Source organism: Arthrobacter sp. zg-Y844 (assembly GCF_024385465.1).
Lineage (GTDB): Bacteria > Actinomycetota > Actinomycetes > Actinomycetales > Micrococcaceae > Arthrobacter_B.
This window is the reverse complement of the sequence record NZ_JANFLS010000002.1, coordinates 909,144-951,215: the sequence shown is the minus strand read 5'-3', so window position 1 is coordinate 951,215 and position 42,072 is coordinate 909,144. Positions and strand designations below refer to the sequence as shown.

Sequence of the window (42,072 nt, the reverse complement as noted above, 5' to 3'; positions counted from 1 at the left end):
GAAACGCCCGGTCCCATTCCGAACCCGGAAGCTAAGACCCACAGCGCCGATGGTACTGCATCCGGGAGGATGTGGGAGAGTAGGTCACCGCCGGACAATATTTGAATACAGGTTGAGCCATTTGAATACAGGTTGAGCCCGTACCAGTGCTGGTACGGGCTCTTCCTCTTTAACCGGCGGAAACTGTCCGGTAGGCCGAAAGCGGCGGCGCCGGCGTCGTGCTCCGTACCTGGACCGTGGATGCCCGGGACCCGTGGGTGTCGAGACTCACTGTCCAACGGAGCTTCAATGAGGCCGGCGGAATCGGCGCCAGGCAGCACACTGGACTAGAATTACCCAGAGGCATGATGGCCTCCCATAACTTTTACATCTTCATTACAGGTACATAGTGACGAGCGACTGCAGTAATTCCGTTGGTCGGCTCACGACGAGAGGAACTCAGCAGCATGTCAGAGCAAGATAACAGGGATCAGCGGGGCAGCGACGCAGCCCGCAACAGCAGCTCGTCAGACCGACGTGATGACCGCGGCCGTCCCGCCACGAATGACCGTAACGCGCCCAAGCGCTTTGAAGATCGCAAGCCGTCCTTCGGCGGCCGTCCCGCACGCGACGGCGAACGCAAGTCCTTCGGCGACCGCGGAGCAGCCGGCAAGCCGTATTCGAAGGATCGCAAGCCGTCCTTCGGCGATCGTCCCGCACGAAGCGGCGATGACCGCCGTCCCGCACGTGACGGCGAACGTAAGCCGTTCTCTGAGCGCAGCGGTGAGCGTAAGCCCTTCGGCGTCCGCAGCGATCGCAAGCCGTCGTTCGGCGGCGACGATCGCCGTCCTGCCCGTGATTCCGAAGGCCGGACCCCCTTCAGCGATCGTTCTGACCGGAATGACCGTCCCAGCCGGGGGAGCGATGACCGTCGTCCGCCGCGTGATGGTGAGCGTCGTTCCTTTGGTGATCGTGGGGACCGTAAGCCGTTCTCGCGCGATGATCGTCCGCAGCGTGACAGCCGTCCGCCCCGTGATGGCGAGCGGAAGCCTTTTGGCGACCGTAAGCCGTCATTCGGCGGCGATGACCGTCGTCCGCCGCGTGACGGTGAGCGTAAGCCGTTCTCCCGTGATTCCCGTCCGCCCCGTGATGGCGAGCGTAAGTCCTTCGGCGACCGCGGCGATCGCAAGCCGTTCTCGCGCGATGATCGTCCCCAGCGTGATTCCCGTCCGCCCCGCGACGGTGAGCGGAAGCCTTTCGCTGACCGCGGCGATCGTCCGCAGCGTGACAGCCGTCCGCCGCGTGACGGTGAGCGTAAGTCCTTTGGTGATCGTGGTCCGTCCGCTGAGCGTAAGCCGTTCGGTGACCGCGGAGACCGCAAGCCCTCGTTCGGCGGCGATGACCGTCGTCCGCCGCGTGACGGTGAGCGTAAGCCGTTCTCCCGTGATTCCCGTCCGCCGCGTGATGGCGAGCGTAAGTCCTTCGGTGACCGCGGCGACCGCAAGCCGTTCTCGCGCGATGATCGTCCGCAGCGTGACAGCCGTCCGCCCCGCGACGGTGAGCGGAAGCCGTTCGGCGACCGCCCCTCACACGGTTCCGACCGTCCGTCGTTCCGCCGTGATGACGCCCCGGCAGCACCCCGTCCCCGTAACGCCAAGGACCTGCGCAGCGCCAACCGGCCTGACCGTGAACGCTCACCGGAAATCGATGAGGACGTTACCGGGCAGGAGCTGGACAAGGTCACCCGTGCCCAGCTGCGCAACCTGGAGGAAGTAAACAGCGAGTGGGTCGCCAAGCATCTGGTGATGGCCGGTCGCTTGATCGACGACGAGCCTGAGCTGGCTTTCCAGCATGCACTGGCCGCCAGCCGACGCGGCGGACGCATGGCAGTGGTCCGCGAAGCTGTCGGCCTGACCGCCTATGCAGCCGAGCACTTCGGTGAAGCCCTGCGCGAGTTCCGCACCTACCGCCGGATCAGCGGCTCCAATGCCTACCTGCCGATGATGGCCGACTGCGAACGCGGTCTGGGCCACCCGGAAAAGGCATTGGACATGGCCCGGTCCGACGACGCCAAGGACCTGGACGCCGCCGGCCAGGTAGACCTCGCCATCGTCGTCTCGGGTGCCCGCATGGACATGGGCCAGTTCGACGCAGCTGTTGCCGCACTGGAGATCCCGCAGCTGGACCGCAACCGGGCCTTCTCCTACAGCCCCCGGCTGTTCCGTGCCTACGCGGACGCCCTGGAGGTTGCAGGCCGCAACGAAGAAGCACAGAAGTGGCAGAAGCAGGCCTTGCGGGCTGACGAAGCCCTGGGCTTCGGCGACTTTGCAGAGCCGGAAATCTTCGACCTGGTACCTGAGGAAGAAGAACGTCCCAAGCGCCGTCCCGAGGCCCGCGAGGACCGCTCCGGTGCCTACTTCGCACCGGCCGAAGAAGCCCCGAAGGACAACCTCGACCCGTCCGACGACATCGACGCGCTGCCCAGCGACGAGCAGGAAAACCTGCTCACCGAGGACAGCGACGTCAATGACGACGGCGAGGCCGTGGAAGTCGTAGTCTCGGACTTCGATTACGACGACGATGAGGACGAGGAAACCCCTCGTGAAGACGCCGACGAGACGGAGCAGCAGCGCACTGATGGCTAATCCTTCACTGGTCTCCGGTTACGACGCGGTCTTTTCCGATCTGGACGGCGTGGTCTACGCCGGACCGCACGCGATTCCGGGGGCGGTGGAGGCCCTCGGCAGGCTGGCCGATGAGTCGGTCCAGCTTGCCTACATCACCAACAACGCATCGCGCTCCTCGGAAACCGTTGCCGCCCACCTGCGCGAACTCGGAGCACCCGCTACTGCGGAAAATGTGTTCGGGTCCGCGCAGGCAGGTGCGGAGCTCCTGGCAACCAAGGTTGCCCCGGGAGCCAGGGTCCTGGTCACCGGCAGCGCGACTCTGGCCGCCGCCGTCGACGCAGTGGGCATGGTGCGCGTTGCCTCAGCCGATGACGCTCCCGACGCCGTGATCCAGGGGTTCGATCCCTCCTTGGGGTGGGCCGACCTGGCCGAGGCTGCCTTCGCCGTTGGACGCGGAGCTGTCTGGGTGGCCACGAACACGGATCTGTCCATCCCACAGGCCCGCGGCATTGCGCCCGGCAACGGGACACTGGTGGCCGCCGTCGGCGCCGCCACGGGTCGGGTACCTTTCGTTGCCGGCAAGCCTGAAGCTCCGCTGTTTACGACGGCGGCCCGCCACCTGGACGTTCACCGCCCGCTGGTGGTGGGGGACCGGCTGGACACGGACATCCTGGGCGGCACCAACGCCGGTTTTGATACCGCGCTGGTACTCACCGGCGTCGACACCCCGCTGACGGCGCTGGCCGCACGGACACCGGAACGGCCGGTGTACCTCATTGAGAACCTCGAGGCGCTGTTTCAACCGTATCCAGCACCCGTCTTGGAGAGCGGGCACTACCGCTGCGGCGCAGCTGCCGCCTGGGTGGAGGACACCGCTTTGGTGATTACAGGCGACTCCTCCGACCTGGACAGCTGGCGCGCCGGCTGTGCCGCCTGGTGGGCCGCCTTCCCGGAGCTGGAATCCGCCCGGGCACCCGAGATCCGCTGGACTGTCACCGCACGCGGCTAGGCTTCCAAGAGAAGTTCCGTTCATCATTTACGCACTCACCGTCAATGCATCCAGCATCCAGCATGCAACAGCAGGAGGAAGACCGATGCCTGAATCCCAGCCGTCAAAGCCATGGCCGCAGACACCGGTCTCCACGGACGACGACGCCGTCGATTCCGTTCTTGACGCCCTCGATCCGCTGGGTGCCCAGCCCGTGGCCGGCCACGCGGCGGTCTACCGGGAGCTGCACGACGCCCTGCTCACCGAGCTGAACACCGAACCCCCGGCGGCGCCGCCGGCGCCCGGCAACCATCTCGGGACAGCAGGCTAGCCATGCCCAGGCTCGACCAGGAACTCGTCACCCGAGGACTCGCCCGCTCCCGGACCCAGGCCGCCAAGCTGATTGCCGCAGGGCGGGTGCTGCGCGCCGGGAAGCCTGCCGTCAAACCGTCTGCAGCGGTGGATGCCGGCGAACGCCTTATAGTGCTCGACGACGGTCTGCCGGACTACGTCAGCCGCGCCGGGCACAAGCTGGCCGGCGCCCTTGCCGCCTTCCCTGCCGTGCAGCCGCACGGACTGCGCTGCCTGGATGCCGGTGCCTCCACCGGAGGCTTCACCGACGTCCTGCTTCGCTCCGGCGCCGCACACGTGGCCGCCGTCGACGTCGGGCACGGACAGCTGGTGGAACCGCTTCGGCAGGATCCCCGGGTCAGTGTCTACGAGGGCATGAATGTCCGCTACCTCGATCCGGCGGACATCGGGGGAACCGTAGACCTCACGGTGGCGGATCTGTCGTTCATCTCCCTGACGATGGTCGTTGGACCATTGGCGGCCGCCACCCGCCCCGGGGGAAGCCTGCTGCTGATGGTGAAACCCCAGTTCGAGGTGGGGCGTGAGAGGCTGGACCGGACGGGAGTAGTCACCGATCCGCTCCAGCACCGCTCGGCCGTAACGTCCGTAGCGGCGGCTGCGCTCGGTGCGGGGTTGGAAATCGCAGGCATTGCACCGAGCCCGCTTCCCGGCCAGAACGGCAACGTGGAGTTCTTTATGTGGCTGCAGGTGCCCCGGCAGCACTCCGCCTCCACAGCTGACCAAACCGCGGGAAGTCCACAAGGCGCCGGCCCGTCGCCGGCCGCTGCGGCCGCCGAACTGGTAGATACGGCGTTTGCCGGGTTTGCGGAGCGGAAGCCCGCCGTAGAAGACTGACGGATGGGCATGCCGCAGGCATTCACCCGTAGGACGAAGAGGACGAAGAGGGACATGAGCAGACGCATACTGGTTTTGGCCCATACCGGACGGCGGGCCGCCATGACCGCTGCCCAGGAAGCCTGCACCCAGCTTCATTCCTCCGGACTCGTTCCGGTGATGCGGCGCAGCGACCTTGAAGACATTCAGGCCGAATACGGGGTGCTCACCGCCCCCACGGAAATCCTCGACGAGGATGTTGCACTGGACGACGTGGACCTGGGCATGGTGCTCGGAGGTGACGGGACCATCCTGCGTGCCGCCGAACTGGTCCGCGGAACCAGCGTGCCCCTGCTGGGCGTCAACCTCGGTCACGTAGGCTTCCTGGCCGAAAGCGAGCGTGCGGACCTCGCCCAGACCGTCCACTGGGTGGTGGAGCGTGCCTACACGGTTGAAGAACGCATGACTATTGACGTGAAGGTCTGGTTCGGCGGAGAACTCATCGCCCGGACGTGGGCGCTGAACGAGGCTGCAGTGGAAAAGGCCGACCGCCAGCGCATGCTCGAAGTGGTTATTGAAGTGGACGCCCGCCCCATCAGTTCCTTCGGATGCGACGGTGTCGTGCTGGCCACGCCCACCGGCTCCACCGCCTACGCCTTCTCCGCCGGCGGCCCCGTGGTCTGGCCCGAGGTCGAAGCCCTGCTGCTGGCACCCATCAGCGCACACGCCCTGTTCGCCAAGCCGCTGGTGGTTTCGCCGGCGTCCGTGCTGGCAGTGGAGATCCTGACCCGTACCGACGCTGCCGGAGTGCTCTGGTGCGACGGCCGGCGCAGCGTCGATCTGCCGCCGGGAGCACGCGTGGAAGTGACCCGGTCCAAGACGCCCGTCCGTCTGGCACGCACGCATCTCACCCCGTTCTCGGAGCGGTTGGTCCGTAAGTTCCAGCTGCCTACCCACGGATGGCGGGGACCGGCTCCGGTCCCCGCCGCCGGGACCCAGCTCAGCCCTGCAGCAGGCCAGGCGGATCCTCGCGGGAACCCTGCCGACGGCGGCGCAGCACACGACCGGCCGGCGGCCAGGGACGCAGCAGTTTCGGACAGCGGAGGCATTGTCGAATGATTGAGGAAATCCGGATCCGGGACCTCGGTGTCATCACCGACGCCACCCTGGACCTAGGCCCGGGCTTTACGGTGGTGACCGGTGAGACCGGCGCCGGCAAGACCATGGTCATCACCGCGCTGGGGCTGCTCCTGGGTGCGCGGTCCGACGCCGGTGCCGTGCGCATTGGTGCCAAGTCCGCCGTCGCCGAGGCGCTCGTGCATGTGGATCCGCAGAGCCCTGCGGCCGTCCGCGCAGCCGAGGCGGGAGCCGAACTCGAAGAGTACGACGGCGCCGCCGAACTTACGCTGGTCCGTACCGTCAACGCCGACGGCCGCAGCCGTGCACATGTGGGCGGACGGTCGGCTCCGGTGGGCGTGCTGGCGGAAGTCGGAGAGCACCTGGTGGTGGTCCACGGACAGACCGACCAGCTGCGCCTGAAGAGCGCGGCAGCCCAGCGCGAGGCGCTGGACAAGTACGCCGGTTCCCCGCTTGCCGCCGAACTCGGCACCTACCGCGAGGACTACGCCCGCTGGCGGACCGCGGCAAAGGAACTCGCGGAACTGCGGGACCAGGCCCGGGACCGGCTGCGCGAAGCCGAATACCTGACCGCCGCGCTGGAGGAAATCGAAGCGGTGGATCCGCAGCCGGGGGAGGACGATTCCCTCAAGGCGGAGGCCATGCGCCTGAGCAACCTCGAGGAACTGCGCACCGCCGCGGTGAGCGCCCACGCGGCCCTGATCGCCGACGATTTTGCCGACGGCGGCGACGCCACGTCGCTGGTGGACGCCGCCAAGCGGCAGCTGGAATCGGCAGGGGAGCACGATCCGGCCCTGGCCGCTTCCGGACAGCGCCTGGCCGAGGTGGGCTATATCCTGGCGGACATCGCCACCGAGCTTGCCAGCTACGGGGCTTCACTGGACTCCGAGGGACCGGAACGGCTGGCCGAGGTGGAGTCCCGCCGGGCGGAACTGGCAGGACTGGTCCGCAAATACGCCCCCTCGATCGACGGGGTCCTGGAGTGGAGCGGCGAAAGCGCGAAACGCCTCGCCGAACTCAGCTCCGACGATTCCCGGATCGAAGCCCTAGAGGCGGAGATCGGTGCCCTGGGCGAACGCCTGGCAACCCGCGGTGCGGCCCTGACCAAACTGCGGACCGAGGCGGCCGCGGAACTCGCCCAGCGGGTCAGTGACGAGCTCACGGCCCTGGCGATGAAGGACGCCAACCTGGTCATCGAGGTGGAACCCACGGGGGAGCCGGGACCGCACGGTGCCGACAGCATATCCTTCCTGCTCGCACCGCATCCCGGTGCCCCGGCCCGCCCGCTGGGGAAGGGTGCCTCGGGCGGTGAACTCTCCCGCGTAATGCTGGCGATCGAAGTGGTCCTGGCCGCGGTGGACCCGGTCCCCACCTTCATCTTCGACGAAGTGGATGCAGGCGTCGGCGGCAAGGCAGCGGTCGAAATCGGCCGCCGGCTGGCCATGCTGGCGAAGCACGTGCAGGTGATCGTCGTGACCCACCTTCCGCAGGTGGCCGCGTTCGCCGATCATCACATCCGCGTGATCAAGACCTCCACGGCAACCGACGACGGTTCGGGCGTCACCGCCAGCGACGTCCGGGTGCTGGGCCAGGAGGAGCGGATCAAGGAACTCGCCCGGATGCTAGCCGGGCAGGAAGATTCGGCGTCGGCCCGTGCCCACGCCGAGGAACTGTTGGATTCGGCGGGACATCTTCAGTGACGTCCCGCAGGAATCCAGACACAGGTCAAACCCGAAACGACAAAAGGTGATAGGCTCGAACTCCGTGGTGCAGCGATCAAATTCCAGGTTTCCCAAGTCGTCTTCTACGACCAAACACATCTTCGTCACCGGTGGCGTGGCGTCCTCACTTGGCAAGGGACTGACAGCGTCAAGTCTCGGCCATCTGTTGAGGTCGCGCGGCATAGCGGTGACCATGCAGAAGCTCGATCCGTATTTGAATGTGGATCCGGGCACAATGAACCCCTTCCAGCACGGCGAAGTCTTCGTGACCGACGACGGTGCCGAGACCGACCTCGACATCGGACACTACGAGCGGTTCCTTGACGAGAGCCTCGACGGCTCCGCCAACGTAACCACCGGCCAGGTGTACTCGACGGTCATCGCCAAGGAGCGCCGCGGCGAATACCTCGGCGACACGGTCCAGGTCATTCCTCACATCACCGACGAGATCAAGCGCCGGATGCGCCTGCCCTCCGAGGCGAAGAAGACCCCCGACGTCATCATCACCGAAATCGGCGGCACGGTAGGCGACATCGAGTCCCAGCCGTTCCTGGAAGCGGCCCGCCAGGTCCGCCAGGACATCGGCCGCAGCAACGTCTTCTTCCTGCATGTTTCCCTCGTGCCGTACATCGGCCCGTCGCAGGAACTGAAGACCAAGCCGACCCAGCACTCCGTGGCCGCCCTGCGGTCCATCGGCATCCAGCCGGACGCGATTGTCATCCGTTCCGACCGCCCGGTGCCCGATGCCATGCGCAACAAGATCGGCCGCATGTGCGACGTCGATGTTGATGCCGTCATCGGCTGCCCGGATGCCCCGAGCATCTACGACATCCCCAAGACCCTCCACTCCCAGGGCCTGGACGCGTACATCGTCCAGCACCTGGACCTGAAGTTCAAGGACGTCAACTGGACCAAGTGGGACCGCCTGCTTGAATCCGTGCACAACCCGAAGCACCACGTGGACATTGCCCTCGTGGGCAAGTACGTGGACCTGCCGGACGCCTACCTGTCGGTTACCGAAGCACTGCGTGCCGGCGGCTTCGCCAACAAGGCCAAGGTCAATATCCGCTGGGTACCCTCGGATGACTGCGACACCCCCGAAGGTGCAGCCAAGGCCCTGGCCGGCGCGGACGCCATCTGCGTTCCCGGCGGCTTCGGCATCCGCGGCCTCGAGGGCAAGCTCGGCGCCCTGACCTACGCCCGGGAGAACAAGCTTCCGACGCTGGGCCTGTGCCTTGGCCTGCAGTGCATGGTCATTGAATACGCCCGCAACGTGGTCGGCCTGGAAGGCGCTTCCTCCTCCGAGTTCGAACCGGATACCCAGTACCCGGTGATCGCCACCATGGCCGAGCAGAAGGACATTGTTGCCGGCGGCGGCGACATGGGCGGCACCATGCGCCTGGGCCTGTGGGACGCGAAGCTGGAACCGGAATCCGTGGTTGCCAAGACCTACGGCAAGACGGAGGTGGCCGAGCGCCACCGCCACCGCTACGAGGTCAACAACCAGTACCGCGACCAGATTGCCGACGCCGGCCTGGTGTTCTCCGGAACCACCACCGACGGCGGCCTGGTGGAGTTCGTCGAGCTTCCGGCCGACGTGCACCCGTACTACGTGTCCACGCAGGCACACCCGGAGCTCAGCTCCCGTCCGACGCGTCCGCACCCGCTGTTCGCCGGACTCGTCAAGGCTGCCCTGGCCCACCAGAGCGGCAAGGCCTAGCCATGGCACCGGGGTTCGCCGACGAACAAAGCCCGCGCCCGCTGCTGGAATCGGAAACGGTTTACAGCGGTCCGGTGTGGGACGTGGTCAAGGAGAAATTCCTCCTGACCGACGACGGCGAACCCCTGGTCCGTGACTACATCGCCCACCCGGGCGCGGTGGCCATCCTCGCCATGAACGACGCCGGGCAGGTGCTGCTGATCAACCAGTACCGGCACCCGGTGCGGATGACCCTGTGGGAAATCCCGGCCGGGCTGCTGGACGTGGACGGTGAAGACTTCCAGGTCGGCGCCGCACGCGAACTGGCCGAGGAAGCAGACCTGGAAGCCTCCGAATGGCAGGTCCTCACGGACCTGTTCCTCTCACCCGGTTCCTCCCGGGAAGCCCTGCGCATCTACCTGGCCCGCGGTATCTCCGAGGTACCGGAGGCGCAGCGGCACACCAGGACCCACGAGGAAGCCGAAATCACTACCGCATGGGTGGATTTGGATGAGGCCGTGCAGGCAGCCCTGCAGGGACGCATGCACAGCCCATCCGCGGTGGCCGCCGTCCTGGCCGCCGCCGTCGCCCGCGGCAACGGGTACCGCGACCTGCGGCCCGCCGACGCCCCGTGGCCCGAACACCACTCGCAGCACTCCTCCTGGGCCAACGGCCCCGTGCGCTAGGAACCACAATGCCCGGCGCTGATGCTGATGCCAGCTCTACGAATAACGACACCGTTGCCATTCGCCTGCACGGATCCCTGAACCCCACCCTCAAGCTGGACCTTGAATCGGAAGAGGCACGCAGGCTGCGGGACGCAGACCTGGCCGAGCTGGACCGGACCGGTTCCAGGCAGGCGCTGCCCCGGAACCCGGCGGCACCGGAGCCCGGGACCGATGCCGAACCAAACCCGGCGCCCGCCCGCAGGGCCGCAGCGAAATCCGCACCCAAGCCTGCCACCCAGGCACGCTCCCGGGCCGCAACGATGATTTCGGCGGCCGAGGAACTGCGCTCCACACCGGCCGGCCGGGCCATCGGCAGCTATCTGCAGCACATGGCTGTTGAACGCGGCCTGGCGGTCAATACCCTCGATGCCTACCGCCGGGACCTGCTGCGGTACGCCCGCTTCCTGAGCGCCCGGGGCGTGGAGGATATTTCCCGGATCTCCCGCCACGACGTGACAGCGTTTGCCCAGTCGATTTCCGAAGGCTCCGACGGTGCCTCCGCACTGAGCGTCCGTTCTGCCGCCCGCACCATCGTGGCGGTGCGCGGACTGCACCGGTTCTGGGCGCTCGAAGGTATGACCGCCGCCGATCCGGCGTCGGACGTACATCCGCCCATGCCGGGCAAGCGCCTGCCCAAAGCGATCAGCGTCAACGAGGTCACGCGCATCCTGGAGGCTGTCAGCCTTGATACGCCCTCCGGGCTGCGGGACCGTGCCCTGCTGGAGTTCCTGTACTCCACCGGAGCCCGCATCAGCGAGGCCGTGGGCCTGGATGTCGATGACCTGTCGCTGGAGCGTATCCCGGCCAAGGGCCCGGATGTCGTGCGGCTGTTCGGCAAGGGGTCCAAGGAACGGCTGGTTCCGCTCGGTTCCTATGCTGCCCGTGCCCTGGACGAGTACCTGGTGCGCGGACGCCCGGCGGCCTCGGCCAAGGGCAAGGGCACTCCTGCCCTCTTCCTGAACGCCCGCGGCGGACGGCTGTCCCGGCAAAGCGCCTGGACCATCTTGAAGAACGCCGCCGAGAAGGCCGATATCGGCCGGGATGTTTCGCCGCACACCCTGCGGCATTCGTTCGCCACGCACCTGCTCGAAGGCGGTGCGGATGTCCGCGTGGTCCAGGAGCTGCTCGGCCATGCCTCGGTGACCACCACACAGGTCTACACGCTGGTAACGGCGGAAACACTGCGCGAGGTCTACGCCGCAGCCCACCCGCGGGCACTGTAGTGGAGTTCCGTGCCTCGCCGGTGGTCCTGTGTTTCCTGTTCCGGGAGACGCCCCGCGGCCGTCAGGTGCTGATGGGATTGAAAAAGACCGGTTTCGGCCTCGGCCGGGTCGTCACGCTGGGTGGTCATATCGAAGCCGGGGAAACCCCGGAGCAGGCCGCCGTGCGTGAGGTGGAGGAAGAGTCCGGCGTCATAGTCGCTGAGAATGATCTGGCACGGGCCGGCACCATCGAGTGGATCTTTCCCGCACAGCCCGGCCTGGACATGTCCACCGTGCTCTTCCGGGCACACCGCTGGGACGGCGAACCGGGGGAGACAGACGAGATCCTTCCGGCCTGGTATCCGGCCGGGGAAATGCCCTACGCCAAGATGTGGCCGGATTCGGCCCACTGGATGCCCCGCCTTCTGGCCGGCGAGTATTTCAACGCCGTCATCACCATCGCGGACGACAACGTCAACGTTTCGAGTGTCGTCTTTTCCTAGGCAACGACAAAACACCGTCACGAGAAAGCGGGGTCTGGAGCGGCTCGGACTCGGAGATGGAACCGGGCCCAGGGATGCGGCGGCGTTCGGGAGGCACCGGGGGAGGCAACGTGACCCCTGGTGAGGCGCCCGATGCGGCCACAGGGGACCCCGGATAAGGCGGCTTTAATATTCTCCGCGAGCTCTGCGAGCGGGGAATTTCGTTGCCGCCGTTCCGGGGCCCCCGGTGGTGCCCCGGCGCAGCCCCGACGGGACCCCGGGACCCGGGGACCCGGGCCACCGAAGGGCATAAACCCTACGGCAGGTGCCGCTCCTCGGCCCCGTTGTATTCGCTCAGCGGGCGGATCAGGGAGTTGGCTTCGAGCTGCTCCATGATGTGCGCTGTCCACCCGGTGATCCGTGCGGCCACGAACAGCGGTGTGAACGTGAGGGTGTCGAAGCCCATCAGGTGGTAGACCGGGCCGGCCGGGTAGTCCAGGTTCGGCATGATGTTCTTGCGCTCACCCATGGCCGACTCCAGTGCCGTGTACAGGTCGCCCATGTCCGGACGGTCGTAGTACTTGACCATGTTGTCCAGGGCGGCCTTCATGGTCGGCACCCGGGAGTCGCCGTTCTTGTAGACCCGGTGGCCGAAGCCCATGATCTTCTTCTTCTCCGCCAGCGCCTCGTCCAGCCAGGCAGCCGCGTGGGCCGCGACGTCGCCGTCGGCCGCGCTCTCGGTGATCTCCGCGAACGTGTGCATGACTGCTTCGTTGGCGCCGCCGTGCAGCGGGCCCTTGAGTGCGCCGATGGCACCGGTTACGGCCGAGTGCAGGTCCGAAAGCGTGGAGGTGATGACGCGGGCGGTGAAGGTGGACGCGTTGAAGGAGTGCTCCGCGTACAGGATCATCGAAACGTTGAAGGCTTCCACCACCTCGGGGGCTGCTTCCTCGCCGAAGGTCATCCAGAGGAAGTTCGCGGAGTAGTCCAGGTCGTCGCGCGGTTCCACGACGTCCTCGCCGCGGCGGCGGCGCTGGTCATAGGCGACGACGGCGGGCATCCCCGCGAAGAGGCTCACGGCTTTGTCCATGTTGGCCTGGACGGAGGAATCCCCGGCCTGCTCGTGGGACGCGCCCAGCACGGACGCTGCGGTACGGCAGACGTCCATCGGGTGGCAGGTCACGGGCAGCGCGTCAATGACGGCCTTCAGCTCGGGGGTGAGGGCGCGCTGGCTGCGTTCCCCTTCGGTGAATTCGGCCAGCTGTGCCTCGGTGGGAAGCTCGCCGTTCCACAGCAGATAGGCCACCTCTTCGAAACTGCACCGGGCGGCGAGTTCCTGGACGGGATAGCCGCGGTACAGCAGGGAATTGGTTTCCGGGTTGACCTTGGAAACGCGGGTGGTGTCTACGAGTACCCCCGCCAGGCCCTTGTGGATCTGGGTGTCTGTCATTGGTGCTGACTCCTTCGTCGTGCAGGGAAAATGCGTGGCGGGTCCTAGCGGGTGCCCGGAACCTGGAAGTTGAAAACGGACGTGTCGAACTGGTTGTACGCCTCATAATCCACCAGTTCATACAAACGCGCACGCGTGAGCATATTGGGAACATCGGCCTGCTGGGTGCCGTGCGCCTTGATGGTCTCCAGCGTGCGTTCGGCGGCGCCCATGGCGCTGCGCAGCAGGGTAACCGGGTAGATCACCATGTTCACGCCTGCCGAGGCCAGCTCGTCGTAAGTGAACAGGTCGCTCTTGCCGAACTCGGTCATGTTCGCCAGGATCGGCACGTCGACGGCGGCACGGATGGCCGCGAACTCCTCCAGGGACTTCATCGCCTCCGGGAAGATGGCGTCCGCTCCGGCGTCGACCAGGGCGCGGGCACGGTCCTGCGCCGCTTCCAGGCCGTCCACGGCGCGGATATCGGTGCGGGCCATGATCAGGAAGTTCGGATCCCGGCGCGCATCGGCTGCTGCGCGGATGCGCTTGACCGCGGTGTCGGTGTCCACCACGTTCTTGCCGTCCAGGTGCCCGCACCGCTTGGGGTTGAACTGGTCCTCGATGTGGCAGCCGGCCAGGCCGGCGTTTTCGAGTTCCTGGATGGTGCGGGCCACGTTCATCGGTTCGCCGAAGCCGGTGTCTGCGTCCACGATGGCCGGGAGGTTCGTCATCCGGGCAATCTGTCCGGCGCGGGTGGCCACCTCGGTGAGCGTGGTCAGGCCGATGTCCGGCAGGCCCAGGTCATTGGCCAGGACGGCGCCGGAGATGTAGACGCCGTCGAACCCTTTTTCCTCGATCAGGCGTGCCGAGAGCGGGTTGAAGGCTCCCGGGAACTGCTGCAGGGTGCCGGAGGCCAGCCCTTCGCGGAAGGCAATCCGCTTGGCCTCGGGGGTTACGGAGGAGTACAGCATTTAGAAGAGTCCCTTCGGTGCGGCCGCGGGGTCAATGACGCCCTCGGCAGCGGTGATGTTCAGCTGGTCCAGCTGGCCGGCGGCCAGTTCGGGCAGGCGCTGGACGGTGGTGAGGAAGCGGTCGATTTCCTCGGCGGAGACCAGGCCTTCGGCCAGGGTGCGGAACTTGTTGATGTACTGCTCGCGGGTGAACGGCTTGGCGCCGAGCGGGTGGGCATCGGCGACGGCGATCTCGTCGGTGATGACGGTGCCGTCGGTCAGCACGATGGTCACCTTGCCGCCGAAGGCCTTTTCGCTGATGTCCAGCGAGTGGTAGCGGCGGGTCCATTCCGGATCCTCCACGGTGGTGACCTTGTGCCACAGCTCAACGGTGTCCGGCCGGCCGGCGCGTTCGGGGGAGTAGGAGTCCACGTGGTGCCAGGCGCCGTCCTGCAGGGCGACGGTGAAGATGTACGGGATCGAGTGGTCCAGGGTTTCGCGCGAGGCGGTGGGATCGTACTTCTGCGGATCGTTGGCGCCGGAGCCGATCACGTAGTGGGTGTGGTGCGAGGTGGCGATCAGGACGCTTTCCACGTTGGCCGCGTCCGCTGCCTCGGGGTGCTCGGCGTGGATCTTGCGGGCCAGGTCGATCCAGGCCTGGGCCTGGTACTCGGCGGAGTGTTCCTTGGTGTAGGTGTCCAGGATGGCCCGCTTGGCTTCGCCGTCTTCGGGCAGCGGCACTTCGTAGGCGGCGTCGGGGCCGTCCAGCAGCCAGGCAATGACGCCGTCTTCACCCTCGTAGATGGGGGTGGGGGAGGTCTGGCCGCGCATTGCCCGGTCCACGGCCTCGACGGCCATCTTGCCGGCGAACGCCGGAGCGTGGGCCTTCCAGGTGGAGATCTCGCCCTTGCGGGACTGGCGGGTGGCGGTGGTGGTGTGCAGGGCCTGGCCGACGGCCTGGAAGATGGTGTCGACGTCGAGCCCCAGCAGGGTGCCGATGCCGGCGGCTGCGGACGGGCCGAGGTGGGCCACGTGGTCGATCTTGTGCTTGTGCAGGCAGATGGCCTTGGCCAGGTTGACCTGGATTTCGTAGCCGGTGGCGATGCCGCGGATCAGGTCCCGGCCCGAGGCGCCGGTGTGCTGTGCGACGGCGAGGACGGGCGGGATGTTGTCTCCGGGATGCGAGTACTCGGCGGCCAGGAAGGTGTCGTGGTAGTCCAGTTCGCGCACGGCCACGCCGTTGGCCCAGGCCGCCCATTCGGGGGAGGTCTTGGCGAGCACGCCGAACACAGAGGCGCCCTTGCCGTGGGCGGAGGGGGAGAAGGACAGCGCCTGGGCGCGGGCGGCGACAATCGGACCGCGGTTCAGGGATGCGACGGCCACGGAGGCGTTGTCGATGATGCGGTTGATGACCATGTCCGTGACGTCGTCGGTGACCTCGACGGGATCGGCGGCAACCTTGGCGATCTTGTAGGCCAGCTGGTCTTCGCGGGCCAGCTTTTCGTCGCTGCGGTAGACGCGTACTTTGTTCAGGTTCAAGGGATTGTCCTTATCTCGGGGGTGGTGATCCGGGCGGATCGAAGGTGTTCAAGGCTTTTGTGCAGGTGGACCGATACCGAGGCGCTCGCCAGGTCGGGGTCGCCGGTGGCCACGGCAGCGGCGATGGTGGCGTGTTCGCCGGCGGTTTCCAGCAGCCGTTCGGGGTTGTCCTTGGCCAGGCGCCGTACCCGGGCCAGGTGCAGCCGGACGTTGCCCAGCGCCTGCGTGAGGTAGGAATTGGCGGCGGCGGCGTCGATGGCGGCGTCGAGTTCGGCCACCAGCTCGTAGTAGCCGCCGCGGTTCTGCCGGTCCAGGGTGCTGATGAGGCTGCCGGCCGAGCGGAAGCGGGACTGCAGATCTTCAAAGACCGCTGCCTGCCCGCGCACGGCCGCAAGGGCCGCACTTTTGCATTCCAGCGCCTGGCGCAGTTCAAAGAGCTCGGCGACGGTGTCGAGGGAGATGCCGGTAACGACGACGCCGCGTCCGCTGTGCGGGGCGGCCAGGCCGTCAGCAGTCAGCCGGCTCAGTGCTTCACGCAGGGGAGTGCGGGAAACACCCAGGCGTGCGGACTGCTCCACTTCGCCCAGGACGGTGCCCGGCGGGAGCCTCCACTCCACGATGTCCTGCCGCAGGGCGGCGTACGCGCGGTCACTGGCCCGCATGGTGCGCCTCCTCACGACTGATAACTGCGTCACGTTACCCGTCAGTGTATACATGAGCTGGCTCATATGCGTACTGTGGTGCCACAGAAGGCACCCGGTAGGCCTCGCTGTATACACAATCGCCCCTGTGCGGCCCGCAGAGCATCAGTTAGCATGGCGGGTCCCACTGGAATCAAGGAGGATTCATGGACGCGCAGAGCACCGGAGCCTATGAACGGGCGTATGCCCGCAGCAGTACCGATCCGGAAGGCTTCTGGCTGGGCGCCGCCGCCCTGGTGGACTGGGACAAGCCGCCGTCCCGCGCCCTCGAGGACGCCAAGGCGCCGCTGTACTCCTGGTATCCGGAGGCGGAGCTCAACACCTCCTTCAACGCCCTGGACCGCCATGTGGCGGCCGGTCGCGGAGACACCGCGGCGCTGATCTACGACTCCGCGATGCTGGGCACCAGCCGCACCTATAGCTACAGCCAGTTGCTAGCCGAGGTGGAACGCTTCGCCGGCGTGCTGCGCGGACTCGGCGTCGGCCCCGGCGACCGCGTGATCATCTACCTGCCGATGATCCCCGAAGCCGTGATCGCCATGCTGGCCACCGCCCGGCTGGGCGCGGTCCACTCCGTGGTGTTCGGCGGATTCGCCCCGCGGGAGCTCGCTGCCCGGATCGACGACGCCGGCCCGACGGTCATAGTGACGGCCAGCGGCGGACTCGAACCCAAGCGTGCGGTTGAATACCTGCCGGCCGTCGCCGAGGCACTGGAAACCGCTACCCACCGGGTGGCCGCCGTCGTCGTGGCCGAACGGACAGGCTTCACGGCCACCCGCGAGGAGTTTGACGGCACCGGCGGGGCGGCCTGGCATGACTGGAATACGCTCGCCGCCGACGCCGTGCCCGCCGGGCCGGTCCCCGTGGCCGCCGCCGATCCGCTGTACATCCTCTACACCTCCGGCACCACGGGCTCGCCCAAGGGCGTGGTGCGGGACAACGGCTCCCACGCCGTGGCCATGGCCTGGTCCATGGCAAACATCTACGGGGTGGGGCCGGGGCAGGTGATGTGGACCGCCTCGGACGTCGGCTGGGTGGTGGGCCACTCCTACATCGTCTACGGGCCGTTGATCGCCGGCGCCACCACCGTGCTGTACGAGGGCAAGCCCGTGGGCACCCCGGACGCCGGTGCCTTCTGGCGGGTGGCCGCGGAGCACGGCGTCGACGTCCTGTTCACCGCGCCCACCGCACTGCGGGCCATCCGGAAGGCCGACCCCGACGCCGTCGAACCGGGCCGCCACGATCTCTCCCGGCTGCGGCACCTCTTTGCCGCCGGCGAGCGGCTGGACCCGGCCACGCTGGAATGGGCGGAGGCCGCGCTCGGGGTGCCGGTGATCGACCATTGGTGGCAGACCGAAACCGGCTGGGCCATCTGCGCCAACCCCGTGGGACTGGAGGAGCTGCCGGTCAAGGCCGGGTCACCCACCGTTCCGGTTCCCGGGTTTGCCGTGCGCGTCCTCGGGCCGGACGGGAAGCGGGTACCGGCGGGGACGGAGGGCAACATCGCCCTGGAGCTGCCGCTCCCGCCGGGAACCCTGCAGACCCTCTGGGGCAGCGACGAACGCTACCGTGCCGCGTACCTGGAGGTTTTCGACGGCTACTACGCCACCGGGGACTCGGGCTATGTGGACGAGGACGGCTATGTGTTCGTGATGGGCCGTACCGACGACGTCATCAACGTCTCCGGCCACCGGCTGTCCACCGGCGCCATGGAGCAGGCGGTGGGCTCCCATCCGGCCGTCGCCGAAGCGGCCGTGATCGGCATTGCGGACCCCGTGAAGGGCCAGCGCCCGTCCGGCTACGTGGTGCTGAAGGCGGGAACGGAGATCGACGCCGACGTGCTGCGCGCGGAACTGATTGAACGGGTGCGCTCGCAGATCGGCCCGGTGGCCGATTTCAAGGACGTCTACGTGGTGGACGCCCTGCCCAAGACCCGGTCCGGGAAGGTGCTGCGCAAGACCATGCGCCAGATTGCCGACGGCGTTCCGCACACGGTCCCCTCCACCATCGAGGATCCCGGCGTACTGGAGGCCCTGACCGCGGTGCTGCGGCCGGTTCGCTAGGAGCCCCGGGCCGGGGCTGGGGCCGGGGCTGAGCGCCTCAGCGGCGCCAGCTGTACTCCAGCTCCGGCCGGCCCCGGGTGCCGTACCTCGGCGAGCGCAGCACCGATCGCTGGTCCGCCAGATACTCCAGGTAGCGGCGGGTGGTGATCCGGGACATCGCCAGCGACTCTGCCGCCTCGGTGGCGGAGAGCGGTGCCCGGGCACCCTTGAGCAGATCCGCCACGGACTCCAGCGTCTCCGCGGACAGGCCCTTCGGCAGCTGCCCCGTCACGGCTGGACGGAGCGCGGCAAAGGCGCTGTCCACCTCGCTTTGCGTGGTGGAGGCGGCCTGCTCGGTCATCCGGCGCCGGTACTCAGCGTAGGCGGTGAGCTTGGCGCTGAACGCCGAATACGTAAACGGCTTGATGAGGTACTGGACAATGCCGCCGGACATGGCGCTGCGCACCACCGCCAGGTCCCGGACCGCGGTGATGGCGATGACGTCCACGGGCAGTCCCGCCCCGCGGATCCGGCGCAGCAGGTCCAGCCCGTGCAGGTCAGGCAGGTTCATGTCCAACAGCACCAGGCCGATCTCCGCTTCGCTGCCGGGCGGCGCCGATTCGGCTGCCTTGAGCGCTTCCAGGGCTTCGGCACCGGTGCGTGCGATGCCGGCCAGCCGGAATCCCGGCGCCCGCCGGACATACTCTGCGTGGGCCTCTGCGGGGATTTCCTCGTCCTCCACCACCAGCACGCCGACGTCGGGGGAGTGCCGGGTCACGATGCTGCCCCGGCCAGCGGGACCTGAGCAGAGGCCGAAGCCGGCAGGGGGAGTTCCACGCTGAAGCAGGCCCCCGGGCCGCCCAGCACCTGGATGCTTCCGTTCAGGCGCGTCACGGCCTGGCGGACCAGTGCGAGCCCGATTCCCCGGCCGGTCAGCACCCGTCCCTGCGGCAGCTCCTTCGTGCTGAACCCCTGTTCGAATATATGTTCGATTATCCGGGGATCCACGCCCGGACCGTCGTCCTGCACCTCGATCAGCAGCTGGCCGTCGCCGCTGCCCAGGTACAGGCGCACGGAGTCCTTTGCCGCGTCGAACGCGTTGTCCAGCAGGTTGCCGATGATGGTCACCAGTTCCACCGGTTCCAATCCGGCCCCGCTGAAGCGTCCCGTGTCCGGACCCACCTCGATGTCCAGCTCGATGCCGCGCTCGCGGGCCTGTGCCGCCTTGCCCATCAGCAGGGCGGTTACCGCCGGTTCCTCCACCACGGCCAGCACTTCGTCATTGAGCTGCTGCGACTGTTCCAAATCGGCCGTGGCAAACCGCAGGGCTTCGTCGCTGCGCCCCAGCTCGATCAGGGACGCCAGGGTGTGCACGCGGTTGGCGTGCTCGTGGGCCTGGGCGCTCAGGGCATCAGCGAGGGTCCGCATGGAGGCCAGCTCGCCGGTGAGGGATTCGACGTCGGTATGGTCCCGCAGCGTAGTCACCGTGCCGAACCGCCTGCCGTGGGGTCCTGCGGACACCGCTGCGGACTGGTTGACCACCAGGATGCGCTCGCCGGTGAGGTGGATTTCCTCCCGGGCGTCCCGGCCGGAGCGCAGCAGGGATGCCAGCGGTCCGGGGAGGTCCGGCAGTTCCCGGCTCCGCACGGACGCATCTGTCGGCGGCAGCCCCAGCAGGACGGCGGCTTCGTCGTTGTAGAGCACCAGCTGTCCCCGGTCGTTGAGCAGCAGCAGCCCCTCACGCACCGAGTGCAGCGCCGAGTCGTAGAAGGCATACATGTGCGTCAGCTCCGCGGGGCCGAGGCCGTGGGTGGCCCGGCGCAGATAGCGGCTGAGCAGGAATGACCCCGCGGCTCCGGCAGCGAGCGCGGCTGCGTCGATGGCGAACAGCTCCGGCAGCCGCGCATCCCGGGCAATGGCCACCCGGTCCACCGTGATGCCGGCGGCGACGAGCGCGGTGACATTGCCGGCGTCGTCGTACACCGGGGTGACGGCGCGCACCGAGGGTCCGAGCGTGCCCGTGTAGGTTTCCGTGAAGCTCTCCCCGGCCAGGGCCGGGTCGATGGATCCGATGTACGGCTTGCCGATCTGGTCCGGGTTCCGATGGGTGAACCGCGTCCGGTCGGTATCCATGATGGTCAGGAAATCCACGCCCACGCGCTCCATCACCTCGCGTGCGTAACCCTGAAGGACCGCGGGGTCCGGGGAGTCGACGGCGGTGCGGACCGTGCTGCTGGCGGCCGCCGTCCCGGCTACTGCCAGCATCCGTAAGCCGGTCTCCTCACGGGTGTTCTCTTCCGCCTGCTGGTACAAGCCCCAGGCGATTCCGCCCGAGACGCACAGGATGAAGGCAAGCTGGGCCAGGAACAACCGGCCGGCCAGGCTGCCTCGATGCACTTTCGATCCTTTGGTTGCGAGTCGTTACACGGTGTAAGCGGTTCCACTGGGAACAGTATGAACACAAGGGTGACTGTGATCACATCACCCAACGAAGATGGAAGCCGACCAATTGCACAAGGAGTACCGCCATGGCAGCTGCCGCCAATCCGTATGCCGGTTCACAGAAGAGCCGGAAACCGGACAGAACCCATTTCCTCTACATTGCCGTCATTGCGGCGGTTGTGCTCGGTGCCGTTATCGGCCTCATGGCGCCGGAGTTCGCGAAATCCCTGAAGCCGCTCGGAACAGGGTTCATTAACCTCATCAAGATGATGATCGCTCCGGTCATCTTCTGCACCATTGTCCTAGGCATCGGATCAATCGCCAAAGCTGCCACCGTCGGCAAGGTCGGCGGCCTCGCGCTGGGCTACTTCATCATCATGTCGACCTTCGCCCTGGCCATCGGCCTGGTCGTGGGCAACCTGATCCACCCCGGTGAGGGCCTGGACATCCAGTCCGCCTCCGGCGCAGCCCCCGCGGCACCCGAGGAAGGGGACGGCATGACCGGTTTCCTCCTCAGCATCATCCCCACCACGCTGCTGGCCTCCCTCACCGGCGAGTCCATCCTGCAGACCCTCTTCGTTGCCCTGCTCGTAGGCTTCGCCCTGCAGAAGATGGGCGCTGCCGGCGCCCCCGTGCTCAAGGGCATCGGCTACATCCAGGCCCTGGTCTTCCGGATCCTGATGATGATCATGTGGCTGGCGCCCATCGGCGCGTTCGGTGCCATTGCCGCCGTCGTCGGCGAGACCGGCATCCAGGCGATCGTGAGCATGGCAACCCTGATGATTGCCTTCTACATCACCTGCATCCTCTTCATCGTGGTCATCCTGGGCGGACTGCTGAAGCTGGTCACCGGGTTCAGCATCTTCAAGCTCATGCGCTACCTGGGCCGTGAATACCTGCTGATCTTCTCCACCTCCTCTTCCGAGGTGGCCCTGCCGCGCCTGATCGCCAAGATGGAACACCTGGGCATTTCCAAGCCCGTGGTCGGTGTTACGGTGCCGACCGGGTATTCCTTCAACCTCGACGGAACCGCCATCTACCTGACCATGGCCGCACTGTTCGTGGCCTCGGCCATGGGCAAGCCGCTGGAACTGGGCGAGCAGATCTCCCTGCTGGTCTTTATGATCATTGCCTCCAAGGGCGCTGCCGGCGTCACCGGCGCCGGCCTGGCCACCTTGGCCGGCGGCCTGCAGTCCCACCGCCCCGACCTGATCGACGGCGTAGGCCTGATCGTGGGCATCGACCGCTTTATGTCCGAGGCCCGCGCCCTGACCAACTTCACCGGCAACGCCGTCGCCACCGTGCTCATCGGCACCTGGACCAAGGAAATCGACAAGGAGCAGGTCAAGGCGGTCCTGAACCGCGAACTGCCCTTCGACGAGGCCAGCATGAACGTCGACGCCGGCACGGACGAGCCGCGGCAGACGGCGGAATCCGCCGAACTCGCCGCATCTGTTCCCGGCCCCGCCGGCACTTCCGTGGTCTCCGGCACCGCCGGCGATCCGCGGCACTAAGGCGCCGACGCCACCACCGGCAGTACCTCACACCGCGCCCCGCCCCGGAAGACTCCGGGGCGGGGCGCGTTTCTGCGTCCGTGCTGCCGGCAGCTGGAGGGGAATCCGCCTGCGGGCATAATGGTCCTCGATGCCCGCTCTACGAAACGGTGGTCTTACGATGACAGCCCTTGGCCCCTATCTGCAGCGCGGGACATTGAGCGGCCAGGTGCAACCGAGCCTCGACGCGGACGGCCTGGTGCTGCGGCCCTGGCGGGACGACGACGCCGCCGTGGTGGTGAAGGCGTACCGAGAGCCGGATATCTGCCACTTCAGCCGGCGGACGATGGCAACCGAAGCCGAAGCGCTCGAGTGGATCCGCCGCTGGGGCACCCGGTGGCAGGAAGAATCCGGGGCCAACTGGGCCGTCTGCACCAGTGATCGGAACGTGGTTGGGCGCGTGGCCCTCAGCCGCGTCAATCTGTACGAAGGCGACGCGGAACTCGGCTATTGGGTGCTGCCGGGGGACCGGGGAAAAGCCGTGGCGTCCCGGGCCGTGGATGCGCTGAAGCGCTGGGCGTTAGGCTCGGCCGGTCTTATGCGCCTCCAGCTGTCCCACTCGGTGCACAACCAGGGATCCTGCGGCGTTGCCGGGAAAACCGGCTTCGCGCTGGAAGGAACCAGGCGCAGCGCCCTCAGGCATGCCGACGGCTGGCACGACATGCATCTGCATGCTGCCGTCCGGCTTCAAGGTTCGAGTTCTACTTGAGCGTCAAGGCTCGCCGGTCATCACGGCCCTGATTCGCGGGATGGCCGTGGCGCGGCTGTAACCTTGACAAAGACAGCCCGCAGCAAAGCTAGATACGGAAGCGTGGATTTATACGTGAGCAGCGAACAGGGTTCATCAACTCTGCAGGACGCAACCGGAGCCGAAACGGTGATGGGTCCAACCGGACGTCCCCTGACGGTATTCCCCGAGCCTCCCGTCCTCACGTCCCATGGTCCTGCCCGGATCATTGCGATGGTGAACCAGAAGGGCGGGGTCGGCAAGACCACCTCCACCATCAACCTCGGCGCCGCCCTGGCGGAAGCCGGCCGCCGTGTTCTGCTGGTGGACTTTGACCCGCAGGGCGCCCTGTCCGCAGGGATGGGAGCCAACCCGCACGAACTGGACCTCACCGTCTACAACGTGCTGATGGACCGGAAGGTGGATATCCGCGAGGCGATCCATGAAACCTCCATCGAGAACATCCACCTGCTGCCGGCCAATATCGACCTTTCCGCAGCCGAGGTGCAGCTCGTGAACGAGGTAGCCCGCGAGCAGGTGCTCGAACGCGCCCTGCGCCGGGTGTCGGATGACTACGACGTCATCCTCATCGACTGCCAGCCTTCCCTGGGCCTGCTGACCGTCAACGCCCTGACTGCCGCGCACGGCGTGATCATCCCGCTGATCTGCGAGTTCTTCGCCCTGCGTGCGGTGGCCCTGCTGGTGGAGACCATCGAGAAGGTCCAGGACCGGCTCAACCCCAGCCTGCAGGTGGACGGCGTCCTGGCTACTATGTACGACGCCCGCACCCTGCACAGCCGTGAAGTGATTTCCCGCCTCGTGGAAGCCTTCGGGGACAAGGTCTTCGAAACGGTCATCAAGCGGACCATCAAGTTCGCTGACGCCACTGTGGCGGCCGAACCGATCACCTCGTACGCCGGCAACCACCCGGGCGCCGACTCCTACCGCCGTCTCGCCAAGGAACTGATTGCCCGCGGCGGCGCGCCCTAAGCCGGCGCCCGCCCGCCTGGCGGGGCCGGACGCCACGGAGCCGGCAGCGCAGGATCCGGCTTCCCATGCCGGCTTCGAAGTCCGTCTGGCAAACTTCACCGGGCCCTTCGATGTCCTGCTGGGACTGATTTCCAAGCACGAGCTGGACATCACCGAAATCGCCCTCGCTGCCGTCACCGATGAGTTCCTGGGCTACATCCGGGAGCTCTTCGGCACCGGTCCCGAGGTGGCACTGGATGAGGCCAGCGAATTCCTGGTTATCGCCGCCACCCTCCTGGACCTCAAGGCTGCGCGCCTGCTTCCGGCCGGCGACGTGGAGGACGAGGAAGACGTCGCGCTGCTCGAGGCCCGTGACCTGCTGTTCGCCCGGCTGCTGCAGTACAAGGCGTTCCGCGAGATGGCCGCCCTGTTGGGGGACCGGCTGATGGACGAGGCACGGCGTTTCCCGCGGCAGGTCTCCTTGGATCCGCACTTCGCGGCGATGCTTCCCGAGCTGGTCTGGCGGACCACGCCGCAGCAGTTCGCGGACCTTGCCGTGCGTGCCCTGCAGCCGCGCGACGAGCTGCCTCCGACCGTGGGGCTTGAACACCTGCACGCACCCAAGACCAGCGTCCGGGAGCAGGCCCTGATCCTCGCGGAACGGCTCGCTGCCGACGGCGCGGCCACCTTCGGGGCCCTGGTGTCCGACGCCGACGGTCCGGTGGCGGTGGCCCGGTTCCTCGCGCTGCTGGAAATGTTCCGGGACGGAGCCGTCAGCTTTGAACAGGCTGCCCCGCTGGGCGAGTTGCTCGTCACATGGACCGGAGGCGCGGATCCGGCAGGCGCGGTTGCTGCCGGGGGAGATGAAGATGGCAATGAGCGCGCCGGCGAAAACATCGGATCCAATGGCGCAGCTATCCAACACACAGCCCTGGAAGGGGACCGGTCATGACGGCGGAACCTGGTTTTGGTCCCGGGAAGAGCGGCGGGGATGACGGCCGCGAAGACATTGCAGCATTTCCCGGGGGAGTGAAGGCCGCCGTGGAGGCGGTGCTGATGGTGGTGGACGAACCCGCAGCCCCCGAGGTGCTTGCCTCGGTGATCGGTGTGCCGGAGCCGGAGGTGCTCGCGGCCCTCACGGAACTGCAGCGGGAGTATGACGGTTATACTGGGGATGGACCCGAGGGCGCACCGCGTGGTTTTGAACTCCGCGACGTAGCAGGCGGATGGCGGATTTTTTCCCGCGCTGACTATGCGCCCGTTGTGTCGAAGTTTGTACTGGAAGGCCAGAGTGCACGGCTGTCGCAGGCCGCACTGGAAACATTGGCGGTGATTGCCTATCGGCAGCCCGTCTCCCGGGCCCGGGTCTCCGCGATCCGGGGAGTAAACGTCGATTCGGTGGTCCGCACGCTGGTTCAGCGTGGATTGATCGTCGACGCCGGCACCGAACCGGAAACCGGTTCGCTGCTGTACCGGACTACGCCGTACTTTCTGGAACGGCTTGGTTTGGGCAGCCTCGACGAACTTCCACAGATTGCACCGCACCTGCCCGGGCTGGAAAACCTGGCCGAATATGAAGACACTACTTATTAACCGCTACACCCAAAGGACTTACTCATGACACCAGCACCCCGTTCCGGATCCGGCCGCAATACCCCTCGCGGCGGCGGACGCAGTGCCGGTGGCCCCGCCGGCGGCAAGAGCTACGGCCGCGGCTCCAAGCCCTCCTCCAACCGCACCGGCGGCCCGCGCTCGGCATCGGGCCTGAAGCCCGGTGAAGACCGCGCCAACGGCTACCGGCCCGTCAGCCCCGAGGCCGCCCGCCCGGAGAAATTCAAGTCCGACGCCGTGAAGGCCTTCGGATCAAGCAACTCCGGCAAGACCGGTGCACCCCGGACCGGCGACCCGAAGTCCGGTGCTCCCAAATCGGGCGGCTTCAAGCCGGGTTCCAAGTCCGGTGCCGGCAAGTTCGGCGGCCCGCAGGCAGGCCAGCGCAAGAGCGGCGACCGCGCTTTCCGCGGGGAGCGCTTCGGTCAGAACCTGGGCCCCGTGCGCCGTTCCACCACCCGCCGCCCCGCGGCCCCGGTGATTTCCGAACAGCACAACCCCGAAGGCGTCCGCCTGCAGAAGGTCATGGCCAGCGCCGGCGTTGCCTCACGCCGCGTGTGCGAGGAAATGATTGCCGAAGGCCGCGTCGAAGTTGACGGCCAGGTTGTCACCGAGCTCGGCGTCCGCGTCGACCCGGAGACGGTGGCCATCCATGTGGACGGCATGCGCCTGCAGCTGGATGAAACCCAGAAGTACTATGTGTTCAACAAGCCCCGCGGCGTCATCTCCACCATGGAAGACCCCGAAGGGCGTCCCTGCATCAGCGACTTCCTTAAGTCCACCAGCAAGAACGAGCGTTTGTTCCACGTTGGCCGGCTGGACAACGAAACCGAGGGCCTGCTGCTGCTGACCAATGACGGCGAGCTGACCAACCGGCTGACGCACCCCTCCTACGAAGTGCCCAAAACCTACCTGGTGCAGGTCCGCGGACCGATGAACCACGGCGTGGGCGCACAGATGCGGGAAGGCATTGAACTGGAAGACGGCTTCCAGAAGGTTGATTCCTTCAAACTGGTCGACTCCACCCCGGGACACCTCCTGGTCGAGGTAGTCCTGCACTCGGGCCGCAACCGCATTGTGCGCCGGCTGTTCGACGCCGTCGGCCACCCGGTGGAGCGCCTCGTCCGCACCAAGATCGGCCCGATCAGCCTGGGCGACCAGCGCCAGGGCAGCATCCGCGTCCTCGGCCGCGGCGAGGTCGGACACCTGCTCGCCTCAGTAGGACTGTAGCCAATGGCCGCTGCCGCTGACGGGGGCACCCACCTGTCCGGATCCGTGCTGATTATCGGCACGGGACTGCTGGGCACCAGTATCGGCCTCGGGCTTTCTGCCCGGGGTGTCGACGTGGTGCTCTCGGACCTGTCTCCCTCGACAGAGGCCGTGGCCCGCGACATCGGCGCCGGACGGTTGCTTAGCACCGCCGGTGAAGGCTTCGAGCCGGCACTTGTCGTCGTTGCCGCTCCTCCGGACGTCACCGCGGCCCTGGCCGCGGCAGCACTGAAGGACTGGCCGGCCGCCGTCGTCGTCGATATTGCCAGCGTCAAGTCCGCCGTCCTGGCGGACCTGCGGGAGCGCGACGCCGACCTCAGCCGTTACGTGGGCACGCACCCGATGGCAGGCCGGGAGAAGTCCGGGCCGGTGGCCGCGCGGGCGGAACTGTTCAACGGCATGCCCTGGGTGATCTGCCCTCCGGAGGAAGCGGCTCCGGACGCCGTCCGCCGTGCCGAGGCCCTTGCCTTCGACTTGGGCGCCGTGGTCTCCCGGATGTCCGCCGAAGACCACGACGCGTCCGTGGCGCTGACCTCGCACCTGCCGCAGGTCATGGCTTCCCTGGTGGCCAGCCGGCTGCAGGAAACTCCGCCGCAGTCCCTCGCCCTGTCCGGCAACGGCCTGCGGGACGTGACCAGGATTGCCGCAAGCGATCCGAACCTCTGGGTGCAGATCCTCAGCGGAAACGCCGGGCGGCTGGTGCCGATCCTGCACGGGGTCCGCGAGGACCTGAACCGGCTGATCCGCACGCTCGAAGACCCGGTGGCGGACGGTGCGCGCCTGGACATGGCGCAGCTGATTGCCGAAGGCAACGCCGGGCAGGCTCGGATTCCGGGCAAGCACGGCGGACCGGCGCAGACCTTTGTGTCCTTCACCGTCCTGGTGGATGACACACCGGGCCAGATTGCCCGGCTGCTCACCGAAATCGGTGAGATCGGCGTGAACCTGGAGGACCTCCGGCTGGAGCACGCCTCCGGCCGGCAGGTGGGAAGGGCGGAAATCTCCGTCCTGCCCGGCCGGGTGAATGACCTTGTTTCTGAATTAAGCGCCCGCGGGTGGAAGGTAGTGCAGTGAGTTCTAATGTGGATCCGGCCCAGTTCCGGCAGGGCAAGCCGCTGGTTGTGGCCATCGACGGACCGTCGGGTTCGGGCAAGTCCAGCATCAGCCGTGAAGTGGCCCGCCGCCTGCACGCCGCCTACCTCGACACCGGTGCCATGTACCGCGCGGTCACGCTCTCCTGCATGGAGGCCGGCATCGACCTGACTGATTCGGTGGCCGTCGAGGCCGCCGCGGAAAACGCCGATATTGCCCTCAGCCTGTCCCCGGACGAGGAATGGGTGCGGGTCAGCGGCCGGGACGTCACCGACGCGATCCGCGAGCCCGCCGTCTCGTCCTCGGTGAGCGCCGTCGCCACCACCCTGGGCGCCCGGGCGGAACTCGTCCGGCGCCAGCAGCAGCTGATTCGGGACTCCGGCCTGCGGATCGTGGCCGAGGGCCGGGACATCACCACAGTGGTCGCTCCGCATGCCGAGGTGCGGATCCTGCTCACCGCCAGCGAAGAAGCCCGGCTCCGCCGCCGCGGCATCCAGCTGGGCGGCACGCAGACAGCAGCCGCCCTGAAGGAACAGGTACTGGTCCGCGACGCGAAGGACTCCACCGTGGTGGAATTCCAGCAGGCCGCCGACGGCGTCGTCACCATCGATTCATCCGACCTGGACTTCGAAGAGACGGTCTCGGCCGTACTCGAAGTGGTTTTCACCAGTACCCACTAGCTCCCTGCCGGGGGACCCGGCACCAACTACGGGCACCCGCCCGTGTTTCAATGGGAGGAGGACATCCGGCGGCAACGCCGCAAGGTATCCTCCCTCACACTTACCGGGCTGAACGTCCGGCGACGGCCTGTACGCAGTGCTGCAGACCTCAACGGAAAGAAAGCAATTCAATGAACGGAAAACCTCTCAACGACGACACCGCCGGTGACGGGATCTCCACGGACGAGTACGTCCCGTCAGGAGAAGACCAGATCGACGAGCGCCTCGCGGCAATGGATGACGACGAGGCCGATATCCGCGCCCGTTCCCTCCGCGCCGGTCTCGACGACTATGAACTTGATGAAGAAGACGCCGCGCTGCTCGCCGGCGGCTTCGCAGAATACGACGAAGACGCACCCCTGCGGCAGGATCCGGTGGTCGCCATTGTTGGCCGCCCGAACGTGGGCAAATCGACCCTGGTGAACCGTATCCTCGGCCGCCGTGAGGCCGTCGTCGAAGACACCCCCGGTGTGACCCGTGACCGGGTTACCTACCCCGCGACCTGGAACGGCGTGAACTTCACCCTGGTGGATACCGGCGGCTGGGAGCACGACGCCCGCGGCATCCACGCCCGGGTAGCCGACCAGGCCGAAATCGCCGTTGACCACGCCGACGCCGTCATGCTGGTGGTCGACGCGACCGTCGGCATCACCGCCACCGACGAGGCCGTGGTGCGGATGCTGCGCGGCAAGGGCAAGCCCGTCGTCGTCGTCGCCAACAAGGTGGACGACATCCAGAACGAAGCCGATGCCTCCTCCCTCTGGGGCCTGGGCTTCGGCGAGCCGTACCCGGTCTCCGCCCTGCACGGCCGCGGCACCGGTGACATGCTCGACGCCGTCCTGGACGTGCTGCCCGAGTACTCCGCGTACGGCGGACTGGACCGCTCCGGCGGACCGCGACGCATCGCCCTGATCGGCCGCCCGAACGTGGGCAAGTCCTCGCTGCTGAACAAGCTCGCCGGTTCCGAACGCGTGGTCGTTGATGACACCGCCGGCACCACCCGCGACCCGGTGGACGAAATGATCGAGCTCGGCGGCCGCACCTGGCGCTTCGTCGACACCGCCGGCATCCGCCGCCGCCAGCACATGGCACAGGGCGCCGACTTCTACGCCTCCCTGCGTACCCAGGCTGCCCTGGAAAAGGCCGAGGTCGCCGTCGTGCTGCTGGCCGTAGACGAGGTCCTCAGCGAGCAGGACGTCCGCATCCTGCAGCTGGCCATCGAATCCGGCCGCGCACTGGTCCTCGCCTTCAACAAGTGGGACCTGCTCGACGACGAGCGCCGCCGTTACCTCAAGATCGAGATCGAGCGGGACCTGGCCCACGTTGAATGGGCTCCCCACGTCAACATCTCGGCCAAGACCGGCTGGCACAAGGACCGTCTTGTTCCGGCACTGGATACTGCCCTGGAAAACTGGGACAAGCGCATCCCCACCGGAAAGCTCAACGCCTTCCTGGGCGAGCTTGTGGCAGCCCACCCGCACCCCGTGCGCGGCGGCAAGCAGCCACGCATCCTCTTCGGTACGCAGGCTTCCTCGCGTCCGCCGAAGTTCGTGCTGTTCACCACCGGCTTCCTGGATCCCGGCTACCGCCGCTTCATCACCCGCCGGCTGCGTGAGACGTTCGGTTTCGAGGGCACGCCCATCGAGGTCAGCATGCGCGTCCGCGAGAAGCGCGGCAAGACCAGCAAGCGCTAAGTCTCTTGGTGTAAAGCCCCGGTCCTGTTCCCTTATGGGGGAGCGGGGTCGGGGCTTTCCGCAGTTTTGGGGCGCAGGCTGCGGTGCTGTCGGGTAGGCGGGCCGAGGGTGTTGGCTGTGACAGCGGGACTTCGGGACTGTGACAGCGGCCCGCAGGACCGGCGGCTCATCACTGTACAGATAACGGGGCTATCCGGCTGCGAGAAGCCCGTTATCTGTACAACCAGGGCAACGGGGAAGCGGATAAGCCCGTTATCTGTACAAGCACCGCGGCCGGGAAGCGGATAAGCCGAAGCGGGGGAGCTGGTGCGCGCTCTGTTTTTGGCCGTACGCCGGTGCCCGCAACGCCCGCGAGCCTCGATGCGACGTAATCGCCGGTTGTGGTGTAAGGTATTTGAGGTGGTTCAGCCGGGAGACATTCCGGAAGAACTGCGGGTTGTGGCGCAGCTTGGTAGCGCACTTGACTGGGGGTCAAGGGGTCGCAGGTTCAAATCCTGTCAACCCGACGGTAAGCCTGATGAAACGCGAGTTTCGTCAGGCTTTTGTCGTTTAAGCGGGTGCGGGCTGAGCCTGCCGCAGAGCCCGGCCGATGCTCTAGTCACCACCCTCAAGGAAGCCGCCGTCGAGGACCCAGTTGTAGCGCAGCCTCAGTGCGCGCTCGGTGCTGGCTGCCAGCGTTGCCAGCAGCAGCACCAAGTTCGCCGATGCCGGAAGCTGGAACGGACTGGAGAACGTGCCGATGTTCTCCGCGACGGGCGGGAGCTGCATGATCTGCTCAATGATCTGCGGAACGCCGAGCACGAGCGCGACCACGAGTACGCTGGCCGATACGATGCCAACGGCACGGCTCAGCGCCGGATTGGTCCGTTCCAGTCGGGCGCGCAGTCCTTCGGCCGAGGCAGGATCAGGTAGAAGCTGTCGCTCGGACCCGTCGGGCGTCACATAGTGGCAGCGTCTGAGCCCGTAGATGCTGACCTCGACCTCGATGGCGCCACCCGGCACTGCGAACACCGCGGGAAGTTTCGATCGGGCCTGGTTGACCCCGTTGCGGTAGAGCTGCGCGCGCACTTCGCCGTCCGAATCACCCCCGGGCCGGACCTCTACGGACCAGATCTCCGGTGAACCGTCCTCGCCGGCGAGCTGCAGATGAAAGAGGGAACGCGAGAACAGCTGCCACCATCGATAGCGCGGAAGCGTATGGCCGTCCCCGGGGTCCGGCGTCTCTTTGCGTGTCACTTGTTCCTCCCGGAATCGCTTCTTCGGAGCTGCCCTGCCAGCGCGGCTACGTTCCGCCGATGGATCTTAGATCCGGCCTTTCACGTGACTCAGACCCCGACGACGAAGGTGAGGGCGGCCCAGAACAAGACGGTGGCCACTGTCGTCCATATGACGATTGCCACACCTTGCCAGAGCAGCACCCAGCCACGGGGGGTTCCGCTCGCGATGAGGATCGCGGAGGTGAACTGGGTCGGGATTGCAAGGGGACCGAGGATGCTCGCGCCGGGGACGCCGAAGCGGACGAGCCACTTCATGAAGCGCTGGCGCCCCTTGGATACGGGCTTGGCCGGCGCCGTCTCCTCGAACGCAGCGGACCCCTGGTAACCCAGGGAGGCCGGGACGCGCTCGGCGCTCCGGGCAGCCGAGACACGGTCCCTGTTGTGGTTGGTGACCGCAGTGCGGGCCCGGGAGGTGAAGAGCACCACGAGAACCACGCTCAGGAAATTGCCGACTGCGGCGGCGATACCGGCAACGATAGGGTGGAGGCCGCCGAGGATGCCGATCACGGAGGCCCCTTCGGTCTCGATGAACGGGACGGCCCCGGCGAGCATCACGATGAAGGGCCGGATGATCTCGGGCACTTGGGCCGCCAGATCCTGGAAGTTGATGATCAGTTCCTGAATGAGGTTCATGGTTCGGCGCTTCTTTCTTATGTCTTATGCGGGTCGTGGATTCGTGCGATTCTCGAAACGGTCCGGCACAAACCGTGTTCCCAGGTCTGGGCCGGGCCGTACTGCTTCGCCTGCACCGGAGTCTTCAGATTCGCAGCGGCAGCGGGGTCTTCGCATCGGTGGAAACCCCTGCCTTTCCGCCGGTTTCCGCCTAGCTGCTTGGGTCGGAGCGACTTCGATTGCGTAGGTGAAAATTGCCTACTAAGGTGCCGTCATGCTCTGAAGGGAGCGACACTGATGGACTTCCTGGGCCGCTCCGCGGACCGCGCAACGGTCGACAACCTCCTCTCGCAGGCACGTGCCGGGCTGAGCGGGGCAGTCATCGTCCGAGGGGAAGCGGGAATCGGAAAGACGGCGTTGCTCGAGTACGCCCGCGGCAGGGCTGATGCCTCGGGGTTCCGAGTAGTGTCCTCGGTCGGGGTGGAGTGCGAGACGCAGTTCGCTTTTGCCGGCCTGCATCAGTTGTGCGCGCCCCTGCTGGACCGCATGGGTGCCCTGCCCGAGCCGCAGCAGACCGCTCTGGGCGTGGCGTTCGGGCAGCGAAACGGTGCAGTACCGGATTGGTTTCTGATAGGGCTGGCCACTCTCAACCTGCTGGCCGAGGCCGCTGAGGAAGGGCCCCTTCTGTGCCTCGTTGACGATGCGCAGTGGCTGGACGAGGCGTCGGCTCAGGTCCTCACATTTGTGGCACGACGGGTCGCCGCGGAGCCGATGGCGCTGGTGTTCGCACTGCGGGAGCCCACCGACCGCGATGTGCGCGGGTTCGACGGCATACCCGGCTTACGCTTGGGCGGGCTCGACGAGGCCGACGCGCGGGAGCTGCTGGCAGCAGCCGACTACGTACCCCTGGACGACGGGATGCGCGAGCATGTCGTCGCGGAGGCGCACGGGAACCCTCTCGCGCTGCTGGAGCTGGCCCGAAGCGCGCCGGCGGCATGGGTGGCCGGCGGGTTCGAGCCGGTGCCGGGCATCACGGACCGCATCGAGGACACCTTTCGGCGCCGCGCGGACAGCCTGCCGGCACCTACTCGACTATTGCTGCTGGTTGCCGCGGCCGATTCTACCGGCGAGGTGGCGCTGCTCTGGCGTGCGGCCGCGCACCTGGGGATCGCCGGCGAGTCTGCCGCGCCCGCAGAGGCCGCCGGACTCCTGGAGATTGATACACGGGTGAGGTTTCGCCATCCGCTGGTGCGTTCAGCTGTGCTTCGGTCCGCCGCCCCGCTGGAGCGCCGCCGTGCACACGACGCGCTGGCCGCTGCCATCGATCCAGACGTCGACCCCGACCGCCGCGCCTGGCACCGGGCCCAGGCCGTGCTGGGCACCGACGAGGACGCCGCCGCTGGGCTGGTGCGGTCAGCAGACCGGGCGCGCGCCCGCGGCGGGCTGGCCGCTGCGGCGGCGTTCATGGAGCATGCGGCCAGACTGACCCCTGACCCTGCCACACGCGCGAGCCGGGCGCTGGAGGCCGCGCAGGATAAGCACGAGGCTGGTGCGGACGCCTCCGAGTTGCTGACGGTCGCTTCGGCCGGGCCGCTCGATACCCTGCAGCAGGCTCGCCTCGAACTGCTGCGCGCACGGATCGCGTTCCACCTCGCGCGCGACGCCGAAGGGCAAAGGATGCTGCTGGAAGCCGCTAAGAGCCTGGCCCCGCTGGACCCGGTGCTGTCCCGTGAGACGTATCTGCGCGCGCTCGAAGCGGCGATCGTCACCGGTGACTTCCGCCGCGGCCGCGGCATACCGGAAGTGACCGAGGCTGCCCTGACGGCGCCCGTAGCGACGGGGTCTCTGCGGCCTGCGGATCTGCTGCTCGACGGGCTTGTGACGACCTTCACTCAGGGGTATTCGGCCGGTGTGCCGGAGCTGCGGCGGGCGCTGGCGGCCTTCGGAGGCCAGGAGCAGGATGTTGATGCGCTGAGCGTCGCCGACACCTGCCGCTGGGGGTGGCTCGCCAGCCGAACCGCAATGTCGGTGTTCGACGACGAGATGCTCCACGCCGTGTCCATCCGTCATGTCCGTCTGACCCGTGAGTCCGGCGCGCTTGCCGCACTCCCGGACGCACTTCTGGGCCAATCCGTCATACAAGTGCTCTCGGGTGAGTTCGACCGCGCAGCCGAGCACGCAGCGATCGCAGCCGCGACCGAGGCTGTGCCCTTGCTGCACGCGCAGCTCCTCCTGTCTGCCTGGCGCGGCCGTCCAGACGAGACCGCCGGGATGCGCGCGAGCATTGTCCGCAAGGCTGCCGAACAGGCGCACAGCACCGAGGATGCCCTGACACAGTACGCCATGGCGGTGCTGCATAACGGTCTGGGCGACTACTCCGCAGCTCATGCCGCGGCGGCACGGGCCTTCGACACCGAAGCGGTGAGGTTCAACAACCTGGCCCACTCTGAACTCGTCGAAGCGGCGTGCCGTTCCGGCCGGCCGGAGAGTGCGGCCGATGCGCTGGAGCAACTCACTTCACGCGCCCTCGCCAGCGGTACGCCGTGGGGGCTCGGTCTGGCGGCGCGTTCACGGGCTTTGACCTCTACGGGGACAGCCGCTGAGGAACACTTCCGCGAGGCGATCGAACAACTCAACCGCTGCCGGATAACCACCCATCTCGCCCGAACGCACCTCGTCTACGGCGAGTGGCTCCGCCGCGAGGGCCGCCGCCAGGACGCCCGCGAACAGCTCCGCACCGCGCACGAACTGTTACTGGACATGGGCGCCGAGGCGTTCGCCGCCCGCGCCGCCCGCGAACTTCGCGCCACCGGCGAGCACCCCCGCAAGCGAAGCGCCCAGCCGGCCGACTCCCTCACCGCCCACGAGATGCACATCGCCCGGCTGGTGGCCACCGGTGCAACCTCCCGCGAAGTCGCCACGGAACTCTTTCTCAGCCCACGGACGATTGATGCCCACCTCCGCAATATTTTCCGCAAAATGGGCGTCACCTCGCGCCGTCAGCTCCGCGAGCTGTCCCTTTCCTGACGCCCGCGGGCGTGACGGTCGAGGCCCCGCCACTAGAGCGTGCCGACGTCGTCGGCAACCGCCCCCATCCGCCCCTCGAACTGGTGCCCGCCGGACGTATGACGGCGGACTTGCGCCTGCGGCAACCGGGCCGTGTGCCGGTCCAGATGGCCGATGGGCACCACATCGTCGTCGACGCAATGGTGGAGCCAGACCGGGAAACCGGTCGGCAGCTTGGCGTCCGCAGGCAGCGTGTACTCCGCCTGCCAGCCCTCCGACCCCCAGAAAGGCATTGCCAGGAGGGCGAGTCCCAGCGGCGCCGTGCCCTGAAATCCATCGGCGAGGTGAAGCAGGGCCATCGACGCCCCGAAGGAATGCCCGACGATGACCAGGTCAGGGGCGAGGGCGTTCCGGTGCCGTTCGATCTCGCTCCGCCAGCCCGCGGCTGACATGTCCTCGTCGGGGAAGCGGGGCGCCGTAACGGGCAGGCCGAGGCGGGTGTGCAGTTCTTCTGCGAGGGGTAGGTCGTCCTGGTAGCCGCCGGCTCCATGGACGAAGAGCATCTCCATGCGTTCTCCCGGGATTTCATTGCCGTGCCGGGTTTGGGTTGAGAACGTCACCTGTTCCTGCAAGCCAGCTTGGTCTTCCGCCCGCTGGTCAGTCAAGGCTGCACGGTCACGCGGCGTCGAACCCGAGTTGGAGCTCGCACTGATCGCACAACAATGGTGGGTTGAAGCCCGCCCCGGTTCAAATCATGCGGATACGCTCTGGACATGTGGTCATGAGCCACGAAAAGGGCCATCCCGCAGCTACAGCATGCGGGATGGCCCTCGAGGATTTTGCTGGCGAGGCCTGAACTACTGGTTCAGGTTTTGAATCGCGTAATCCGCCTCAGCCGGAGTGAACTTTTCTCCGTATTCGGAAACCAGCTGGTCGTAGACGGCATCCGGAGACATGGCCATCGTCTCCTGATAAGTTTTCGCCTTCTCCAGCGCGTTCTTGTTCCAGTCCGTCTTCACGTTATCGACGGCATATTGTGCGGCCTCGGGTGAAAATTTCCCACCATATTCGGAAGTCAGCTGGTCATAGAGTCCGACTTTGGACATGTGCATTGTGTTCGCGTAGGTGTCGGCCTGACGAAGTGCCGACTTGAATTCAACGGGAACAGAATTTTCAGCAGGGGCAGGAGCAGCGGGACTGGGGGCAGCCGGTTCCTTTGCAGGTTCCGGCTCCTTTACAGGTTCCGGGGCCGTAGTCGAGGGTGCCGCCTCTGAGGACGTCTCAGATGTTTGGGTCTCGTCGGTTGAGGATGCAGTACTGCTGTCATCAGACCCACCCGTAAGAGAGGACACGCAGCCGCCAAAAAAGAGGATTAGGACAATGGCGACAACCCACGGCCACTTTTTGCGTTTTTTCTTAGTAGGTACAGAGGCGGGGCCGGGTGTGGGATATTCTCCCTGGGGAGAATGATCTTTGGGGAAATCGGACATGGGTGTCTCCTAAATAAACAATTAGACACTGAGTATATCCGTCAAATGCTTAAGCATGTGTTATGGATGTGGGTGTGTTCTTGCCTAGAGCCGACGGGACCATCTCAGCGCCGCATTCCTCGGTGCTAAAAGCAGAGCTCGACGGCGGAGCGCAGGCAAACTAACGATGCGGCCGGAAGGTGGGTCCCACACTGTGGCAGTACCGGTCGCGGCACAAATCCGGCGGAGAGTAGGTGTAGGGATCCATGGCCTATTATCAGCAAACGCAACGAATCCCGCTTCTTCCGTGCATCGGTTGACTGAATGCTATTCCGCGTGATTGCAGGGCCCTGTTAGCCTCGTCCGTCCGGGCGTCCCGGCGTCCGCCATCCAGATTGCATCGGAGAAGGAGCGGGTCCATGGCTGCGGTGATCCCATCCCGGAAGGTCATTATCCATGGCGCCGGCGGTGCGATCGGCGGTGCCGTAGCGGAGGAATTTGCCCGCCGCGGGGCGGAGCTGTTCCTCGCCGGGCACCGCCTGGACTCCGTTAATACGACGGCGGACCGCATCCGCGCCATGGGCGGCGGGCCGGTGCATACGGCAGAAGTCGATGCCTCCGATCCGGCGGCCGTGGACGCGCACGCCGGCGCCGTCGTCGACGCCGCAGGACGGATCGACGCCGTGCTCAACGCGGCCGGCCTCCCCGCGGTGCAAGGCGTCCCGCTGCTCGATATGTCCGTGGACGACGTCGTCTCGCCGGCAGCAGGCTGGCTGCGCACACAGTTCATCACCTCGCGGGCCGCTGCCGTACACATGGTTGGACGCGGAAGCGGAACGGTCCTGCTGCTGTCCGCCTCGCCGGCGAGGGTCTCCATTGCCGGAGTGGGCGGCTTCGCAGCGGCTTGTGCCGCCGTCGAAGCACTCACGCGGACCCTTGCCGCTGAGCTGGGCCCTTCGGGAGTAAGGGTTGTCTGCCTTCGCCTGCAGCGCATCCTGGAAACCATCGGAAGCACACCGGACCTGCCGATGGCACTGGACGAGTTCACCCGCTTCCTGGAATCCCTCACCACCACCGGAACCCTCCCGACCCTCAAGGAGGTGGCCGAAGCAGCGGTCTTTCTGGTCGAGGGCGGCGCCGGGAGTATGAACGGGGCCGTCCTGAACCTCACGAGCGGGATGAGCGTCGATTGATACCCGGATCATCGGTGCGACAGGGAACCGTGAGGCTTGCGGCTGCGGGCCCCGGGAGTGCCGGTGCGGGTTCCCGTCGGAGCAAGGCACGACGCCGGTTCGCCGCCCTCGCGGCTGTCACGGTCGCGGTGGCCGCTGTGGCCGGGTGTACTGAAGACGGCCGGCCGGGACCGGAGTCGCCGATTTCCGTTTCGCCCGGACTGGAAGTGGAAAGACCGGAAACGGAAGTCCTCGCCACCGGTCTCGACGCCCCGTGGTCCATCGCGTTCCACGAGGGCATCCCGCTGGTCAGTGAGCGGGACTCTGCACGAATCCTGGAGCTCGACGCGGCCGGTAACGCCCGCGAGGCCGGCACCATCGAGGGCGCCGTAGGCAGGGGAGAGGGAGGGCTTCTCGGCATCGCCGTCCAGGACGGGTACCTGTATACCTATTTCACCGGGGACGCCGGGAACCGGATCGAACGCCGCAGCATCACCGGTGACCCCGGGTCATTGGCGCTGGGCGAAGCGGAAACCATCCTCGACTCAATCCCCGCCGGCCCGGTCCACAACGGTGGCCGCCTTGCGTTCGGCCCGGACGGCATGCTGTACGCCACCACTGGCGACGCCGGCAGCCGGGACAGCGCGCAGGACCGGGATTCGCTCTCGGGCAAGATCCTGCGGATGAACCCGGACGGCAGCAACCCGGAGGACAACCCCTTCCCGGGAACGCTCGTGTACAGCTATGGACACCGCAACCCGCAGGGCATCGCCTGGGACAGCGACGGCGTCCTCTATGCGAGCGAGTTCGGACAGAACACCTGGGATGAACTGAACGTCATCGAGCCCGGCGGGAACTACGGCTGGCCCGAGGTCGAAGGCATAGCAGGAGAGGAAGGCTTCATTGACCCGGTCCAGCAGTGGACGCCCGGGGAAGCCAGTCCGAGCGGCATCGCCGTGGCGGGTGGCACTCTGTATATTGCCAACCTGCGCGGCGAACGGCTGCGGGAGGTCCCGCTCGATGATCTGAGTACCTCCATCGAGCAGCTTGCCGGCGAATACGGCCGGCTGCGCGACGTCGTCAACGCTCCGGACGGCAGTCTGTGGATCCTGACGAACAACACCGACGGCCGCGGCCGTCCGGGGCAGGACGACGACCGGATTCTCCGCCTGGAAACGGATTAGGCGAGTCGTCTCCGCATCAGCCACCGGGTTTTCCCGCCGGATTTCGACGCCGTCTCCGCCACGCGTTCGAAGCCGGCTGCCTCGAACAGCGCAGTAGTGCCGACGTACGCGAGCGAGGAACCGATCCTGCCGCCGGCGGCGTCGATCGGGTAGGCCTCCAGCGCCGGAGCGCCGGCAGAACGGGCATAGTCGACAGCGCCGTGGAGCAGGTGCCGGGCCAGTCCCTGCCGGCGGAACTGCGGACGGATGACCAGGCAGACCACGCTCCACACCGGAACATCGTCGACGGCGGGGATGGTCCGTGAGGACCGCAGCCGGTGGTGGCTGGCGCGCGGGCTCACCGAACACCAGCCCGCGGCCTCGCCGTCCACGTAGGCGACGACGCCGGGCGGGGTGCCCTCCTCCGCATACCGGCGCAGCCTGCCCTGCTGGTCAGCGCCGGCGAGAGCACGGAACTCCGACGTCGGGAGACGGTAGCTGAGGCACCAGCAGGCCCTGGGCATCGGGGCTCTTCGGCGCAAGGACCGCCGCGACGTCGTCGAACCGGTCGGCGGAGGCGGGATGGACCTCGATCATTTTCGCAGGCTCCTGGGTTTAGGGGCCCGGCTACACATTCGGCCCCAATCCCTCGTACCGTAGCCTGCGCCTCCGGGCAGCGGAAGCGGACCCGGGGTAGCCGGGCAGCAGTGGCGAACCCTGCCCGTGAGCGCTGTCCGAACCGCCTGATCAGCCGAATAGTCCAGTGGATGACCGGTGAAATTAACCGTGGGTGGATTTCCCCCTGGCGTGTGGCAACGGGTACTACTGAGGGCTCTGGGGCTGGGGTGAAACAATGTGCCTTTATTACGCTTGTGGACAACATAGCGTGGTGTAAGCGTCATCCGCATGCATACAAAACGCCTCCCACATGCCCTTGCCACTACATCGATCTGCAGCCTTGCGGCAGCTTTCGCCCTTGTCGGTTCCCTGGCCGCCGCCCCGACGGCTGCAGCACAGGGTCCGGCGGCCTCCGTTCGGGTCAACGCCGCCGCGCCAATGGAATCAGGTGTACTGCTGGCCGTTTCCGACCCTACGCCCACGTGCCGGATGACGCCGACGCCGACGCCGACCCCAACCGGGACGCCGACTCCGACCGGGACGCCGACGCCCACGGTCACTCCGACTGGTACCCCAACACCGACGGGAACTCCAACCCCGACGGTCACTCCGACGGGTACCCCGACGTCGACCCCGACGGTTACCCCAACACCGACGGGAACCCCGTCGCCGAGCGACTCTCCGTCCCCGAGCGATACCCCGTCCCCGAGCGATACCCCGTCCCCGAGCGATACCCCGTTGCCGAGCGACTCTCCCTCCCCGAGCGACACTCCGACGGGCACCCCTTCAGCTTCATCGGGCACAACGGGAATGGGTGCCGAGGTAGCCATGGTCCAGGTCGTGTCCATCACTCCGCCGTGCATGGGTTCCGCAGGAGCGTCCCGTGATGTGAGCCCCGATCTGGCAGGCACCGGAGCCTCCGGCACATCGCTCGCCCTGCTCGGAGCCGGAGGCCTTCTTGTTGCGGGTGCTGCCGGCGTGTACTTCACGCGTCGCCGCGAAGTCCAGGAATCGTAGGCATAGCCACCCCCAAGAGCCCGGTAGGCGAACGGCAGCCGGACCCCATCCCGGGTCCGGCTGCTGTTTATCCATGCGCCGAACATGCTGCTCCCTCTGGAACCGTCGAGCCGGTCGCCGTATCCTCCTTCCTATGACTTCCACGTGTAGGACTTCCTCCCGCGCATTCGACTGCGCGTTCTTCGTGCGCGACCGCCGCCGCTGACGGCGGGCGGCGCCTCCACTCGTGGTACCGCGCGCCGTCGTTCCGGATGCCAGGCACCCGGAAGGCGTCATCTGCCTGAAGGGTGCTCCAAGTCGCGGCGATTGGAGCGCTCGTGGGAGCGAGAAGCCAGTATGGCGGCCGGGAAGAGCTCGGCCAGAATTTCCTGATCCACCAACCCACCATCCGTTTGGTCCTTGGCCTGGTCCGTTCCTCGGGCGGCGGGAGCATCCTCGAACTCGGTGCCGGCGACGGCGCCCTGACCCGTCCGCTTGCAGCCCTCGGCCGCGACCTGCTGGCCATTGACTTGGATTCAGGCTGAGTAGGACGACTGCAACGGCGTCTGCCCACAGTCCGGGTACTGCAGGCAGATGCCCTGGCCGTGCCCTTCGACCGCCCGGTGATTGTGGGCAATATTCCTTTTCACCTGACTACCCCGATCCTGCGCCGCCTGCTGGCAACGGGTACCTGGACCCATGCGGTGCTGCTGACCCAGTGGGAGGTTGCCCGCAAGCGGGCCGGAGTGGGTGGGGGAACCCTGCTGACGGCCCAGGCCTCTCCCTGGTTCGGCTTCGATCTTCGCGGCCGGGTGCCCGCAGCCGGGTTCCGCCCCCGGCCCGCCGTCGACGGCGGCATCCTTAGTGTCCGGCGGCGCCCGGTCCCGCTGCTGGACCCGCAGGACCGGACACCCTACGAGCGGTTTGTGCGCGCCATCTACAACGGACCCGGAGCTGGGCTGGGGGAGATCCTGGGCCGGTATCTTGGGTCGGCACGGACCGCACGGACCGCATTGGCCGCTGCGGGAGTTCCGCTGCAGGCACTGCCCAGGGATGCAGCAGCCGTGCAGTGGCCGCTTTTGTGGCAGGCAGTCGTGGACCAGCCCAGCGTCCGGGCAGGCAACCGTCCCCGCCAGCGGGCCGGCAGCTGAGCCAGGCCAGCCGGGGCGCATGCATCGCGGCCGGCCAGTGAGCTTCGGATTCGGCAAGGGCGGTAATCGGCGGTCCTGTTACGGCGCGTTGACGCCCTCCCGCACCTGATTACTACCTCCTGCGCG

General features: G+C 67.1%; 36 protein-coding genes, 1 tRNA gene, 1 rRNA gene and 1 pseudogene. 28 read left to right on the top strand and 11 right to left on the bottom strand.

The window, feature by feature from the left end; all coding sequences use genetic code 11:
* From rrf to NNX35_RS11210, 11 genes are all read left to right on the top strand, one after another.
* Positions 1-96, top strand: a 5S ribosomal RNA gene (gene rrf, locus NNX35_RS11260); the annotation flags it as partial.
* A 350-nt stretch (positions 97-446) separates the two neighbouring features.
* On the top strand, positions 447-2,624 hold the full coding sequence (locus NNX35_RS11255) for a hypothetical protein (protein ID WP_255867801.1): 2,178 nt from the start codon (positions 447-449) through the stop codon (positions 2,622-2,624).
* Positions 2,617-3,615 carry an HAD-IIA family hydrolase gene (locus NNX35_RS11250; protein ID WP_255867800.1) on the top strand — a complete coding sequence of 333 codons (999 nt, stop codon included), beginning with the start codon at positions 2,617-2,619 and terminating at the stop codon, positions 3,613-3,615. The genes NNX35_RS11255 and NNX35_RS11250 overlap by 8 nt, the downstream gene beginning before the upstream one ends.
* A gap of 85 nt (positions 3,616-3,700) precedes the next feature.
* Positions 3,701-3,925, top strand: coding sequence for a hypothetical protein (locus tag NNX35_RS11245; RefSeq protein WP_255867799.1), 225 nt, complete (start codon positions 3,701-3,703; stop codon positions 3,923-3,925).
* A 2-nt stretch (positions 3,926-3,927) separates the two neighbouring features.
* Entirely contained in the window at positions 3,928-4,800 is an 873-nt protein-coding gene (locus tag NNX35_RS11240) for a TlyA family RNA methyltransferase (RefSeq protein WP_255867798.1), read from the top strand.
* 54 nt (positions 4,801-4,854) lie between these two features.
* Positions 4,855-5,898, top strand: a complete 1,044-nt coding sequence (locus NNX35_RS11235; protein WP_255765764.1) for an NAD kinase — start codon at positions 4,855-4,857, stop codon at positions 5,896-5,898.
* A complete protein-coding gene (gene recN / locus NNX35_RS11230; protein ID WP_255765765.1) occupies positions 5,895-7,616 on the top strand; it encodes a DNA repair protein RecN in 1,722 nt (573 codons plus the stop codon). The genes NNX35_RS11235 and recN overlap by 4 nt, the downstream gene beginning before the upstream one ends.
* Positions 7,617-7,662: 46 nt before the next feature.
* Positions 7,663-9,357 (top strand): CTP synthase, encoded by a 1,695-nt coding sequence (locus tag NNX35_RS11225; RefSeq protein ID WP_308036363.1) that lies wholly within the window; start codon positions 7,663-7,665, stop codon positions 9,355-9,357.
* Positions 9,358-9,359: 2 nt separating this feature from the next.
* Positions 9,360-10,022 (top strand): NUDIX hydrolase, encoded by a 663-nt coding sequence (locus tag NNX35_RS11220; RefSeq protein ID WP_227922710.1) that lies wholly within the window; start codon positions 9,360-9,362, stop codon positions 10,020-10,022.
* A 302-nt stretch (positions 10,023-10,324) separates the two neighbouring features.
* On the top strand, positions 10,325-11,287 hold the full coding sequence (gene xerD, locus NNX35_RS11215) for a site-specific tyrosine recombinase XerD (RefSeq protein ID WP_227922815.1): 963 nt from the start codon (positions 10,325-10,327) through the stop codon (positions 11,285-11,287).
* On the top strand, positions 11,287-11,769 hold the full coding sequence (locus NNX35_RS11210; protein WP_255867797.1) for an 8-oxo-dGTP diphosphatase: 483 nt from the start codon (positions 11,287-11,289) through the stop codon (positions 11,767-11,769). The genes xerD and NNX35_RS11210 overlap by 1 nt, the downstream gene beginning before the upstream one ends.
* 295 nt (positions 11,770-12,064) lie before the next feature.
* Here NNX35_RS11210 and NNX35_RS11205 read toward each other — a convergent pair whose 3' ends face one another.
* The 4 genes from NNX35_RS11205 to NNX35_RS11190 are packed head-to-tail and all read right to left on the bottom strand — an operon-like array spanning position 12,065 to position 16,328.
* Entirely contained in the window at positions 12,065-13,198 is a 1,134-nt protein-coding gene (locus tag NNX35_RS11205; RefSeq protein WP_255867796.1) for a bifunctional 2-methylcitrate synthase/citrate synthase, read from the bottom strand.
* A gap of 44 nt (positions 13,199-13,242) precedes the next feature.
* Positions 13,243-14,148 (bottom strand): methylisocitrate lyase, encoded by a 906-nt coding sequence (gene prpB, locus NNX35_RS11200; RefSeq protein WP_227933236.1) that lies wholly within the window; start codon positions 14,146-14,148, stop codon positions 13,243-13,245.
* Positions 14,149-15,666 carry an MmgE/PrpD family protein gene (locus tag NNX35_RS11195; protein ID WP_255765768.1) on the bottom strand — a complete coding sequence of 506 codons (1,518 nt, stop codon included), beginning with the start codon at positions 15,664-15,666 and terminating at the stop codon, positions 14,149-14,151. It lies immediately after the preceding gene.
* On the bottom strand, positions 15,663-16,328 hold the full coding sequence (locus NNX35_RS11190; RefSeq protein WP_255765769.1) for a GntR family transcriptional regulator: 666 nt from the start codon (positions 16,326-16,328) through the stop codon (positions 15,663-15,665). The genes NNX35_RS11195 and NNX35_RS11190 overlap by 4 nt, the downstream gene beginning before the upstream one ends.
* 185 nt (positions 16,329-16,513) lie before the next feature.
* Here NNX35_RS11190 and NNX35_RS11185 point away from each other — a divergent pair, with 185 nt between their 5' ends.
* Positions 16,514-18,430, top strand: a complete 1,917-nt coding sequence (locus NNX35_RS11185; RefSeq protein WP_255867795.1) for an AMP-binding protein — start codon at positions 16,514-16,516, stop codon at positions 18,428-18,430.
* Positions 18,431-18,467: 37 nt separating this feature from the next.
* Here the strand turns inward: NNX35_RS11185 and NNX35_RS11180 are convergent, their stop codons facing one another.
* Positions 18,468-19,187 (bottom strand): response regulator, encoded by a 720-nt coding sequence (locus NNX35_RS11180; protein ID WP_255765771.1) that lies wholly within the window; start codon positions 19,185-19,187, stop codon positions 18,468-18,470.
* Entirely contained in the window at positions 19,184-20,806 is a 1,623-nt protein-coding gene (locus NNX35_RS11175; protein WP_255867794.1) for a sensor histidine kinase, read from the bottom strand. Before NNX35_RS11175 ends, NNX35_RS11180 begins: the two co-directional genes overlap by 4 nt.
* A 131-nt stretch (positions 20,807-20,937) precedes the next feature.
* On the opposite strand from NNX35_RS11175, the gene NNX35_RS11170 reads away from it, so the two are divergent.
* From NNX35_RS11170 to NNX35_RS11125, 10 genes are all read left to right on the top strand, one after another.
* Positions 20,938-22,365, top strand: coding sequence for a cation:dicarboxylate symporter family transporter (locus tag NNX35_RS11170; RefSeq protein ID WP_255867793.1), 1,428 nt, complete (start codon positions 20,938-20,940; stop codon positions 22,363-22,365).
* A gap of 160 nt (positions 22,366-22,525) precedes the next feature.
* Positions 22,526-23,113, top strand: coding sequence for a GNAT family N-acetyltransferase (locus NNX35_RS11165; RefSeq protein WP_255867792.1), 588 nt, complete (start codon positions 22,526-22,528; stop codon positions 23,111-23,113).
* A 114-nt stretch (positions 23,114-23,227) separates the two neighbouring features.
* Positions 23,228-24,121 carry a ParA family protein gene (locus tag NNX35_RS11160; protein WP_227922680.1) on the top strand — a complete coding sequence of 298 codons (894 nt, stop codon included), beginning with the start codon at positions 23,228-23,230 and terminating at the stop codon, positions 24,119-24,121.
* Entirely contained in the window at positions 24,099-25,052 is a 954-nt protein-coding gene (locus NNX35_RS11155) for a ScpA family protein (RefSeq protein WP_370647026.1), read from the top strand. Before NNX35_RS11160 ends, NNX35_RS11155 begins: the two co-directional genes overlap by 23 nt.
* On the top strand, positions 25,049-25,693 hold the full coding sequence (gene scpB, locus NNX35_RS11150) for an SMC-Scp complex subunit ScpB (RefSeq protein ID WP_255867791.1): 645 nt from the start codon (positions 25,049-25,051) through the stop codon (positions 25,691-25,693). The genes NNX35_RS11155 and scpB overlap by 4 nt, the downstream gene beginning before the upstream one ends.
* A 24-nt stretch (positions 25,694-25,717) precedes the next feature.
* Positions 25,718-26,938, top strand: coding sequence for a pseudouridine synthase (locus NNX35_RS11145; RefSeq protein WP_255765776.1), 1,221 nt, complete (start codon positions 25,718-25,720; stop codon positions 26,936-26,938).
* Between the two features lie 3 nt (positions 26,939-26,941).
* A complete protein-coding gene (locus NNX35_RS11140) occupies positions 26,942-28,051 on the top strand; it encodes a prephenate dehydrogenase (RefSeq protein WP_255867790.1) in 1,110 nt (369 codons plus the stop codon).
* Complete coding sequence (gene cmk / locus NNX35_RS11135) at positions 28,048-28,749, top strand: (d)CMP kinase (protein ID WP_255765778.1); 702 nt, start codon at positions 28,048-28,050, stop codon at positions 28,747-28,749. Before NNX35_RS11140 ends, cmk begins: the two co-directional genes overlap by 4 nt.
* Before the next feature lie 170 nt (positions 28,750-28,919).
* On the top strand, positions 28,920-30,482 hold the full coding sequence (gene der / locus NNX35_RS11130; RefSeq protein ID WP_255867789.1) for a ribosome biogenesis GTPase Der: 1,563 nt from the start codon (positions 28,920-28,922) through the stop codon (positions 30,480-30,482).
* A gap of 432 nt (positions 30,483-30,914) precedes the next feature.
* A tRNA-Pro gene (locus NNX35_RS11125) sits at positions 30,915-30,988 on the top strand.
* Positions 30,989-31,076: 88 nt separating this feature from the next.
* Here NNX35_RS11125 and NNX35_RS11120 read toward each other — a convergent pair.
* A complete protein-coding gene (locus NNX35_RS11120; protein ID WP_255867788.1) occupies positions 31,077-31,718 on the bottom strand; it encodes a hypothetical protein in 642 nt (213 codons plus the stop codon).
* An 89-nt stretch (positions 31,719-31,807) separates the two neighbouring features.
* The gene (locus tag NNX35_RS11115) at positions 31,808-32,392 is read right to left on the bottom strand and encodes a small multidrug efflux protein (protein ID WP_255765781.1); all 585 of its coding nucleotides are present in this window, start codon (positions 32,390-32,392) and stop codon (positions 31,808-31,810) included.
* Positions 32,393-32,668: 276 nt separating this feature from the next.
* Between NNX35_RS11115 and NNX35_RS11110 the strand changes: the two genes are divergently transcribed.
* Positions 32,669-35,398 carry an AAA family ATPase gene (locus NNX35_RS11110; protein WP_255863284.1) on the top strand — a complete coding sequence of 910 codons (2,730 nt, stop codon included), beginning with the start codon at positions 32,669-32,671 and terminating at the stop codon, positions 35,396-35,398.
* A gap of 32 nt (positions 35,399-35,430) precedes the next feature.
* Here the strand turns inward: NNX35_RS11110 and NNX35_RS11105 are convergent, their stop codons facing one another.
* Entirely contained in the window at positions 35,431-35,946 is a 516-nt protein-coding gene (locus NNX35_RS11105) for an alpha/beta hydrolase (RefSeq protein ID WP_255867787.1), read from the bottom strand.
* A gap of 288 nt (positions 35,947-36,234) precedes the next feature.
* Positions 36,235-36,867, bottom strand: a complete 633-nt coding sequence (locus tag NNX35_RS11100) for an Ltp family lipoprotein (protein ID WP_255765784.1) — start codon at positions 36,865-36,867, stop codon at positions 36,235-36,237.
* A 398-nt stretch (positions 36,868-37,265) separates the two neighbouring features.
* Here NNX35_RS11100 and NNX35_RS11095 point away from each other — a divergent pair, with 398 nt between their 5' ends.
* Together NNX35_RS11095 and NNX35_RS11090 are read left to right on the top strand one after the other, a co-directional pair.
* The gene (locus tag NNX35_RS11095; protein ID WP_255867786.1) at positions 37,266-38,039 is read left to right on the top strand and encodes an SDR family NAD(P)-dependent oxidoreductase; all 774 of its coding nucleotides are present in this window, start codon (positions 37,266-37,268) and stop codon (positions 38,037-38,039) included.
* 206 nt (positions 38,040-38,245) lie between these two features.
* A complete protein-coding gene (locus NNX35_RS11090; protein WP_255867785.1) occupies positions 38,246-39,202 on the top strand; it encodes a PQQ-dependent sugar dehydrogenase in 957 nt (318 codons plus the stop codon).
* On the opposite strand, the gene NNX35_RS11085 is transcribed toward NNX35_RS11090, so the two are convergent.
* Positions 39,199-39,705: a GNAT family N-acetyltransferase gene (locus NNX35_RS11085; RefSeq protein WP_255867784.1), complete on the bottom strand. Its 507-nt coding sequence runs from the start codon at positions 39,703-39,705 to the stop codon at positions 39,199-39,201. The genes NNX35_RS11090 and NNX35_RS11085 overlap by 4 nt on opposite strands.
* 576 nt (positions 39,706-40,281) lie before the next feature.
* Between NNX35_RS11085 and NNX35_RS11080 the strand changes: the two genes are divergently transcribed.
* The 3 genes and pseudogenes from NNX35_RS11080 to NNX35_RS11070 all read left to right on the top strand — a co-directional run bounded on the left by NNX35_RS11080 (position 40,282) and on the right by NNX35_RS11070 (position 41,946).
* Complete coding sequence (locus NNX35_RS11080) at positions 40,282-40,686, top strand: hypothetical protein (protein WP_255867782.1); 405 nt, start codon at positions 40,282-40,284, stop codon at positions 40,684-40,686.
* A gap of 1 nt (position 40,687) precedes the next feature.
* A complete protein-coding gene (locus NNX35_RS11075) occupies positions 40,688-40,816 on the top strand; it encodes an LPXTG cell wall anchor domain-containing protein (protein WP_255867781.1) in 129 nt (42 codons plus the stop codon).
* Between the two features lie 317 nt (positions 40,817-41,133).
* Positions 41,134-41,946: pseudogene (locus tag NNX35_RS11070) on the top strand (rRNA adenine dimethyltransferase family protein).
* Positions 41,947-42,072: the final 126 nt, after the last annotated feature.

Bases quoted from the DNA above. Each gene is read 5' to 3' on its own strand.
- NNX35_RS11220 (WP_227922710.1), top strand. From the start codon at position 9,360: ATGGCACCGGGGTTCGCCGACGAACAAAGCCCGCGCCCGCTGCTGGAA.
- scpB (WP_255867791.1), top strand. From the start codon at position 25,049: ATGACGGCGGAACCTGGTTTTGGTCCCGGGAAGAGCGGCGGGGATGAC.
- NNX35_RS11250 (WP_255867800.1), top strand. From the start codon at position 2,617: ATGGCTAATCCTTCACTGGTCTCCGGTTACGACGCGGTCTTTTCCGAT.
- prpB (WP_227933236.1), bottom strand. From the start codon at position 14,148: ATGCTGTACTCCTCCGTAACCCCCGAGGCCAAGCGGATTGCCTTCCGC.
- NNX35_RS11095 (WP_255867786.1), top strand. From the start codon at position 37,266: ATGGCTGCGGTGATCCCATCCCGGAAGGTCATTATCCATGGCGCCGGC.
- NNX35_RS11115 (WP_255765781.1), bottom strand. From the start codon at position 32,392: ATGAACCTCATTCAGGAACTGATCATCAACTTCCAGGATCTGGCGGCC.
- NNX35_RS11190 (WP_255765769.1), bottom strand. From the start codon at position 16,328: ATGCGGGCCAGTGACCGCGCGTACGCCGCCCTGCGGCAGGACATCGTG.
- xerD (WP_227922815.1), top strand. From the start codon at position 10,325: ATGATTTCGGCGGCCGAGGAACTGCGCTCCACACCGGCCGGCCGGGCC.
- NNX35_RS11240 (WP_255867798.1), top strand. From the start codon at position 3,928: ATGCCCAGGCTCGACCAGGAACTCGTCACCCGAGGACTCGCCCGCTCC.
- NNX35_RS11170 (WP_255867793.1), top strand. From the start codon at position 20,938: ATGGCAGCTGCCGCCAATCCGTATGCCGGTTCACAGAAGAGCCGGAAA.
- NNX35_RS11185 (WP_255867795.1), top strand. From the start codon at position 16,514: ATGGACGCGCAGAGCACCGGAGCCTATGAACGGGCGTATGCCCGCAGC.
- NNX35_RS11165 (WP_255867792.1), top strand. From the start codon at position 22,526: ATGACAGCCCTTGGCCCCTATCTGCAGCGCGGGACATTGAGCGGCCAG.
- der (WP_255867789.1), top strand. From the start codon at position 28,920: ATGAACGGAAAACCTCTCAACGACGACACCGCCGGTGACGGGATCTCC.
- NNX35_RS11100 (WP_255765784.1), bottom strand. From the start codon at position 36,867: ATGTCCGATTTCCCCAAAGATCATTCTCCCCAGGGAGAATATCCCACA.
- NNX35_RS11145 (WP_255765776.1), top strand. From the start codon at position 25,718: ATGACACCAGCACCCCGTTCCGGATCCGGCCGCAATACCCCTCGCGGC.
- NNX35_RS11085 (WP_255867784.1), bottom strand. From the start codon at position 39,705: ATGCCCAGGGCCTGCTGGTGCCTCAGCTACCGTCTCCCGACGTCGGAG.
- recN (WP_255765765.1), top strand. From the start codon at position 5,895: ATGATTGAGGAAATCCGGATCCGGGACCTCGGTGTCATCACCGACGCC.
- NNX35_RS11235 (WP_255765764.1), top strand. From the start codon at position 4,855: ATGAGCAGACGCATACTGGTTTTGGCCCATACCGGACGGCGGGCCGCC.
- NNX35_RS11105 (WP_255867787.1), bottom strand. From the start codon at position 35,946: ATGGAGATGCTCTTCGTCCATGGAGCCGGCGGCTACCAGGACGACCTA.
- NNX35_RS11140 (WP_255867790.1), top strand. From the start codon at position 26,942: ATGGCCGCTGCCGCTGACGGGGGCACCCACCTGTCCGGATCCGTGCTG.
- NNX35_RS11245 (WP_255867799.1), top strand. From the start codon at position 3,701: ATGCCTGAATCCCAGCCGTCAAAGCCATGGCCGCAGACACCGGTCTCC.
- NNX35_RS11110 (WP_255863284.1), top strand. From the start codon at position 32,669: ATGGACTTCCTGGGCCGCTCCGCGGACCGCGCAACGGTCGACAACCTC.
- NNX35_RS11205 (WP_255867796.1), bottom strand. From the start codon at position 13,198: ATGACAGACACCCAGATCCACAAGGGCCTGGCGGGGGTACTCGTAGAC.
- NNX35_RS11255 (WP_255867801.1), top strand. From the start codon at position 447: ATGTCAGAGCAAGATAACAGGGATCAGCGGGGCAGCGACGCAGCCCGC.